Genomic DNA, 54,203 nt, shown 5'->3' on the forward strand with positions numbered 1-54,203 from the left:
GAGGTGAGCTATTGGATCGATCGCCCCGACCTCTCCAACTATGCGGCGGTACTCCAGCAAGCCTCCTTCTTGCGAGCTATTGGTAACTCGCTGGTGGTTGCGGTCTGTGTGGTGGCCCTGGCGCTGTTCCTCAGTCTGACCGCGGCCTATGCCTTGGGCAGGGTAAAGTTCCGCGGGCGCGGTACCGTATTGATGTTGGTCCTTGGCGTATCCATGTTTCCCCAGGTCGCCGTGCTGTCAGGGCTGTTCGAGGTCATCCGCGCTCTGGGCCTATACAACACTTCCTGGGCGCTGATCCTGAGCTACACCATTTTCACCCTCCCCTTCACCGTCTGGGTACTGACCACCTTCATGGGACAACTGCCCCATGAGTTGGAAGAAGCCGCAATCATGGATGGCGCTTCGCCCTGGGTCACGCTGACCCGGGTGCTATTGCCACTGCTCTGGCCCGCACTGGTCACCACTGGCCTGTTGGCCTTCATAGCAGCTTGGAATGAGTTCCTTTTTGCCCTGACCTTTACCCTGACAGACCCGCAACGCACGGTGCCGGTTGCCATCGCCTTGATTTCCGGTGGGAGCCCGCATGAGTTGCCCTGGGGGCTGTTGATGGCAGCATCGGTGCTGGTCACCGTCCCACTAGTGATTCTGGTGCTGATCTTCCAGCGCCGAATCGTTTCCGGTCTCACTGCCGGCGCGCTAAAGGGTTGATGCCCAACAAATACAAGGAACAGCATCATGATCAAGTTGAAGCTAGACAACGTGAACAAACAATTGGGCGGCATTCGGATTTTGCGTGACGTCAGCCTGGAGATCGCTGCGGGTGAATTCGTGGTTTTCGTTGGCCCTTCGGGCTGTGGAAAGTCGACCCTCCTGCGACTGATCGCCGGATTGGATTCGATCTGCAGCGGTGACCTGCTGATCGACGGCCGACGGGTCAACGACCTGGAACCGTGCGAACGAGGCGTCGGCATGGTGTTTCAGTCTTATGCGCTATACCCGCATATGAGTGTCTACGACAACATCAGTTTTGGCCTCAAACTGGCCAAGATTGAAAAACGCAGCCTGCGCGAACGCGTGTTGAAAACTGCGCAAATCCTGCAACTGGACAAACTGCTGCAACGCAAGCCAAAGGAGCTGTCTGGCGGCCAGCGTCAGCGTGTAGCGATGGGCCGGGCAATGGCGCGAGAACCGGATATTTTGTTGTTCGATGAACCGCTGTCCAACCTGGATGCCTCCCTGCGGGTACAGATGCGCAATGAAATCGCCCGGCTACATGAGCGACTGGGCTCGACGATGATCTATGTCACCCACGATCAGGTGGAAGCGATGACCCTGGCCGACAAAATTGTCGTGCTCAACGGCGGTCGCGTAGAGCAGATCGGTTCACCACGCGAACTTTATGAGCGTCCGGCCAGCCGCTTTGTGGCCGGTTTTCTGGGTTCGCCCAGAATGAACTTTCTTGCGGCGCGCCTGCATACCTCAGGCGAAAACAGCCTGGTCGAAACGTCGGTATTGGGTATGACGCCCCTGCCCTTCGACAGCTCGAACCTGGCGGCGGACACCCTGCTGAGCCTGGGGATTCGCCCAGAACACGTGTCGCTCAAGGCGGCAGAGGGTAGCGCCGGCATCACCGTGACCGGGGTCGAGTACCTGGGCAGCGAAACTTATGTGCACCTCGACACCGGTCAGGACGAGCCACTGATCTGTCGTTGCGAGGTCAACGCCGGATGGCAATCAGGTGATCGGGTCGAGCTGCAGCTGGATATCGGCAACCTGCACGCGTTCAACTCCGACGGCACGGCCTTGGTACGCCACGCACTAGCCATTGAAACCCTGCCAGATGGCGCCCCCCTGCGCTCCATACGAGCAAGTGCCCTATGACCTTGTCTTTGAATCCCCCGAGCGATCCAATATCTGCCTCTCTTGACCTCGCACAGCGTGCGCTGAGTGACGGCCTGTCTCGCGTCATCCACGATTATCGCCCCTTCACCAAGCATGGCGCGGTCATTGATACCCCGCCGCAAGACGCCATCATGCACTTTCGTGACCCCAAGGTATGGAAGGAGGATGACGGCTGGTATCTGATTGCCGGCGCACGCCTGGGCGCTGTGCCAATGCTGCCGCTGTACCGCTCCGCGGACCTGCACAACTGGGAGCTCCTTGCCTACGTGTCCAGCGGCAACGAGGGCGATGGCTATATGTGGGAATGCCCGATGCCAAGCACCGTCCATCACTGGTGCGGCATACTACGCTGACATAAGCACCAGCATAGGCCTGTCAGAAAAGAGGAAAAATGCATACCCAGAAACCACAAAACCCCTGGTTCTCCGAAGAAAACCAGGGGTTTTGTGTACATCGAATTTGGCGGTGAAGGAGAGATTCGAAACTACCCGTGAGCGACTTTCGGAGTCTGCCCCCCCGGTTTACAAGGGTTGCAGCCCAATAGTGCGCGTAGGATCTGTCCCAGCGTGGTCCCAGAGGTTAAATGCGCCAGGCTGCAGAACATGGCTGCAACAGGCGTTTTCCGCGTTTTATGTTGAACCATGGGAAAAAGGTAATTTTGGTAATGAGCTGCGGAAAAACAGATAAAACCCAACAAAATCAGATAGTTGATATGTTTCTACAAAGGTAATAATAAGGTAAGTAAATGGTTATAAAATTACTTTCAGTGCAAGTAATACCGATCCGCTACCAAACCCAGTAAAACGGGGACGTGAACAAAATATTACCAATCCCCTTACCTTTAATTACCCTCTAAGGTAATGAGTGAAAGCCCGTGCTGTAAGGGCTCCAGGCCATTTTTCTGCCCCGCTTACCAAAATTACCCTTCTGCCGCGCCTCTCCTGAAAAACGGCCTGTACTCGTTCCCATGCCAACGTTTTTTCAAGCCTACCGAATCGCCGCTCAAACACGCCTCAGCGCTGATCAATCTGTGCAATGGTCTATGTGGCCGGAAAGCCACGGGCACCGGGGCTTTCCGGCATATCGATACCGCTCCTGGAGCACGCCAAAAGCTCACCTGGGGCGAGCGATTCAGAAAATGAAAACGCAGCAAAACGCCTGTTTTCAAAGGCACGCCCCTTGTAAACCGTGACCTCCAACAAACCGTCCCCGCTCCCGCTCGCCCTGGGCTCTGTGCAAAGCCGCTGCACTTCTTTGCAAAACCTTGCACACCGTGCAATTGCCATACACGCCACAGACCCCGCAGCGGGCCTGGGCAAGAGCACCGTTTGCACCACCACCCGTGTTTGCACAAAAAAGGGACACAAAGCCCGTCGGCGGGAGGGGGATAAGTGCTTTTTTATTCAGATTTTTTCTTCCCGACTGAATTTCCGAACCTTGCCCGCCTGCATCTCGTCGGATGCCCACACCGACAATCACGCACAACAGAGGGCGCTGGTGATCGACTGTGACCACTTCAGCGACTTACTTGAGCAAACGGGGATGGCACTCTGGCTTATGCCGTGGAAGCACTGTTGGACGAGCGTAACGGCGAATAAGTAGAGACTTATCATGAATATGCTCATCCCCCTATGCTTTACAAGAGTGTGGCTTTGAACCTACAAGAAAGGAGGTGCTACCTGTCGATCAGGGGCAACGTCCTGGTGACGCACCAAACGAGCAATGAACCAGGGCGTAGCTCAAGATCCCACTAGAGCCCGAACCACTACCCCGGCTGCTGGATGCGACCTTGGCCGGGATGGCTCCAAATGAATTTATCTTGAGCGGGATCGAGTACATAGATGGATGTGCTTATGCACAGTCCTGGTGGTGCCCCCCAGCTAGAGCAGCTCTGACAGAATAGGGTCTTCGGAAATGTAATAGGCTGTAGCGTCCACATAGTCTTGTGATTCAGTAACGACGGCCTTTATTTTATGAACTCTTGCTGAGCCAACTTTAAACTGTATCGTTGGGATCGGGGGCCCCCAAGGATCGTGCCCGCCAAGCGGGTCTTCACTCTCAATAGAGTATCCAGACTGAGCAACAAGTGTGCATTCTGGAAAAAGCACAATATTTGTACCGGTGCCACCTGTTTGCACTGAAGGAAAGACAATCCCGCTAACCTGCTTATTAAACTGTATTCGAAGATACTCAAACACCACTTGGGTGGAGATATAGGCAACCTCATCCCCACTCCCCTTCGGCTTGGATAACTTAAAGATAAGGCCTTTCAAAAACTGATATGCGTGCGAGGCTTTAGTAAAACCTTCATCAAACGGACTCATGTCAAATCGCGCTATAACTTCAAGCTTTCGCAAATCCAAAAAACGCATTGATGTAACTGGAGTAAATTCGGCAGACACCACAAGGTCCCCCGTAACCGCTCGAATTTCGCTTAAACACGTCTGCCTATCTGTTGCGCAGTACATTGCCGAAATTCCGCTAGGCGTCATTCGCTGACTACCTGCTAGAATATTAGGTGCAGGCCCAAGCTCTCTGGCTGGGTCGGCCTCAATTTTCTTTAGCTTTTCAAAATTGTCAGCCTTTCGGGCTCTGAACAAACTATCACCGTCCGAAAGAACAGTTATTAAATCTGCCTTTAAATTTCCGCCCTGACAAGTAAATCCAAATAGAGAGCCAAGAAAGTTCTTAGCCCCATCATTAAAAAAGCGATGCTCATGGTGGACTCTTGAAACAAATACCTCCCAAGCAGCCTCGAAAGAATTAGTTTCCAATGATCCATCATCAAGAGCGTAAAGCAGGTCATCCCCTTCTTCATCCAGGGCAAAGTCCACTTCAAGATACTCAATCAAATCCTCAACTAGCTCCCCACCTCCTATATCGTAATCATCTCCCACAATCTCCCAGTATTTTTTTATCGACAGATTATCAGACCCATAAAAAAACATCCCTCGTTCATAGCTAGTAAGTTCATCCAACGTCCTGAAAGACTCTTTAATTCGCACGCCAATATAATCAAACATCGCATCCTTAGCCACACAAACACCATCAATACCACAATATTGACACTTACCGAACACACCTTCCTTCGCGACAAATCGTTTAAGCGACTCTAGATGGATACAGTTTATGCAAATCATTCCTTCCTCTCCCTAAGGTAGCAACACCATTGCCTCCCAGCATGGTGCCTCATTCCTTCGGGTAAAAACATCCAGGTGAGGAACATGCAATTGATACGTGGAGATAAGCTACCTTGTGATGGCATTCAAAGTAGAAGAGAGAGCCTGAGCTTGAGCTGCCTTTGAATTGAAAGCAGACACATCGCCTGGGGTCGGTGCAGGACCAGATACATGAGTGTGGCCCGCCAATTGGACGTTCATCTGCTGCACCAGATCGAGCAAGTCACACAGCACCTGCAGCACGTTCACCCCTTCAGATCCCAACCAGGTCTTAGGCGCCACCATCTGCTGACTGACCGCCGCCACGCTCTTGCGCAGCCCCTGAATCCTTTCCTCCATATCACCACCCACCGTGGCGTTGTGCTTCTGCCCCACCACCAGATTCAGATCCCGGCCAGTGGCCTGGTGCAGATCGTCCACGGCCGCAAGGCTCGCGGCCCCGCCAGACAAGAGCTTGAGCGAGCCCAGGGCCTCGATCTTCTTGATGCCACCCACCGACTCGGTTGAATGATCGTCGACGCTCCTGGTGTGGTTCTGGAAGCGCTCAGTGTTGCCCATAGCTTCCACTTCCCGCTCGATCGCCTTGTCCTGGATCTTGCCGTCAGTTTGGCGCAACCAGTTGCCGTCGGCGTCGACGCGCTGCTGGCACGCCTCGCTGTGCTGCCACACCTGGTCGCCTTTCGGCACCCGGGGCATGCTCAGGCCATGAGGTAGGATGGTTTGGATATACGGTTTGTGCGGCAGTCCGTAGGCGAAGCACACCACCACGGTGGTGCCCTCTCCAGGAAAACCATAGATCCCCATTTCCTCGCCGCCCGTAGCCAGCGGCAGCGGTACGCCGGACAATTGAGGCAGGCTCGCATCGGGCTCGCCGTCTGGACCCAGGACCTCGATGTCCACCGCGTAGCGCGGCCGGAAGTCGTCGCAGATCCCGGTGTTGGCGGGCGCATCGGCTACGGCTACCACCCGGGCAAAGCGTGGTAGGTGGTAGCCGCCGGTCAGTTCAGGGAATTGTCGTTCTACGCTACGGCGGATTGCGTCGTCCATCTACTCACCCAAATCAGATTTATTTTTCTCCCCATAGAGAGAAATTACATAATTAACAAAAGCAGAGCAGCATACGAGCATAAACTTCGCATCGGCCTTACTCAACGAGCTTTCTCCCAACAACGCATGGCGAATACCATCAGCATCATTTGTATAGCCATAAATCGATGCAAACGCAGATTTTAAGGCAGGATGCAATCCTTTGACTTTTTCAACCTCTTTTAAAAGCTGCCCAAGAGTCCCACCCCTCCCCGTCACTTCGACAACTAATGACTCTACAGCACTAATACTTTCCTTTATTGAGTTCCGATAGTCCGGTTGGTTACGATCTGCAAGCAGGTCAACTGCCCGCGCCAAATGCGTTCGCACTCCCGAGTAAGCTTCTGAAGCTACTACAGCAGCTTCGACCTCATCTATTTCAACTTGCGATGTAATTTCGACCACTTTACCACTCACAAATCTATATGCAGAATTCTCCTCCTCAAGGAGTTTATTAAAAATAGAGACAATCTGATCTGAATCCTCTCGACTTAAATTGCAGGAAACAAATTCAACAAAATCAAAAACCTCATACCATGAAGCCTTTGAGAAGAAGTAATTCCGCAACTCTAGCAAATATGTAGACCAGAGTGGCGGCATATCATCTAGAACTTTTTTAAAATAAAAAATCCAAATATTACCAGCAAGCCCTTCAAAATTAGACCCCCGAACATAGTCAGCTCGATTGCGACCATATGCCGGAGCAGGCCTATACTTGTTAAATACTATAACCGTCAATACATTCCACATTCCATTTTTTAATTCTTCATCAACCGATTCGCGCTGGGCGATTTTTATCCCTGACTTATAGTTATATCTCTGTGAAAATTTCATGTTCCCTCCATCAGTTAAGGCGACTCCTTGGTAGGAAGCACGCTAAACTAATTTCCACTTTATGAACATCTGATTATCAACAAGGGCCACGCTTGTGATCCGCTCGCCGTGATTGATTGCTGCACCTGGTCGCAACCCGGGAAGGGCCGCGACCATGGCGCTCTGATTGCCCTGGAAGCCGTCGAACAGCTCCACCGGCAGTTGCAGCGGTGACCGGACGCCAAAGAAGCTATCGGCCCAGCAGCCCACGAACACTTCCCCGTCACCCTGCTGCTGCCAGAGGAAGTCAGGGATGTTGAACACCCGCGCCAGGCTGTCCATTGCCTGATAGCCAGCCGCCAAGCTGTAGAAGTAAGGGACCTTGACGCCGGCGTAAGGCTTATCCGGCACGCGAAAGCGCAGACCGGTGTGCTGGCTGATCTCTGCCAGGACGCCGCGCAGGTCGACGTGACGGAGGTTCAGCGGCAGCGGGTTGGCCAGGATCGCGGCCAGCTCCCGGCAGAACAGGACTTGCTGGACATCGTTGGCCGCCGTGCAGCGCTCGACGTAGCCAATGAAGTGGCGCTGCAGCGTACCTTCGTTGTAACCGATGTCCAGCGTCACCAGGCCTTTTAAAGTGGTCGACGCCTGAACCGTAAAAGTCGCCCGGCCAGGGCTGCGGGTGTCCAGCCGGACTTCATCCTTGACCAGGACATACGGCACGCCGGCGATCATGAGAATCTTGTGCAGCTTCATGATTTGGGCGCCAGGAAGTCATCGAGTTTTTTCAGGGTCTTTTCAAAGCCGGTCAGTTCCTCGGGGCTCTTTGAGCCATCACCCACGGCGCCGCCGGGTCCGCCCTGAGCGTTGACCTTGTTCCCAGGGCGCCGGTTTTCGACTTTCTCCGGGTTGGACAGTTTTTCGGTCAGCGTGAACTGGACCAGCCAAGCCCGCAGCGAATCATCCTCGCGAGCGCTCACGCCCTCGGAGAACTGCACCTGGCGCATGCCAAAGGCGGCGGCGGTATCGTTGACCACCCGATAGGTCTTCAACCGGCCACCGCCGGCGGTGGACTCGGCCAGGCGCATCAGATCACGCAACTGAGACTGATCGACAAAGGGGATCATCAGCGAGACGGTCAGGGTCTTGGGCTTGAACCCCTTGTGGGCCTTTTCGGTGTTGCTGGTTTGGCCGGACAGATCCTCGCTTTCGATACGCAGGTTGGCCGTGACCTTGAGGTTCTTGCCGCGCACCTGTTCGCCATCAAGTAACAGAGTCATAGGCCGACCAGCTCCTGGATAAAACTGAGTCCCTGCTTCGACCCGACCAGCAGCGCGCCGGCGCACAGCACCCATTCGTGCCCCGGGGCCTCGCCTTCCAGCAGCTCGTGTCGCAGTTCGGCGGCAACACCAGGACCTATCAGCCGGGCACGTAGGGTACTGTCGGCATCGCCACCGGCGAGCAACGCTTTCAGATCCGCCAGTTGCTGGTCGCGGTCCTTCTGCTGTGCGGCCTTACGGCTCGCGAGTGCGGCCAGATCGCCCAGGGGCGAGCTGTCGGCCGCGTAGCTCTCCAACACCGCCAGTTGGCCGGACATGGATTGCTTGGCCGCCTTGAGTACCGTGCAGCGTTCCAGGGGTAGAGCGTCCCAGCGCGGCAGCGTGCCGGCACCGGGGATCTCCCACTTTTCCGTTTCCAGCGTCGACAGGTGCCGCGCACGGCGTTCGGCGCGCACCAGGTCAGGCATCGGCAGCAACGCATTGAAGCGCGCCAGGCTCGCAGCCAGTTGATCCACGCGAGTAGCCAGGAACATCAGGCACAGCGCGTACTGGGGGCCGTCAGGGCGGCCCGTGTCGCTAACATCCACCAGTTTGCCGGCCAGCTGCTGCAGGAGGTTCGGCGCCGACAGGAAGCGCTGGTTGCCAGCCCCCTGACCGATGCCGCTCTGGAAGGGTGTCACCACCAGGCAGGCCGGGGCCTCACCCATCTGTTCGGCCAGCGCCGCCCGCCCGCGGTCGATCGCGCCCTGGGCAGCGGCGGCGACCGGCCCCGGGTTGGTGGTGGCCATGTCCGTCAAGCCGACCAAGCGCTCGGCGGTGCTGGTCAGCTCCCCACCAGCCAGATCCTTAGCCGCTGACAGCTCGCCCATCCACTGGGTGGCCTGCTCTGGCCAGCGCATGGTCACAGGTGCCCAAATCATACCGGCGGCGTCCATTGAATGGCCCTCATGACCTTGAGCTTCTTGTCCTTTAGGGCCGTCGCCAATTCCTGCTTGAACGTATCTGCCTGCTGCAAAGCAGCCTGCTTGAAGCGCACCAGGTCCTGACCCACCAGGTGCAACTGGGCAGCAGTGTGCGGTCGAAAGGCTTTGACCTGGTTGAGGTCGAAACAGGCGTAACTGGCGTCCAGGCCACTGAGCACCATGCCCGTCAGATTGATCTGATCATCCATCTGGCTGCTGTAGCGGTAGGGCTCGCCCAGGGCGCTGGAGATGAACCCGCCTTCAATGTAGCGGCTGCACGCGCTGCCGATGGCTTCCAGCTTCTGGTCGTACAAGACCGCCAGAATGGCCCCGATATCGTCCACCCACTCGCCGTTCTTCCATACCTGGTCAGGCCCAGGCTTTTTCATCGTGTACCCACTGGGGATCGGTCCCACACCGTTGATGGTCATCGGCTCGCTGGTGGTGATGCTGTAAACGACAAGCCCGTTGTAGTAGTCAACCAGCACCCACTTTCCGTTGCTCCAGCAGGCAGCTTTGTCGGTGGGAATTGCCGGCGGTGGTGTTTCCACGCAGCCGCCAGGAATAAGGAGAACACCTGGCTCCAGCGGTGACTCTTCGGCCACGGCCGTACCGACGTAGAGACCCAGTTGATTGGTTTGATAGACCGTCTTTGTGCTCATGTTGGACCTCAATATTTGATGCAATACATCATCGCGATGTTGTTCGGACGTGGATCACTGCCGCCCGAAGCGTCCACGGTAATGTTGTGTCTGTGGGCGCCTGCAGTGCTGCTGCTTTGTCCCAGGTTGGGCTGAACCGAATAGTGGCCAGCACCGGTGGAGGTGGAGAGGTTGATTGAGAGCGGCCAGATTCCGTGGGCGTGATCGCCTTGCACGTCGCTGCTCGCCGTGTGGGTATGAGCGGCGTTCTGCCCCATCTGACGAACACCAATTGCCCGATGGGGGTCCAGGCCTCTCCCGTCATCCCAACCACGGATAAAGTCACCGCGAAGGTCTGGCAGATTGAACGTACTGACGCCGTCACCTACCCCGTAGTAGGTTCCCAGGTAGGCAAAGAGGTTGGCGTAGGCCGTCCGGGACACTGCCGCGCCGTTGGCTTTCAGATAGCCTGCTGGTACTGCAGCCATAGCGAAGGCAACGATAGCGCCGACCGGAACGATGGTGGTCGGGTTGAGGTTGCCTGAGTGGAAAAGCGGTTGCCCGTTCCAACACAACTCCCCTACAGCGGACATGGCCAGATCGCCGGCGACCACAAATCCCCAGTGAAAGGCGATTCGCGGGGCATAGGTGAAGGCGCTTTGTGCAGCACCGACCAATTGTGCCTCACGAATCTCCAGGGCACCGTCGGTGTAAATTGTCCCTACGGTAGGTGCATACAACTGTGGGCGTTTGTCGGTCAGCCCTAGGGGCAAAGCGTTGGTGATGCCATACCCTTGCAGGGTCGTGGGCTTCCCCGTGGTGATTTTGGAATAGTCCAGAGCGGGAATATCCCCAGCGACCAAGCTGGCCGCGCCGACGACAGTACCTTTGCTGCTGACCGTGACTTTCGTATAAGTGCCGGCCTGCACGCCACTGTCATTGAGCGTAAAAGCGATATCGGCATTCGCGGTGCCATCAAAAGACGCGCTCCCGGTGCCTGCACCGCTGATCGACAAGGTGCGGGCGTTCAGCAGTTGTTTTGCCTTCCCCGCAGCGGTCGTGCCATCCAACAGCTTGTCGATCGCGCCCTGCAGCACCTTGCGCACGCGGCTGACCGCCTTGGTGCTGGCCAGGACCTGACTACTGTCGGTGCTGTCGTCATCGCTGACGGCGTTCGGCAGGTTACCCAGGCCTACGTCTCCCTTGGTGGTCGACCGGGCGCGCAACTGAGGATAGTCACCGTTACGGGCTGCCAGATGCTGCAGCAGCGGCTCGGTAATGTATTCAGAGGGCCGGCGGTCTATGACAGCCGATGTCGTCAGATCCGCCAGGGCGATGCAGTAATGGGCGGCACCGGTGCCGTCCTGGTAGTCGGCCTTGTCGGCACCAAAGACCACGCTCCAACGTGCGACCACATCATTCAGTTGGTGCTCCAGAACGACATCGAGCCAGACAGTGGTGGGTAACGCAGGAGGACTGATCACCTGCACCTGGTTGCTGCTGACACGCACCCCTTCGACATAGGCTAGCCCCGGTTTAACCCGGTAGGTGTTGCCCAGCTGTTCTACCTCCAGTGCGGTCGTCAGGAAGCAGGCCCGACCGAAGATATCCCGATTGCTCAGGCGCTCGCGCTCGTCGATGCCTTTCAGCCGCACGGTGAAGTCGTGCTGCCAGGTACTGGCGTCGATTGTGATCCCGGTCAGGGACTGGGCGCCGTCGAACACCACCATGAAGTTGCGGGTCACGTTGTTGCCCAGCTGCTGCGGCGGGATGTTCTTGCGCTTCTGTTGGAGCGGCACATAAGCCACGGCCAGCAACACGTTTTCGGCGGTTTCAAGACCGATCCAGTTCCAATCGAAGTCGCCGATGTTGCTCCCAAGCATCAGGCTGTAAACCACCTGGTTGGGATTGACGAAGCCACGCTGGGTCACGTCGTAAGTGCCGACCAGTTGCGACACCGGCGGTTTGCCTGCGGTACGGTCCACGGGACTGTCCGGATTTAGGCCGGGGACATTGGCCAAAATAAAGCGGCTCACGACCATGCGTTGTTGCATGCCCTGTTTCTGGGCGATCAGGCTCTCACCTGCAAGGGTAATACTGGCTCCCATGAGGGCTCCTACAGACTGGCGATCAGTGTTTGCTGGTCGTCGTTGAAGTCCACCGCGACGACGCGCAGCGATATAGGGGTAACGGTCACGAAGTCATAGCGCCGACAGGTACGGCCGTATTGCTGGATCAACACCCGCAACAGTTCGGGGTTCTCCGACAGTTGGGAGTCGGACAGGCGAAGCAACACCACATCCCAGTCCCGATTGGGCATACGCTCATCAATCTCGACATAGCCGACGCCCAGGCGCTGCAGGATGCGTTTTAGGCCGGCGGTGCTGCCGGCATCGACCGCGTTGATGAACGCGAACTTGACCCGCAAGCGATACAGACTCTCGGGCTCATCCTTGAACCGGCTGATATCGCGCTGCCAAGCCAGTAGATCGAGCACCGTTACGTGACAGGTTTCTGCATCCATCTGCTGCAGCGGCCAGGTCAGCCAGCCTTCGACTTTCTCCCACCAGGACTGGCAGGCGGCTTTCAACTTGGTCAACTGCGGCCCATCCAGCCAGAACGGCAAATTGAGCTTGATCATGGCAACACCACCTGCAGGCTGCTGATCCTGGGAATGGTCAGCTCCGACACAATGTCGGCATTGTCGAAGTGCAGCGACTCGATGCCGGCGAACTGCTGGTGCAACTCCTCCCCCAGGCGGCTGAAGGAGAAGCGCGACTGTGGGTAGGTCAGGCTTGGCTTGTAATCCCCGGCAGTGCTCTCGCGGAAGGCCGTGCGGATGAACAGGGCCACGTCTGAACGCAGCGCCTCGCGCTTTTCTGCGGTCAGAATCGAGCGCGGCCAGACGGTGACACGCAGTTCATGCAGCGTGTGTGGCATGACCAGGACCAGCAGGTCATCGCCATGGCCATGGTTGCCCTGGTCACGGATATGCGCGTTGATCTCGGCCAGATAGGTCGCCGCCGGCGCGTCGGCGTCAAACAGCACATAGGCATTGGCACTGCCCGGGCCACGCGGGGCCCCATGCAGGAAGTACACACCGTCCGGCCGCACGCCCGGGAAGGCGGCGATCATGCCCCGGTAGACGGCATCGGTATGCCACTGGTTGACCGCCGAAAATTGGTTGCGCACGCGCAAACGCAGCTGATCGTCGGGCTCAGGATCTGCACCAGGTGCAATCAACCAGCCGTCATCGTTGACCACCTGGGCAATCCCAGGTACGGGCACCGGCAAAATCGCGTAGTACCCCGGGGCCAGATTGAAGCCGCTACCCTCCTCGATCGCCTCGACGGGGATCTCCAACTGCAGCTGTCCGTCCGCAAAGGTGGCGGCCATGCTGGTCAACAGCTGGTAGGTGCGGCCGTTGATTGCGGCAGACTGCACGATAATGCCGGCTGGCAGCACCAGGACACCGGCGGTAGCCGTCCGGGTGAACAGCAACGCACCTTTGGCCTTGGTCGCCCCTTTGCGCTCGACGCTCACCGCCCAGGCCAGCATGTCCAACCACTTTTTACTGGCGGTCTTGACGAAGAAGTTGGGCAGAATCGTGTCGCTGACAAAGCCCAGCAACCACATGACCGGCTTGGTCACCAACGCGGTGACCACCCGCCAGAACGGCGAATAGGCGCTGGTGTTGCTCAGTTTGCTGCCCTGGGCCGCCACTTCCAGCTCCCAGGCCTTGCGCAGTGCATCCTCGGTGGTGGGAATGCCGGAATCAGCCAGCGCCTGCTTAAAATCCACAGTGCTCACAGAACCACCTCGATATCGCCGAACTTCAAGGTTTTCGCCGTGACTAGGTATTGCCCGGGCGCGGTCTGGCGAATCAAGGCGGTGCCGGGCACCAGGCGCTCGTCGGCCTCCACCAGCAGTTCCAGTTGCTGAATGCAGTCCCGCTGTCGCAATGAACTGCGCTCGGCGACCAGCGTTACCAGCAACCCGCTTTCACGGATCATGTGCGCGATGTCCTGCGCGATGCTGGCCCGGTCTTCGATCAGCAGCGGCTGACGGGACGGGTCCAGCACCAGGTCGTTGTCGACGATCAACAAATCGATGTACTCGCTCATCCCCCCACCGCCATGCTCATCATGTTTTCCAGCTCCAGGGGGCTCATGGGCTTGGCGGTGTGAATATTCAGGTTCTCCACGTGGGTGCCCTTGTTTTGGGTTTGGTTGTTGTTCTGAATGCTGCTCAGCAGCCCGCCCCGGGGCACGGCGTTGGGCCGCTCGGGTGAAAGGTTGGTAATCGAACGATTGACGCGCTGCTGCGTTTGTTCAGCCTGTTCGACAGGTGTCGGGGCCATGACCAACGCCGGCGGTTGCAGCGGGACTTCCAGCGCCTTGGACGGCGTCATTGCCGGCGCGGGAGCCAGTGGCGCAGCAGTCATCATCAGCGGGGGCTGTACGCTCATCAGCTGTTGGGTGCTGACCAGTGGCGGCACCTGCGGCGTGTCGACCTTTGGCGCGGCGATGTTAGGCAGCTCCGGCGTCTGGGGCAGGTCGCTGAAAATCGCATCGATCTGGACGCCCGGGATCTTGTTCATCAGCTCAACCAGGCCATTGATAGCCCGCTTGAAGATGTTGACGATGCCGTCCCAGGCAGCCTGGGCCATGCCTGACCAGCCACCCATTGAACTGAACCAGTCGCTCAGCTTCTGGAATTGCTCGCTGACCCACTTGAACGCCACGCTGTTCATCAGCGCCGTGGTCCATTCGTCCCAGTACACGACAGCGGCGATTACGGCCGCGACTAGGGCGACAATCGCGATCACGATCCACACGATCGGGTTGGCCAGCAACGCGGCGTTGACCAGCCAGATCACGCCCTGCCAGATCAACATCGCGGTCCTGACCAGGCCCATCCAGGTGTACATCAGCACCAGGCCGGCGACGAAAGCGACGGTCATGACGGTGTGATAGAGGAACATGGCGATACTGCGGTAACCGCTCCAGGTGACCAGCTTCCAGACGGTCAGCAGCCCCAGCCAGGTGATCTTCGAGACACCCACGGCGAAGGTCAGCAGGGACATGCTGGCGATGATCCCCAGGATGGCCAGCGTGGTGAGGCCGATCACTCGGGTGATGTTGGGAAATAGCTTGGTCCAGCGCATCAGCACCTGGCCGATGTCCACCAGCTTTTGCATGAAGGGGGCAACGGTTGGGATCAGCACCTGGCCGAACAACGTCCGCATGTTCTGGACCAAGGATGTCCACTGCTGCCAAGGGTCGACCATGGCCTGAGCCATCTGCTCGGCGTTCTCAAGCCCGCGGACGTTACCCAACTGCTCCATGCCGTTTTTCAGGCGATCGGTATCGGCCATTAAGCTGCTGATCAAGCGCGCCGCTTCACCGCCAAAGGCGTCACGCAGCTTATTGCCATTGGCCTCGATCGACAGGTCACCGAACTTGCCTTTCAGCTTGTCCAGGATGTCGAGCATCGGCAGCAACTTGCCCTGCTGGTCGACGAACTTCATACCCAACTTTCCAGAGGCGTTGCTGATGTTCTCGAAAAACGCCTTGTACAAGCCGCCCGCCTCGCCACCATCCATGGTGCTGCCCAAGGTGCCAAGGACGGCCATTTGCTCGGACAGGCTGACGCCTGCCGTGCTGGCCAGCCCGCCAGCGGCCTTGAAGGCCTCACCAATCTGATCGCCACTGGTGCGGAACAGCTTCACCACTGTCGCGGTTTGTCCGGTCAGCCGCTCTACCCAGGTGTCCTTACCCATGGCATCGGCCTGGCTCTTGAACAGGTTGTACATAGTGCCGACGTAGTTACCCATGGTATTGGCGTCGGACTTGGTAGCCTTGGCCAGTAGGTTGCTGGCGTTGGTGAACGTGGCCAACTGATCGCCGGTCAGCCCCTTGATGGCGCCCTCGATGCTGTACGCCGAGGCGACAAAATCCTTGGCGTTCTCGCCATAGGCAACGGAAAAGTCCATGGACTTGCGCAATAACGCATCCAGCGCGTCTTCGGCCACACCGAGGGAACGAACCTCGCCAAGGGCCCGGTTCATCTCAAGGGCCGGTTCCAGGGACCGGGAAATGCCTTCAGCGGCGCCGATCATCCCGCCCAGGCCTAGGCCCATTTGGGTGATGCTCTTCTGGCTCTTTTCAGCCAGGTCTGAGAAGCCCATTTTGACCTTGCCCAGTGGGGCGGTGACCTTATCGGTCAGGCTCAAAATAAAGGCCAGGCTCGCGCTACGATCCGCCATCTGTCTACCCGTTCAGTGCATGGGCGATGCCGTTGGCTACGGCGATCTCCATGCGTCTCCAGTGTTCGTCTTCCAACCACTTGGCCGAGCCCATGACTTCGGGCGTGGGCTCGGCCCCGGGCAGCCAGCGGCTGGCCAGGGCCATCAACTGCCCCAGCCCGTCGTCGGTCAGTCGTTCGGCGTGGTCGAGGGCTTTTTTACGATGATTTCAACGTCCGGCGAGTACTCCTCAAGGAGCGTGCCGGCCAGTTGCATCACCATCACCGGGTTGGCCAGCAGCGGTTTCAGCTCGGCGCGCTGCTCCTGCTTGACGGTGCTGGTCAGCAGGTTGTTCGCCGGCGCGACCTTGTTGCTCGGGGTCATGGCGTTGAAGTACTTGGTCACGTCCTGCGGGGTCAGGGTGAAGGTGAATTCTTTTTCGCCCAGCTGCAGGGTGATTTCACGTTGTTCAGTCATGGTTGCGGATCCGTTGGTTCAGGGTTTTAAAGTGGGTGTCGAGTTGAGCCCGCAAGCTGTGCTCCAGCTTGTCCATGGCCCGCTCGATGTCGTTGTGTTTCGGGTAGTTCTGGGCGATCTCCACGCGCAGCTCCAGGTGCTCGCGACGGGACTCACTGACCTGACGGAACAGGAAGGCCTGGAAGCCGATCACGGCGGTCAACAGCAGTTCAGGCAGCAAGGCCATCAGTCTCTCCAGCATTTCCATATCAGGCTCTCCAGGTGCCACGGCCGCCGATGCGGACGGCCTGCCACATCAGCCAGGCCAATGCGGTGCTCATGCCCTCTTCGCGTAGGGCGTCGTAAAAAATTCGGTCGGCCTCGGCCTTGGTGAAGCGGTGGGCTTCGTGGGTGTAGATCCGGTCGTGGACCACGGACGGACGGCGGGCGGCAGGTTCCTCCCGATCGACCAACCAGCGCGCCAGACGCGGCACGCTGGCCAGGTCCGACAAGTAGCCGATCGGCACCTGGATACGGCGACCGTCCAAGGTCACGTACTGCAGTGGCCGGACCACCTGCCACCGCGTGTGGCCCGGTCGGTGACGCAGCTCAAGGTCACTTTCAAAGGGCATCGGCGGCGCACTCCACCCGGATTTTGTTCGGCGCCGTGTCGGCGGCGATCTGCTGACGCAGCACGGCCCGGGCTGGCATCGGTGCCTTGCAGTAGGTGCCCACCAGCGTGGCAGCGCTCTGCGCAACGACACGGTGGGCATCCGTGAAGGCGCACCCCACCAGGGCGACACCGACGAACAGAACAGCGATAAACAGGCGATTCATCAGTAGCTCCAGATCATTGGGCTGGGCAGACGGCCGCCCGCCGGCGCTGTGCCCAGGTGAAGAAAACGGGCGTTGCCGCGCTGGCTGACGCCGATGCGGGTGAACCCCAGGTTCAAGGCTCGCTGCAGCAGCTCCAGGGCCTCGGCACCACGGATCCGCACGTCAACGGCTTGCCCCAGGCTGTGTTCACCTGGTTCGGCTTTCTTCGCCTCCTCCGGATGCCGGCGGCAGCGAAAAGCGCTGCTCAAGGCCATGGGCTTGTTGAACTGCTCGCGCAGCTGCTGCAGGCGATCCATGAACGCCGGATCCATCTCGCTGCCGTCGCTGTTGCATTTGCCGCATTTGCAGCGCAGCTCGGCGGCGGAAAAATTCTTCCAGGTGCGAAAGGTCATCGGCGTTGTCCTTGCTCGAAAAGGGATTGGCACGGGGTGCAGCGAATGATCCCGCCCAGCGCTTGGCGCTTCTCCGGAATTGGCTTGTCGCACTCCAGGCAGTGGGTTCGGCTTGGCCCGGTCGGACACGGCGCGGCGAGCTGAGCGGCAATCGCCCGGTCACGCTGACGTTGCTCCAGGGCCTGGGCGCGGTCGAACGGGCAAACCATCAGCTCAGGCCCTCGATCTCGGTGGCATCGAGGTACGGCACGCCGTTGATACGGATAAAGTCCGGGCTGGTGACTTCGAACGGCACCTTGTGCTTGCTCTTCTCGCCGCCCTTGGGATCGATGCTCAGCAGGCTGGACACCTTCAACTTGCAGCCGAAGGCCTCGATACGCAGTTCCTCTTCACCGGCTTTGGCGAAGAACACCGCGTCGAATGGCTCCAGCTTGCGAAAGCTGCCGGCGTTACGGGCCGCTTCGATCAGCAGGTTGAAGTTCGTGGTGTCCAGCTCAAAGTCGCCGCTGGCCGAGACATCGCCGTCGACGTGACCATTGGGCACGCCTCGGGTCTTGGCCACCGCCGAGTTGTCGGTTACATCCAGGGTGCAGCTTTCAACGTGTACAGCCAGGTCGCCCAGGTTCACGTCGAAGTTCTTGCCACCAATACGGGACATGCGGGGTTACTCCTAAGCGTCGGTGGAAAGATCCAGGGCGATGTTCGCCGTGAGGTCTTTCGGGCAGTTGAGGGGCCGGAGCTTGATGTAGGCCTCTACGGCGGTTTTGCTCTTCCAAACCAGCACGATGTCGCCGTCCTTCGGCGACTCGATCTCGCCCGGGAATACCTCGCCGGCGAACTTCACCGACTTGGCCATACGGCGCAGGGGGGCCATCAGCGCGTTGATGTTCACGGCCATGCTGTTGGGGGTGTTGTTCAGGCGCCGATCGGCGACACGGCGGATCAGCAGCGGGCGAATCAGGCGCGAGGCCTTGTCCGCCAGGCGCAGGTATTCAATGACCAGGTAATCGCTGCCCGGGGTGTCCAGCATGTTGCCATCCCCCCAGTAAACGCCCGGGTAGTCGGCATAGGTCTGCGAGACGGAAAAGCGGGCCTTGTCCAGCTCGGCGCGGATCGAGGACGGCAGCGGGATGCCCTCCTTGTCCACCGGCACCGGCCCCAGCCCGAGTACCGCGCCGGTGGCTACGCGCATGGGGCTGTCAGCCACACTGACGGCAGCATTGGCCAGCCGGCCAGCCAGGACGCCCAGGTCATTGCCGTGCAGTTGTGGCACCACCAGCACGCGCGGGGCAGCAAGGTCGGCGGTGATCGACTTCTGATCCACCAGGTACTCCGCCCAGGTCTGCAGCGGTGTCGGGCTGGCTGTCGCGGCCATGACGAATACGCGGCGGCCGTAGACGTTGTTCAGTTCAATCGCGGCGTCATGCATGGCCGACAGTTCGTCAGCCTTGAGCACGGGCTTGGTGATCACCACGGCCTCGACAGAGAAACCCTGCTGCTGGGAGGTTTCCAACGCCGTGCGCCAGTCACCTTCGGCACCGATCGGCGCTGCCAAAGCGGCCCAGCGGTCACCGCCGTTGAGGCGAGCGGCGGTGATCTGGGTTTTCAGATCACTAGCCGGGATGCCCAGCTGTGCATCCAGGTCGCTGTCGGTGTTGAGGGGAATCAATTTGCCGGTGTTCTTCGGACCGGGACCGATGAATAGGAAATAGCGCTCGATCTCGGTCACGGCGCCCTGGCCGAGGTTGAGATTGTTAACGCTGACTTTGCCAAGTGCCATGCAGTGCCTCGTTAGCGGGGTGAATTAAGGATTTGTTGCAGCACCTGGCTCACCAGTGCAGTGGTGTCGCGGTCGCTGCTGACACCGATGAACTGGCGTTTGGGCAAGGTGATATCCCAGCTCTGTGCGCCGGTGGTTTCGGTCTTTTCGTCTTGCAGAATGCGGATCAACAGGCCGGCCTTGGCGTAGTTGACGTGTTCCTTGATCCAGGCCACAGCCGGCCGGGCCAGGGTCTTACGGCCTTTCTGGCGGACCTTGAACCCCAGGCGGCGCAGGCGTTTGGCCTGCTTGTCCGTGGCCGCCAATCCCTGGGGAACACGGTTCCAGCGGCGCATCTGCGCGGCCGTGCGGCGCTCGCTCACACCGTTGTGCTGCTGGGCAGCCACCCACCGGTTCAGCGCGTTGCGCCAGCCCAGTTCGGCTTCATCAGCACTGACGCGGGTGACCTCCATCAACTTGGCCAGGCCGGCTTCCATCCGTTTTTTGCCCTTGGCCTCGGTCTTGCGCGGAGCAAACGGCGAACCGTCCAGGTTCTGCTGGTCACGCACTCGCTTACGGCTCATGGTCCGCACGCGCTTGGAGACGTTGTTCAGCAGCCGCCGGCGCAACTGCGGGGGCAGGCTCAGCAACGCCAGTTGCTCACGCACGCCCAGATAGCCCCGGGCGTCCAGCTCCAGGGTGCTACGCGCCATGGCCGGCCACCTCACCGTGCTCGGCGATCCAGAGGTCGAACGGCACGAAGGCCCAGGTCTTGCCAAAAGCCGGGATCTCGCCGACGGGATCCTCGGCCAGGTATTGGGGCTCGACGAACTCCAGGGTCAGTTCCACTTCGAACAAGTCGTTGTCATCGGGCTCTACCCGAAAGTTGGGCAACGGCAGGTCATGGCGGTGACGGTTGGGGTCGTGGTTCTCCAGCCAACTGCCCACCAGGGCCATCAGGCGCGCCGGGTGATCGGCGAACCGCTCCATCACCAGGACGGCCTGATAGCGCATGTCACCCAAGTGCATGCCCTGAATGTCGGGCTTCCAGATCAGGTCCAGGCTGACCTGTTCGGTCCAGCTGTCCAGTTGCTCCGGCGGCACCAGGTTGCGGTCCAGGAGAAAAGAAGTCAGTGCGCGCAGCTTGATCATTGCAACGCCGCCGTCATGCGGCCACGGCCCTGCAGCGAACGCACGGCCTGCTGGCTGAAAGCCAGGAAGGTTTCGGCGCGTTCAGGCAGCTCCTTACCCGTGTTTTCGGCACTTTCGCGGCGGGTCACGGTGGCGAACTGGGTCAACAGGCTGGCCTTCGTTCGGCAGTACACAGCGCGCTTGTAGGTGGCGGCCTTGAACGTGCGCTCTGGCAACAGGCGCGAGTCCGCGGACTCCACGCTGTTGATGCCAACGGCCTGCCAGCGGGCCTTACACCTGGCCAAGTCGGCGTTGACCTCGATCATGGCCGTGGTCATATCAGTGCCCAGCAAGTCCACCAGGTACTCCGCCGGCAGGCGATAGCTCTTCTGGAATTCAGATACCGAGAGGTCCGGCCAAAAGCCGTCGTTCTCGATTTGCTGCTCCACAAAGGTGGTGGGTTTGCCTGAAAAGCTCATCGCTGGGCGCTCAAATAGGGCGGGGAGACTGTTTTTCGTGGGGCGGGCCATAAATGGTCGACACACGTCCACAGTTCCCCGCTGGGGGGGGTAGTCGGTTACTGGGGAGGCTGTTGGGCCTGTTGTTTTTTCAGCGCCTTGCGGCAGTTGTCGAGGCGAGTCCCTACGCCAACGGCGGAATACAGCTCGGTAGCACGTTCGAAATGCCCGATCGCAGTCGGCCAGTCCTGGCACTCCATGGCGCGGATGCCGAGCAACTTGTGGTACTTCGCCGGGATTTGTTCGGTCAGCTGCCATTCGCCATCGACACGCGGCAACAGGTTCGAAACGTACGGCTCGGGACTACGCTTGGCGTCCTGCTCGGCGTTGGCCCACTCGATCACCGCGTCAGCGACAAAGGTCGGAATGTCGCGCTTGAAGCGCTCGGGCATGACCTGGCCTTGTTCCATGGCGAAGTCGGCCAGCTCCAGGCCGTCTTCAAACTGGGCGGTGTCGAACAGCCAGACCATCACCTGCACCAGGACGCGATTCGGGAAGTTCAAACCCGACTCACAGTAGCGGGCGACGTAGTCCTGGTACTTGGGCAGCAGCTCATCCCGTTTGAGCAATTGGCGTCCAGCCAGGCCATTGATTGCGCTCAGGCGCTCAAGATCCTGGTCCAGGGCTGCTTCCTGCAGCATCAGGTGTTTGCGCGCATTGGCCGGGCTGCTCAGGGCATCCGCAGGGGAATACGCCAGGGAGGCAGCGCCGGCGAGTGCCGCTACTGCAGCGCCACCCTGGGCCAAGGTTCGGCGCTTGTGCGCCAAGGCCAGGCTCACGCTACAAGCTCCACGTTTTCGGTCAGGGCGAACTTTTCCAGCTGCTCGATCACGTAGCCCTCATTGCGGCTGTTGTAGTCCTCGACGCGGGAGCGCTTCGGGTTCTCGATCGTTTGCCGACGCCAGCTGGTGTCCTGGAAGTAGATCGACAGGTTGTCCCAACTGGTGACCAACACGGCATTGACTGGGAGGTTCGGCACGCTGAAGGCCGGCAAGCCGCCATAAGTGGCGATTACCTGGGCGTCCTCAATCCGCTCCTTCTCGGTCGGTTTGTCGCCCTGTTTGGTGTACAACTTGGCCTTGTCTGCAGCCAACAGGTCGCTGCCGATGATCGCCACCAGGTCGCCGTCTTCGCGAAGGACTTCATCGACCATCTGCTTGGTGTCATGCACCAGGGCGTCGAGGTTCACGTAGTCGCCGCCGTCGCCCAACAGGACCTTGCCGGCGGTTTTGCCTTCCTTGAGCACCTGTGCCGGGATCTGCTCACGAGCCTGCTGCAGCCAGCCCTTGTTCACGTCCTGCAGCTTGGGATACTTCTCCAGATCGGTCTGAGTGGCAGCATGGGTGCCGTGAAAGCCGATCATGATCCGGTCTTGGGCGATACGCTTCTGGACGGCACCCGAATAGCGATCCTTGAAGTCCGGGAACTTGGCCCAGGCGTCGATCTTGGCGTACGGCAAGCCCACGTCCGATTCGGTCGAAACCAATTCGTACAGGGTGTGTTCAAGCGCGGAAACGTCCTTGGCTTCGCGGTCGGTGGTTTTGGTGTTGGTGCGGCCAGTCACTGGGCCGTTGACACCGATGAACACCTTTTCACCCTTGATCTCGCTGACCGGAACGACGTTGATACGCTCCAGAAAGTCAGCTTTCGCGGTGATCGCGTCGTTCAGTTCCTGGGCGACAGAGGGTTCGACGCTGAACTGGCGGCTGGGTTGTTCAACACCGTAGGTCTCGCCGATTGCTGCTTGCAGCTCGGCGTATTTCTTGGCGCCGTTGGCGCTCAGTGGCTGGGCCATGTCAGAGCACCCGCTTCTTGCCAGGGGCAGCCGGACCGGTAGTGCGCGGCAGTTGGCGACCGGTGGTGGTGTTCTGCAGGACGCTGAATTGCTGGCTCAGCTTCGCCAGGCTGGCCAGGACGGCCTGGTTGCCCTTGCCATTACGGCGGAATTCGCGCTCTTCCTCGGCGGTGGTGACGATCTCGTCCACTGCAGCGCTCACATCGTCGATCGGGGCCTGGTCAGGTTCTGGTGCTTCTTCGGCAGCAGGCTCGATGACAGCCTGAATGCCGGCAGCGACGACCAGCAGCTGCGCCAGCAGGGCTTTTAAGGCCGTTGCGGTAGCTTCATCCATTGGGGGGTTGCTCTCGGTTGGGGTTTGCGGGGTGGTTTCGGTGGCACGCTCTTCAAGGCCGAAGCGCTTGAACAGGCCTGTGAATGCGGCGACCAGCTTCTGCAGCTCGCCTTGAGGTTGGGTGTCGCGCAGGGGACCAAGCTCAACCGAAGCGGCGTAGTACGCGCTCGGGCTGGTTCTTTTCGAAAAGTAGAGTTCCTGGGTGCCGAGACTCGCCGGTTCGTCGGTGACAGCCAGGCCGGTCAAGTAGGCTTTGCCACTGCCGGCGAAATTCGGGCTGATCTCGATGCTGGTGAACAGCTTCTGGCCCTGATCGTTGAGGAACAGCAGGCGGTCGTTCGGTTTGAGCTGCGCCTCCAGGCCGATCTGACCAGGCTCCAGGTCGTCGCCCTCCTCCACCAAGCGCACGGCGAATACCGTGCCGTGGGAGCCCTGCCAGCGTTCGTGGTCGCACCAGATCACTGCCGTGTATTTGGACGGCTTGTACGTCTCGGCGATATCGCGCAGCTCCTGGGGAAGGATCTCGCGACCATCGGCGGTGGTGCCGCTGGTGGCGACACGTTTCCAGAACGAAACAAGGGAACGGGGCATGGGCGATAACTGCGCTCAATCGGTGGTTTGAGCCGCCACGATAGGGAGCCGTCGGCGCCTCGCCAAACGCTTTGCCTGCGCGTCATTCCTAGATTCACGATCTAGGAAGTTGGCAGAAGTTAACACCGCGTTTTCGCCGTTTTCGCCGCATAGACTGCGGCCCATGTACTACTCGACCGAAGTTAAAGAAGCCGCCAAACGCCTGTTCCTGCGCCGCTGCAAGGCCAAGGAAATTCAGGCGCAACTCAACCTGCCCAACATCCGGATTGTCTACTACTGGATCCGCCAGAGCGGGTGGGAAGACATGCTGTCGGACGAAGAACCGCTGACCGCTGTCGGCCGGCGGATCACCTTGCTCCTGGACAAGGCTGGCAGCTTGTCAAAAGACGATCTGAATGAGCTGGACCGGCTGACCGCCGTTCGCGAACGGTTGCTGAAACAAGCGGCCAAGCCGGCGCCGGCAACCGCATCGATCAGCGACAACCCGGGCGAGTCCTCCGAACCGCGCCAGCGCTCGCGTGGCGAACGTTCCGGCCGTGGTGAGGGCGGCGGCAAGAAAAAGGAGAAGAAGGCCAAGAACGACATCAGCGAGCTGACCGAAGTCGACTTCCTGGATAAGTTCATCAGCAAGATGTACCGCTACCAGCAGGAGCTGTTCGCAGCCAAGCAGAACCCGCTGACCTGCAGGATCCGCAACATCCTCAAGAGTCGTCAGGTCGGTCTGACCTACTACTTCGCTGGCGAGGCGTTCATGGACGCCGTGTTGAGCGGCGACAACCAGGTGTTTCTGTCGGCCAGCCGATCGCAATCGGAGATCTTCCGCAGCTACATCATCCAATTCGCGAAATCGTGGTTCGACATCGAGCTGACCGGCAACCCAATCGTGCTCAGCAACGGCGCCGAACTGCGCTTCCTGTCGACCAACAGCAGCACGGCCCAGGGTTATCACGGCCACGTTTACGTCGATGAGTATTTCTGGATCCGCGACTTCGAGAAGCTCAGCACCGTTGCCAGCGCCATGGGCACCCACAAGAAATGGCGCAAAACCTACTTCTCGACGCCCAGCGCCGTATCGCACCAGGCGTACCCGTTCTGGACTGGTGAGGAGTTCCGCAACAGCAAACGCGGCAAGAAGGCCGGCGGCACCTGGCCGGTGGAGTCGGCTTACACCCAGGGCGCGCTGTGCCCGGACGGCCAATGGCGCAAGACCATCACCATCCAGGACGCGATCGACGGCGGGTGTGATCTGTTCGACTTGGAGCAACTGCAGCTGGAGTACGACGAGGACAAGTTCCAGCAGCTGTTCTACTGCAAGTTCATCGACAGCACGCAGAGCGCGTTCGGCCTGAAAGACCTGGAGCGCTGCTATTCCGACCTGTCGTTGTGGGAAGACTACAAGCCCGACGACGATCGGCCCTTCGGCAACAGCCCAGTCTGGCTGGGATACGACCCGAGCCGGACCCGCGATGACGCCACTTGCGTGGTCATCGCCCCACCGCTGGAGCCCGGGGCGAAGTTCCGTATCCTGGAGAAGCACAGCTGGCGGGGGCATTCGTTCACCTACCAGGCCGCACAGGTCAAGAAGCTCACCGAGCGGTTCAACGTCCAGCACATCGGGATCGACGTTACCGGCGTGGGCTACGGTGTGTTCGACCTGGTGCGCGACTTCTACGCGAAGGCCACACCGATCCACTACAGCCTTGAGGCGAAAAACGCCCTGGTGCTCAAGGCCCAGGACACGATCCAGGGCAGCCGCATCGAGTGGGACGCCGGTTGGACCGACATCGCCCAGGCGTTCCTGACGATCAAACGCGGCACTACCAACAGCGGCCAGGTCACATACAGCGCGTCACGCACCGACGCCACGGGCCACGCCGATATCGCCTGGGCGGTAATGCACGCCCTCGCCAACGAACCCCTGAATACCAACAAGCGGCGCCGAAGCCGCTACGTCACGAGCGGAAACAATGCCCAAGCCACGACACAGAAAGCACCAGGTAACCCAGCAGGCACGACAGCCACAGCCCATGAGGGCATTCACCTTCGGCGAGCCCGAACAAGTGCTGTCGGGCAACATCGGCGAGTACCTGGGGGTGTTTCCAAGCGACGACGGCGAAATCTACAAACCGCCGGTGTCGCGCACAGGCCTGGCCAAGCTGCTGCGCGCAAACGCACACCACGGCGCCATCCCGAAGTTCAAACGCAACCTGCTGCTGCGTGAGTTCATCCCGTCCACGGGCTGCAGCACACAGACCATGGGCCGAGCTGGCCTGGACTACATGGTGTTCGGCGAGTCCTATTTCTATCGCGACACCAATGCCTTCGGCCAGGTCCTGGAAATGCAACACCTGCCGGCGATCAACATGCGGGTCAAAGTAGACGGTGGTTTCAGGATGCTGCTGCCGGACGGCAAGTTCATGGACTTCGACCAGGACGAGATCGAGCACGTCCTGGACTACGACGTGGAACAGGACATCTACGGCGTGCCGGACTACCTGGGCGGCCTGCAGGCGCTGTTGCTCAACGAAGCCGCGACCCTGTTCCGCCGGCGCTACTACAGCAACGGCGCGCACGCGGGCTACATCTTCTACACCAACGACCCGGACCTGACCGAGGAAGACGAAGAGAACCTGCGTGCCCAGATCAGTGCCAGCAAGGGTGTGGGCAACTTCCGATCGATGTTCGTCAACATTCCTAACGGCAAAGAGAATGCGATCCAGATCATCCCCGTGGGTGACTTCCAGGCCAAGGACGAGTTGGAGAAGGTGAAGAACATCACCCGCAATGACGTGATCGCCGCCTGGCGCATGAACCCGGCGCTGGCCGGGATCATTCCGGAAAACAGTGGGGGCTTTGGCGATATTGAAAAGATCGATCGGGTTTACACCAGTAACGAGATCCGGCCGATCTGTCAGTTGTTCAACCAGCTCAATGACACGTTACGGGAAGACAGGCGAATTAGCTGGAGAGCCCCCGAAAATGAAGGCGAAATCGCTACATGATGTTTCAGATACAAGGAAACATTCTGCATCACATGCGAACATAGTGGCAATTTGTTGCGTTCCGGGGAGGGAAGATGCGAGTTACTTGTAAGTGTGGGCACAAAGGTCGAATAGCGTCTCGTGAGGCGCTATCTACGGACTTCGCGAAACTCTATTGCCAGTGCCTGGACGCCAAATGTGGCCATACCTGGGTCGCAAACCTGACGTTCTCCCACACCCTCAGCCCGTCCTCGCAAACGTTCGACAGGATGCTGTTCGATCGCTTGAGGGACATGCCCAGGGCCAAGCAACGTGAGCTGTTTGAAAAGCTTGGATCGCAGGCAGTCGCGTGATGCAAACCGCCGACCCTGTTATGCCGGCGGCTCAGGAATCAATCGTCGTCGGACTGTTCCGGGCTGCTTATCAGGGCTTCGGTCAGTCTGCGCAATTGGTCCTGATCACGCTGGTTCAACTGACGAAAGGCCCCTACCAGGCGACGCTCGATATACGAAAGCTCGTGCCACGCAGATGCAGCCATTTCAACGTAGCCGACATCGGCGTTTGTGCGATCCAACATGCTTACCACTCCATACAGTGCATTGCTGAGGCACCGTTATGGGGGCGAGTAGATGGCCATCTGCCAGGTCTGGAACGATTGATCGCTATGCTTTGTTACAAGTTAATTCGATCCTGCGGCAACGACATCGGCCAAGGCTTTCAGATACCGGCGAATCGCCCTCTGGTCTTCCTCCGGAAGGCTTCTGTACTGCTTGACCAACACATCCTCAACTTGGCTCAACGAGTCGACGGCAAGCGTAGTTCGCAAACCGGTCAGTATGTAAGGGACATCAAAACCGAATTCGCCCGCGCATCTGCTCAGGTAAGACGCCGTGGCGTCACTCGTTCCAGACTCCCAGTTCGCCTGTGTCCGTTTGGCGATCCCAAGAGCTTCAGCGATCTGAAGTTGCGTCAGTCCACATCGTCTCCGCTCCTCTTGAAGCCGAGAACCTATCTCTTCAGAAAGATGCACTTTTTTTCATCCTTACTATTTACAAGTGCACCTAAGTGCATCATTGTGCATCTCACACCACATGAAACTGCACGGATCTGCACTATGCCCAACACAAGCATCACCGAGCAAGCCCGCAAAAAAGCGCGTGAAGCCTTAGAGAAGCGCGGTCAATCCGCGAAGGACTTTGCTCAACAGCATGACCTGAATCCCAGCACCGTATACGCGGTGCTGAGTGGCCAGAGCCAGTGTCGCCGTGGGGAGGCTCATCGCGCAGCCGTCCTACTGGGGATCAAGGACGGCATGATCGAACAGTAATGGCCAACTCACTGAGGGAATAGCAGAAGATGAAAACCAGGCTTCTAAAAACGCGGCGCGAAGTCGTCAGTGCAATTATTTGCACCTACCAGGGAGGCCGCGAACGCGCTGCAGCTCGGATCGGTTTGTCGCTCAAGAAGTTCGACAACCACGCCTACGAGAACAATAACTGCCGCCCCCTGACGGATGTCCAGATATACCAGCTGGAACAAGAGACAGGCACTCGGCACTTCGCCAACTACGTGGCATCGATGTACGGCGGCATGTTCGTACCGGTTGCAGATCCAGGGAGTCTGGACAACGTGGAGATGTATACCCGTGCAATGCAGAGTTCGGCCAAACAGGGAACGGTCGACCAGATCATTGCCCAGGCGCTTGAGGATGGCGTTATCACCGAAGACGAAGCCGAACTGATCCTCAACGCTCACACCTTGCACATCGCCGCACGCACCGCCGAAGTCTATGCCGCCATCGATCTCTACCGCGCCAAATCGGGGAAAGCCAAATGAACGCTCAGACCAATACTTTGGACTACCAGGAATGCATGCAGAGCGCCGCCTTGACGTTCCTTGAGCGCCATCAGGGCGAACACCTGAGCGACCTGTCAGCGCTCCTCGATCGCACAATCAATCACCTGGTCAGTAGCTTCAGTGTGGCCGAGCCGATTGCGACCCGGCTGGCGTCCCTCGCACATATCGAACTGATGGAAATTGCATTCCGCCAACGCATCGACCTGAGTTACAGCACCGACACCATCGCGGTGATCAGGGACCCTATCAAGGGCCACTGCTGGTCTGTACCTGTCAGCCTGATTTATGAACGCATCCTGAATACTCCAGACAGCGTGCGCTTCCGCTCAACGAACTCGTAACCCCCAACCCAACCAATCACCGGCCCCACATCCCGTGGGTTTGGGTGAGCTACGCCCGAAATCGAGGTTTCACGATGGCAAACGCCGTAATTCTCAGCGCTCAGATGCCCCCGGCAGAGGCCCAGGCCCTGCTGGCGTACATGCGTGAGCAATACCGCTTGAGCCTCAACGACCACTGGTACGCAGACGAGTACCGGTATGTCCCGACAGATAAACGGCACAGCTCGATCCTCGCAAAAACGCCGGTGATGGCCGCACAAAAACGCCTGATGGCAGCCCTCTCTCTCAGCCTCAAAGCAGTGAAGTAACCCATGAAAGACGATCTCCGCCACGACGTGCTGCAACGCCTCCAGGATGACTTCGGACTGAAGCACCGTACTGGCACCGACTACATGCGCGGCGGCACCTGCCCCAAGTGCAAGAAAAAAGAGCTGTACTCCAGGTTCGATACGCCGTGGATGGTGATCTGTGGTCGACCTGAAAAGTGCGGCCACACCCTGCACGTAAAAGAGCTTTACGACGATCTGTTTGAAGACTGGAGCAAACGAGCCCCAGCCACCGACCAGCACCCCAATGCCACCGCACGTGCATACCTGGAGTTTGCCCGGGGCTTTCGCTTTGAACTGATCCAAGGCTGGTTCACCCAGGAAAGCTACTACTCCCGTGAACACGACGCCGGCAGCGCCACTGTGCGGTTTGCCCTGGAAAAGGGTGGCTGGTGGGAACGCCTGATCGATCAGCCGCACCGGTTTGGGAAGATGAAGGCCCGCTTCAAGTCCAAGGACAGCTATCGCGGCGTCTGGTGGTGTCCGCCCTGCGTTGACCTGCTTGAGGTCAAGGAAATCTGGATCGTCGAAGGGATCTTCGACGCCATCGCCTTGGTGCACAACGACATCGCGGCCGTATCGGCCATGTCGTCGAATGCATTCCCCGGGGAATCGCTCAAGGCATTGATCGAAGCCCGCGAAGGGAAGCTGCCGAAGTTGGTATGGGCTCTCGATAACGAGCCTGGCGCCCACGCCTACACCAAACGTTGGGCGCGGGACGCTCGCGCCCTGGGCTTCGTCTGCGAGGCGGCGCAGATCCCCCAGCGTGACGGACGTAAAACGGACTGGAACGATCTACATCAACGCTGGGGCTTCATTGAGGACGAGAAAAAGCGCGCCGAACAGATCGCTGCAGACCTCAAACAGGCCCGTCACCAAGGCGCCTTGCTCCTGGCCGAAAGCGCTGCTGAAAAGGCGTTGCTGATGTACGACTGGAACAAGCGCGGAGAATTTCACCTCGGCTTCGGCAGTCGGTTGTACTGGTTCAAGTTGGACCTGGACAAGTACAACCGGGCAATGCAGGACCTTGAAGATAGCGACCAGCACGACGATCAGTTGCTCAATCAGGCGCAACAGCGCGAGAAAGCCCTACAGCAATCCGGTAGCGTGGTGGAGATCGCCAACTGCTACCCACAGGCCCTGTACTTCCAGCGCAACGAGGTGACCGACGAGTCCTGGTACTACCTGCGCGTCGACTTCCCCCACGACTCGGAAAGCGTGAAAAACACCTTCACCAGCGGGCAGTTGTCCGCCGCGAGTGAGTTCAAGAAGCGGCTGCTTGGCATGGCTGCAGGTGCGATGTTCACCGGCAGCGGCCAGCAGCTCGACAAGCTCATGAAGGATCAGTTGTACGGCATCAAAACCGTGTCGACGATCGACTACGTGGGCTACAGCAAGGAGCACGCCTGTTACGTCTACGGCGATATCGCGATCAAGGACGGCACCACCTACAAGGTCAACAGCGAAGACTATTTCGAGTTCGGCAAGCTGCGCCTGAAGACCCTGCAGAAGGGCGTCACCATCAAGCTGCAGCGTGAGGCAAAGGGCTTCGACGAGAAATGGCTGCAGTTGCTGTGGACGTGCTTCGGTGCCCAGGGAGTTGTCGCCCTGGTGTTCTTCTTCGGATCTCTGTTCTGCGAACAGATCCGCGCCCGCTACCAGTCATTCCCCTTTCTAGAGGCCACGGGTGAAGCGGGCTCCGGTAAAACGACCCTGCTCAACCTGCTTTGGAAGCTGCTCGGCCGAGAGGGCTATGAAGGGTTTGACCCGATGAAGTCGACCAAGGCCGGGCGCTCTCGCCTGATGGGTCAGGTTTCCGGCATGCCGGTGGTGTTCCTTGAGGCTGACCGCCATAGCGAAGACCGAGCCCATGCAAAAACCTTCGAATGGGACGAACTGAAAGACTTTTTCGGCGGCGGCACACTGGCCACGAAAGGCGTCAAGACAGCCGGTAACGAGACGTACGAGCCACCGTTTCGCGGAACTATCGCTATCGCCCAGAACGCGGCAGTGGTAGCCCATGAGGCGATCATGACGCGGATCGTGAAACTGCACTTCGTCCGCCCGATCGTTACACCGGAAAGCCGGGCAGCTGCAGATCAGCTCAACGCCCTGGATGGTGACACCCTGAGCCACTTCCTGTTGCGGGCAGTCGGGAAGGAATCCGCGGTGCTCGATCTGTTCGCCCAGCGTATGCCCGAACACGAAGCGAAGCTGCGCCGGCTGCACACCCACTGTTTCGCGTGTGGTACGGCCTACATCAGCGACCAGGGCAACTGCAGCAGCTGTGGTTATGACCTGCGCGGATACATCCGCGTCGAGAGGATCAGCAAGAACCACGCTCAATTGCTCGCGCTGCTGGACAGTCTGTGCCTGGTACTGAAATTGAGTGCACCACAGGTCACAGCCACCCAGCGTCAGATCGTCCGGATGGCCATCGAGCGCCAGTCCTCAATCAGCTCCGACCATGCGGCCGTGGCCGAGTTTTGGGAAGTCTACGACTACCTCGAATCCCTCAGCGAGGACCCGGTGGTCGATCACAGCAGCGACCCAACTGTTATCGCCATCAACCTCAACGAGTTCTGCGAACGCGCTACAGAACACAAGCAGAAGCTGGCCGAGGTGGGCACCTTGCGCGACCTGCTCAAGGAGTCCCGATCACGCAAGTTCCTGGACAGCAATAAGGCAGTACACAGCGCCGTACGCGCCGCGTTCAACAATCGCAACCCATGTTCACAACCCCGGCCGACCACAGTGAAGTGCTGGACATTCAAGGCGTAAAGGAGAGCAAGACCGATGCAAATCCAAGTGTTTATGGGCAATGCCGGCGACGGCAAAACCAGCAAGCTGCAGTCAGTTCAGGACCGTCTGGACTTCGCAGGAGAAAGCGCGCCGATCATCCAGGCCGGAGCTTATGGCGAGGATGGTTTGCTGGGGATCTTGGAAGTCCGGGCAGCAGGTGGCCAACGCGAGATCCTGGTGGATGACTGCAGCAGACAGCAGATTCTGAGAGTTCTGGAATGGCAGTCGTGCGTCGAGCATGAGCCGAGCTTTACCGACCTGGTGATTCATCTGGCGCGTAAGGACTGACGTTAAAAGAAGCAGTGTCGAGGAGTTGCAGCTCCCCGACACCTAACCACAGCAAAGGGCTATACCATGCAAGCACAGAACCTAAGCAGCAGCGGCACGAAGGCTACCACACCGGCACGGCACCTTGTGGCCACCGCGATCATCGGCGCGGCAGTCATTGGCTACCTGGTACACAAAACCCCTGAATCACGAACCCGTCTCGAAAGCCTCAGCCAGATGGCCACCACCTTGGGGGAACTGAGCGAAACGGACGCTGCAGTAGTCGCTCAGTTGCTCGCCAATCCCACAGACCGGGGCGAGTCACGCAATGTCTAACTATCCTGCAGTAACGCGTACACGTCGCTTCCCCTGGAACATTGACTACACCAGCATTTGCGACCAATGCGGTAAGTGGCGCGCCCAGGGCAATCATCTGAAATGCAGCCGGCGGCGCCAGTTGCAGAACGCCCATCTGCGCAACCACGAGCCTAAGCGGTAAGCCGCGTCCACCAGAAGATGCGCTTCCAGATACTTGGCCCGGAAACGGGCCTTTTTGTTTCCGATCGTCAGACTGTCGATACACGAGCACAGTGTTAGGGGTTTACATGAGTGGGGTCGAAGCTCGCGGGAATTCCGTGAGAATCTATTTTCAACACAACGGGGAAAAATGCAGGGAATCAATCCCGGGCGGCAACACGCCGGCCATCGTGGCCCAGGCAAGACGCCTGGTCGACATCATCGAGTATGAGATACAGACCGGCACCTTTGATTACGCTCGGCACTTCCCCAACTCGGCCAAGCTGGTCGAAAACACCTTCGGCCATTACTTGGACCTGTGGTTAAAAATCAAGGCCAACAGCGTGGCGGCGTCGAGCTATCGAGGCTACGCAAACAAGGCAGAGGTCCATGTGCGGCCGCACTGGGGGAAGGTACAGATCAATAAGATCGATCACCTGGACCTGCAGGAGTGGATCCAGGGCACCCTGTCTAAAACACTCAAAAACAAAACCATCCGCGACATCATCAGCAACGTGCGGCAGGTGTTCCGGCTGTATCGCACCAGGATGAAAGTCGCGCACGACCCAACCGAGGGTTTGATGGTGCGTCTGCCAGATCCCGAGGCGCCGGACCCGTTCACTAGGGCGGAAATCAAACAGATCCTCGAAACACCGACCAGCCGTACGCAAGAGCTGTTGATGGTTCAGTTCATGATTTGGGCCGGCCCCCGGGTATCCGAGACCATCGCCCTGGCCTGGGAGGATGTCGACCTGGAGCAAGGCACTGTGACCTTTCGCAGGTCCAAGGTGCGCGGGGCGTACAGGGTGACGAAAACCCGGCGATCGACACGCAAGGTTCGCCTACTCGCACCCGCCTGGGACGCACTGCAGAAGATCGATGCGTTGAATCGGAAAAAGAAAGCGGAAACCGTTGATATCGTCGAGCGTGACAACAAGACGGTGCGCCAACACAAACTGCACTTTGTCTTCTTGAACACTAAAAGCGGCTTGCCGCACGTCAACGACTTCGTCGTACGGGACAGGTTCTTTAAGGCTCACTTGCTCGCGGCTGGCGTTCGCTATCGCGGGCCTGGCCAGTGCCGGCACACGTACGCCAGTCAGTTGCTGACCACCGGTGTAGCGTCGATCGACTGGATAGCTGAACAGATGGGGCATACCAACGGGAACATGATCCGCCAGCATTACGGGACGTGGATCAATGAGGACGGGCCGGATGTCGTCGGGATGCTGCAGTTAGCGTTAAAGCTATAGCAAACCAACCTGCGGGGGGGGACCAGTCCATGGAGTGCCGGTCTCCGTGGATCAATGAAAAGGCCCCCAAGCTTAGACAAAGCGTGGGGGCCTATTTCACATATAAGGCGTTCTATTCATTGGTAGTCAAAGCCGTAACAAGCCATGAGCAGTGTCCGAGGATCTGCCATATACTAACCCCACAGGCGGTTTTCAGTCGCAAAACTCCTCTTATCGGGTTGCAACATAGAAGTATCTTTACTATAGAAAATCTTTCATTTCGATATCCAAGCTAGCTCTTGACTTTATCTTTGCGAGAAGATCATCAATTTTTTCAACATCTAACATGCGTGCCTCTGCTGTTTCGCTAATAGACTCATCATCTAGAGCCGATAAAAACAGCTCTTTTACAGCGATGTTTTCAGAGTATAGATCCTTGACTATTTTGGTTGTTGGATTAATCCACTTCCCTATTGGTATTATTTTTTCTAATCCATCAAAAACATGATCATCCCTATAAGACTTGAGTTGAGCGGGGCATTTTGAGGTTATAGCTTCCCAAGCCAATTCATGTAAGTTTTCATGCTTGTTAGAATATGCAAAAGCAAGAAAAAATCGAACACCATTAAGCGTACCGTTTCTCCATAGAGTAGTACCCAGCTTACCGCTATTATGTACCTCGCCGGAAAGAATATCAATATAGGTTCCGCCTTCCTGCTCTAACGTCTCTGAGTTCCCTTCGAAAGCCCAAAGTCCGATTTTGAAATTATAAACAAATCGACAGGTATTAATGGCATTGACTTGCTCGTTCTCACTGGGACCAAATTTTTTCGCCTCCAGTGCAAATTTTTGAGTTATTACGGACTCAAAAAGCACCGGATTTATATCATTTAAAAATTCGAATACTTTAACAAAAGATGGAGCCAGCGGACTTTCAAATATCTTTTTCAGCAAAGACAGGCTGGACTCGTTAAATATTATGTATTCCGCAGCAAAGTATTCTAATAGTGTTTTATGGAAGAATTTATATTCAGTACCATCTCGTTGCATTAGAGGGACGGCGACAAGCAAATCATCCAAGAAGCTTGATGTGGAACTAGGTATAGCTAAGCTTATCTTGGCCGCATTCTCGATGAAGCTGTCAGCCTCGCTGAGGCTGTTAAATGAGGTCTTCATCCTGAGCATCATGTAGTGACAAAGAGCTCGTAGCAGCTTTCTAAAGTCCTCGAATCCAAGGCCTGATTTTTTGTGCCTAGCGTATCCGTTCTTATTAATTAAGTCGTGCCCTTTGTAAAGAGCGTGATATATCTCGTCATAAAATGTCGATATCTTGTCCGCGATTGAATTATTTACTCCATAGGTCCTATATAGCAACGATACTAAAAGTGGGCTTTCGATAAACTTAGAAGGAACACTAGATATTTCTTTGCCGAGTCTTTCTCCAACATCTAATCCAGAGATTTTATCGTATCTTTTTAATAATGATAATGCTTGCTCTAGAGTAAAAGGTGCAAACCTCAAGGAGGTTGCATTTATCAGGTCCGGGGTTACTTCTTGAGGACGAGTTGTGATAAGTATTGCGTTTTCCCCGCCTTTTACTGATATTTCGTGGAGTTGATTTGCCAGCAAGTGCTGATGATCAATTGGTGTCTCGTCGAAACCGTCGAGTATTACGAAAAATTTACCCAATTTCAAAAGCCGATAAAAAAGCTTTCTGTCAAATTTTTCGTCAGGAAAGTCAAGCTCAGTTGCGAAGTTTTCTGTAATATCTAGCTTCGGATCTAATTTTCTAAGATCGAATAGAATTGGGATTCGATCGGACTTAAATAATAGTCTCGCAACTATAAACTTTGAAAAAGTACTCTTTCCCATTCCAGCGCCATCGACGATGATAATTGGCCTTGACGGAGAAGAAACGAGTTCGTCAGCGGATATTAAATTCTTGGACGTGTCGAAGTGAGAACCTCGCACCATGTAAAGAGGTTCGTACGCTTCATATATATTCAGTTTTAACTGAGGAAACGTAATGGACGTTATCTCTCTTACACGCTCTGAAAGTTTTATTAGATAGCGCTCAACTATTAGAGAGAGCGCATCGCCATCAAGCTTTCCTTTTAATTCTTTTTCAATAGCCCACTTCTTGACTCTCTCGATAGTCGGAGATAATGCTGCATTTATAAGTTCCAGCCCCGGCTTTACTGCTTCACTAACTATTTTTTGATCTAGTGATGACATCGTGACCTCCTTATGCTCGATTTAAGTAATCTGTTAATTATTATTCGCTTCGCCGGTGTACAATATGAAATCGTTGTTTGCCTAGTAGTTGTCGAGCTTCCGTTTAAAGATCATGTCTGCTTCTGGTCGTTTGATGCCAGTCACAGCGACTCCTAGCGCAGCCGTAATCGCATGATCGCCTCTGTAATCGCTTTTGCGTTTGTATCCAGTGTTCCCAGAGCCGCAAGGGCGTTATCGGCAACAGTGTCTGCGCCATCCCCTGAAATCCAATGCGTGATCTCTTCGATTGCCGCACCTAGGGCGTGCTGGTTGTGCAGCAGCAGCGTCAGCGCATCGGCAGTGGCGATATTGGAATCCGAGTTACTTGGCATTTGGATCGTCCTTGAATAAAAGGTCCAGAAGTCTAAATCGTGCCTGCGAGATCAGATTAGCCCACGCATCTTTCCTTGGCTTTTTTCGCACCAAAAAAGCGCATCCGTCCCAAATCTGTCCCATATGGCCATTTTTCGGACGTCAAAAACCACAAACCCCCGACTTTCTCTAGGAAAATCAGGGGTTTGCGTTTACTGAATGTGGCGGTGAAGGAGAGATTCGAACTCTCGATACAGTTTCCTGTATACACACTTTCCAGGCGTGCTCCTTAAGCCACTCGGACACTTCACCGTATCTCGTCAAACCTATTCAGTCTGTCGAGGCGCGCTAATGTAGTCGAAAGCTTTTCCGATGGCAAAGGTTTTTTTCAGAATTTTCATGCGGTTAAGTCGATCAGCCACGCTCCCCCATGCCTCCACCTCGTGGATCAGGGCAAAACCGCCAATCTCCGGCCCGCCGCGTAGCGCTCTATCCTCTCCACAGCAGGCCCGCCGCAAGCCGTCCACCCGGCCCGCAGGCGGAAAAGCCTGACTCACCAGTCAGTCACGGCGCTTTACCTGACCCCGGCGGCTGGGTAACGTCTGCCCCACTTCTATATAAGGAATTGCGTCATGAGTGAATTGATCTCTTACCACCTCGACGACGGTATCGCGACCCTGACCTTGAGCAATGGCAAGGTCAATGCCATTTCCCCGGACGTGATTGCCGCGTTCAACGCTGCCCTGGACCAGGCCACCGCCGACCGCGCCATCGTCATCATCACCGGCCAGCCCGGCATCCTGTCCGGCGGCTATGACCTGAAAGTGATGACCGCCGGTCCCAGGGAAGCCGTGAGCCTGGTAACCGCCGGTTCCACCCTCGCCCGCCGCCTGCTGTCCCACCCCTTCCCGGTGATCGTCGCCTGCCCGGGGCACGCCGTGGCCAAGGGGGCTTTCCTGCTGCTCTCGGCCGACTATCGCATCGGCGTCGAAGGGCCGTTCAGCATCGGCCTGAATGAAGTGCAGATCGGCATGACCATGCACCACGCCGGGATCGAACTGGCCCGCGATCGCCTGCGTCGTTCGGCATTCCACCGCTCGGTGATCAATGGCGAGATGTTCAATCCGCAGGATGCCGTGGATGCCGGGTTCCTCGACAAGGTGGTGGCCGCCGATGCGCTGAAAGGCACCGCACTCGCCGCCGCCCAGGAGCTGAAGAAGATCAATATGACCGCCCACAAGAACACCAAGCTGAAAGTGCGCAAGGCGCTGCTGGAAACCCTGGATAACGCGATCATTCTCGATCAGGAACATATGGGCTAAGCCTCGGGTGTAGGCCTTCAGCGCACAGGCACGCTCAAGGCCGTCAAAAGCTTCGCGGGCAAGCCCTGCTCCTACAGTCTTCCGTCGTTCACCGATTTTGTGTACGGCACAAAACTGTAGGAGCAGGGCTTGCCCGCGAAGAGGCCTTCAAGATCGCCAAAAGCTTCGCGAGCAAGCTCTGCTCCTACAGATTTTTGGTGTATGCAGAGTTTGTGTATGACGACCAACTGTAGGAGCCTGGCTTGCCAGCGAAGAGGCCTTCAAGGCCGCCAAAAGCTTCGCGGGCAAGCCCTGCTCCTACAGGATTGTGGTCGTATCCAGCATGTGTGTTCGGGCGAGGTATCTCTGGAGCGACTCCCCGTTTTGCAAGGCACAACCTCGCAACCGCTCTAGCCCGCACCTGTCGCCAGCAAGCGGAAACATGCGCTAAAACATCGCCATCTCCCGGCTACAGACGGCAATTGCCGAAAACAGTGCACATCCGTACACTGCGCCACCTTTTGTCCGGGCGGGACCTGTAGATGTTGTTTTTGCTGCGTATGTTGTTGATGGGACTGCATTTTGTGCTGGCCGGGGTGCTCGGTGTATTGCTCGGGCTGTGTCGCCCCTTCAATCCGGACAACAGCCGGCTGTGTGCCCGCCTCTATGCCTTGCCTGCGATGTGCATCCTGCGCCTGCGGGTCAAGGCCGAGGTCAGCGCCTTGACGGACAACCCCCACAGCTGTGTGATCGTCGCCAATCATCAATCCAACTATGACCTGTTCGTCTTCGGCAATGTGGTCCCCCGCCGCACCGTGTGCATCGGCAAGAAAAGCCTGAAGTGGGTCCCCCTGTTCGGCCAGCTGTTCTGGCTGGCCGGCAATGTGCTGATAGACCGCGGCAACGCCCACAAAGCCCGGCGTTCCATGCTGACCACCACCGAAACCTTGCAGCACAAGGACACCTCGATCTGGGTCTTCCCGGAAGGCACGCGCAACCTGGGCGAAGAACTGCTGCCGTTCAAGAAAGGCGCGTTCCAGATGGCCATTGCCGCCGGCGTGCCGATCGTGCCGGTGTGTGTCAGCAGCTATATCAAGCACATGCGCCTGAACCGCTGGCGCAGCGGCAAGATCCTGATCCGCTCGCTGCCGGCGATTCCCACCGCCGGGCTGACGCTGGACGATATGCCGATGCTGATCGCCGAATGCCGGGAACAGATGCGCGCCTGCATCGAAGCCATGGATCGACAACTTTTCCCCGAACTCCCACGCGTTTGCTGACTCTGATCAGGCACGGCGGGATAAGCTGCACCCCGCCCCTCCCTCAAAAAAGAAGAAGTGATCAGCACTATGGGTAGAGTCGTTGCCTCGGCGGTTTACAGTGCCGGCAGGAAAGTCCGGGATATCACACTCGATGAAGGCAGTGCCTGGGCGGCCAAGCCCGACCACTTTGTCTGGATCGGCCTCGAAGAGCCCAACGCCCAGGAACTGGCCAACCTGCAAAAGCAGTTCAATCTCCACGAACTGGCCATTGAAGACGCCCTGGAAAAACACAGCCGACCCAAGCTTGAAAGCTTCGGCGATGCACTGTTTATCGTCACCTATTCGCCGGTGCGCCATGAAGGCAAGCTGGAGTTCATCGAAACCCACATCTTTGCCGGCAACGGCTACATCATCACTTGCCGCAACGGCCACTCCAAATCCTACGCCCACGTCCGGCAACGCTGCGAAGCACGGCCGCTGCTGCTGGAGCACGGCGAGGACTTTGTGCTGTATGCCCTGCTCGACTTCGTCACCGAGAGCTATCAGCCCGTCAGCGAAGCCATCCACGCCGAGATCGACGAGCTGGAAAAGAATGTGCTCGGCAGCGCCCTGAACGAAGGCGATATCCAGCGCATCCATCATCTGCGCCGGGACGTGCTGCGCCTGCGCCGCTACGTCGCGCCGATGGTGGAGATCAGCGAGGAGGTGTCGCGCCTGGACTTCCCGTTCATCGACAAGAACATGCGCCCGTATTTCCGCGACGTGCAGATCCATGTCACCCGCCAGATGGAAGACCTGGCGACGCTGCGCGATATCGCCAGCCAGACCATCGAGATCGGCGTGCTGCTGGAGGCGGCGCGTCAGAGCGTGGTACAGCGCAAGTTCGCCGCCTGGGCGGCGATCCTGGCGTTTCCGACGGCAGTGGCCGGGATCTACGGGATGAACTTCCAGAATATGCCGGAGTTGAGCTGGCACTACGGCTACTTTGCCGTTCTGGGGTTCATCTCGGTAGGCTGCGTGACGTTATGGGCCAGCTTCAAGAGATCCGGCTGGCTATAACTCAACGCCGCTGATGGCGCCGCCCAGGCCCCTGAAGGCACCCGTCGACGCCCTCACCGATTCAGGCCGATGCCGCCTCTGGCTTATGCGCCACAAAACGCATCATCCATTCTGCAACAGTGGTGCCGTGGTGCTCGTGCACCAGGCTCGCCACGCCGTTGGAGTAGATCTGCTCGCCAAGAAACTCCTGGCGGATCTCCAGCAGCGCCCGGGAGTAGTCGTGGATAAATTCCGGATGCCCCTGGAAGCACAGCACCTGGTCGTTGATGTGGTACGCGGCAAACGGGCAGAAATCGCTGGAGGCAATCACCGTGGCATTTTCCGGCAGTGCGGTGACCTGGTCCTGGTGGCTGATCAACAAGGTCAGTTCTTCGCGCACCGGGCTCATCCACGGCGCCTTGGCGGCCATCTTGTATTGATGGATGCCCACGCCCCAGCCCTGGGTCGCCCGCTCGGTCTTGCCGCCCAGCAGCAGCGCCAGCAATTGATGACCGAAGCAGATGCCCAGCAGCTTGTCACCACGCTCGTAGCGGTTGAGCAGGTAAACCTTGAGGGTCTGGATCCACGGATCGCTGCCGAAGGAATCGGCCTTGCTGCCGGTCACCAGGTACGCGTCGAAACTCAGCTCGTCACTCGGGTAGTTGCCCTGCATCACATTGTAAATGCTGAACTCGGCCGCGATCGGTTGCCGGGAGAACAGGCGCTCGAACATCTGCCCGTAGCCCTGATATTGATCGACCAGTTCCGGGCGCAGGACATCGGTTTCCAGAATGCAGATGCGTAACGACATAAAAATACCTGACACAAAAAGATAAAGAATGAAACCCGAGCCTGCCTTGAAACCTGCTTTCAAGGCAAGCACAGAACGCGCGCTCGCAAGCTCCGGTTCAGCTTGCCGGCAAACCGACGAAAGGGAGGCCGAACGGCCGTGCCCCTCACACTCGGACGAACGGTAGTCTGCTAAGGGACAGTCGCTTTTCACCCTTGCACGTGTCTAGCAAAAGGCCCGCTAGCCGGCTGGCGAAATGCCTCATGCCTTTTTAAAAAGACTTCCTGATCTAATGATACGAAATGGTTCTAAGCCAAGTGTGACGCGGGCTCTAAGGTTAAGCCTGTAGCGATGGCCGTCGGGTTTTGCCGGGGCATCGCCTACGTCACCTTTAGCATTGTTGTCAGTAGTCGTCGTCAGGAATAACAACAAAAGGCAGTCCGCCATGTTCAAACATTCGAAAATCCGTCAAGCCGGTCTCATCGTCATCGCCACCACCTTACTATTGATCCTGCCGAACCTCACCAAAGTGATCGGCTAGACGCTCTGTGGCGTGTTTCCCGGCAACCCCGCACCGACCTTACGGGTTCACTACCGAAGTGCGGTTTTGTGTGCCAATCTTGAGCCATGACTCGATGGAGGGTGACTCATGCGCTACTGGATCATCATTACCGCGCTGCTCATCAGCTTTTCCGCCCAGGCCGGCATCATCGATGTGAATCGCGCGGTGGACGAAATCCGCGACGGTGCGCTGATTCTCGATCTGCGTAATAACGCCGATTTCGCCGCCGGCAATGTGCACAACTCGCTGCAAGTCGACCTGGCCCTGGAGGACGGCACCGGCAACAACGCCGAGGGCCTGGCCTACCAATTGCGCCAGGTGGTGTTCGATCCCAGCGCCACGGTGGTCATCTATAGCGACACCAACCAGCACGCCCTCGATGCCGAAGACACGCTGATCAAGCATGGCTACCTCGGCATCGTCAACGGCGGTAATTACGAAGAATTGCGCGACGCGATCTTCGACCATGTCGAAGACACCCCGAGCTGGGTCTTCGAAAACGACGACAACACGGCCGACGAGGCCGCACCATCAGGTCCTCCTGCCGAATGAAACCGCTGATACTGCTCACCTCCCTGCTGTTCTGCCCTGCCCTTTACGCCGCGCAACTGGAACTGCCCCAAGGCACCGGCAGCCGGACCTGGCAAACCGAGGAACTGCTGGGCCTGGCCCAGACCATCACCGTCAAGGATGATGTCTCCTACAAGCGCGATATGACCTATCGCGCCGTGCCGATGGCAACATTGCTGCAAGGCATCAAGGCCGACGATCATCTACAGGCGGTGGCGCTGGATGGTTTTGCCGCCGAGATGGGCGCCGCCCCACTGTTGAACCGCCAAGGCGCCCAAGCCTGGCTGGCGGTGGAGGATCCGGCTCAGCCATGGCCGCCACTGGCTGACGGCAAACCGAGTGCCGGGCCGTTTTACCTGGTCTGGACAGACCCGCAGGCCGGCCATATCAGTCCCGAGCAATGGCCCTACCAGATGGCCAGTATCCAACGCCTGGCCCCGGTGGCCGAACGTTTCCCGGCCCTGCGTCCGGACCCGAAGCTGGCGGCCAATGATCCGGTGAACAAGGGCTTTGCCCTGTTCCAGAAAAACTGCATGGCCTGCCATCGACTCAACGGCGCCGGAGACGCACAAGTCGGACCGGACCTGAACGTGCCCTACAACCCCACCGAATATTTCGCCGCGGGCTACCTCAAACGCTATATCCGCGACCCGCAGAGCCTGCGGCACTGGCCACAGGCAAAAATGCCCGCGTTCGCCCCGGCGGTGCTGCCGGACGGCGAACTGGATCAGTTGGTGGCGTACTTGAAACATATGGCCAAGCGCAAACAGCCGCTCTAAGACGTTATTGCTGCTGCACCGACAGGACCGGCAACACCGGCGTCGGTGACACCAGCACCTTGGCGTGCATCTGCTCACAGCCGCCGCCCCGGCGCATGCCACGGACCGGACAAGCATCAAGGTAGTCCAGGCCCACCGCCAGTTTCAGATGGCGCTCGGGCCGGGACAACTGATTGGTCACATCGAAGCTGTACCAGGCGTCGTCCAGCCAGGCTTCGGCCCAGGCGTGACTGGCCAGGTGCTCGCTGTTCTCGCTGTACAGATACCCCGACACATACCGCGCCGGAATCCCCAGGCTGCGTGCGCACGCCAGGAACGCGTGGGTATGGTCCTGGCACACCCCGGCGCGCCGGGCAAAGGCCTGGGCGGCGCTGGTGTCGACTTCGGTGGCACCCGGCGTGTAGGTCATGTGCTGGTTCAGCGCCTGCATCAGGTCGATCAGCGCGCTGCGATCACGCCGCTTGCGGCATTGCTTGTCGGCGAAGCCGCGCAGGGCATCGTCCGGCTCCGTCAAACGGGTCATGCGCAAGAACGGCAAGGCCGACTGGCTCTCGTGTTCGGCCTCGCGCTGCTCGTCGATATCCACCTGGCCCCGGGCGCCGATGATAATGGCTTCATGGGGCTCGTCGAGGGTCAGCACGTGGAGGATATTGCCGAACGGATCGAGCTGCGCCCGCACCGGACGCGGCAGGGTCAGTTGCCAGCTGAGCACGTGCTGGCGCTCGCTGTCGTGGGGGGTCAGACGCAAATACTGGATGCTCGCCCGAACCTGATCCTCGTAGTGATAGGTGGTCTCGTGGCTAATGGAAAGTCTCATGCAGCCTCCAGGTAGGAACTGTGGATGGCGTTGCCCAGTTCGGCAACCAGGGGAATGAACTCGATCAGCCAGGTGTGCAGGCCTTCATCGAGGATTTCATCGATACCGGTGTAGCGCAGTCGCGCGTCCATCTCGGCGGCCAGGCGCTGGGCCGGCCGGCCGTTGATGCCCGGCAGGCTGGCGAGGATCTGGTCGATTTCTTCGGTGCAGGCGCGCAATGAGCGCGGCACATCGGCACGCAACAACAGCAGTTCGGCGACCTGCCGCGCGCCCGGGGCGTCACGGTAGATCTCAGTGTAGGCCTCGAACGACGACAAGGCCCGCAGCAACGCACTCCACTGGTAATAGGCGTGGGCCGTGCCGTCGCTGACCGCGTCAGCCTGGTCGCCGGCCATGTCATAGCGGGCATCCAGCAGGCGCAGGGTGTTGTCGGCCCGTTCGATAAAGGTACCCAGGCGAATGAAACGGAAAGCATCGTTACGCATGATGGTGCCGTAGGACGCCCCACGGAACAGGTGGGAACGTTCCTTGATCCACTCGCAGAAACGACTCATGCCATAACGCCCCAGGCCCTGGTCAGCAATGCCGCGAATCTCCAGCCAGGTGGCGTTGATGTTTTCCCACATGTCCGCGGTAATCCGCCCACGTACCGCATGGGCACTGGCCCGTGCCGCCCGCAGGCAGCTGAAGATGCTCGCCGGGTTGGCCGCGTCCAGGGCGAAGAAGTGCAGCAGCCGGTCGGCATGCAGCTCGCCATGGCGCTCCAGGTAATCGTCCAGGGTACCGGTGATCAACAACGGCATGGCCATTTCATGCAGGCCGTCACCCCGACCGTCCTGCGGCATCAGCGACAACGAATAACTCACGTCGAGCATCCGCGCGAGGTTTTCCACGCGCTCCAGATAACGCGACATCCAATACAAATCCGAGGCAGTTCTACTTAGCATGTCAGGCTTCCTTAATCCTCGACCACCCAAGTGTCCTTGGTGCCGCCGCCCTGGGACGAGTTCACCACCAGGGAGCCTTCGCGCAGTGCGACGCGGGTCAGCCCGCCCGGCACCACGCGGGTCTCGCGACCGGAGAGGACAAATGGACGCAGATCGATATGGCGCGGGGCAATGCCGCTCTCGACAAAGGTCGGGCAGGTCGACAAGGACAACGTCGGCTGGGCGATATAGGCATGGGGCTTGGCCTTGAGCCGGGCACGGAAATTCTCGATTTCCGCGGCGCTCGCCGCCGGCCCCACCAGCATGCCGTAGCCGCCCGAGCCCTGGGTTTCCTTGACCACCAATTCAGGTAGATGCGCCAGCACGTGGGAGAGTTCCTCGGGCTTGCGACATTGCCAGGTCGGCACGTTCTTCAGAATCGGCTCTTCGTCCAGGTAGAAACGGATCATGTCGGTAACGAATGGGTACACCGACTTGTCGTCCGCCACCCCGGTGCCGATGGCATTGGCCAGCACCACATTGCCGGACCGGTAGGACGACAGCAGGCCGGGCACACCGAGCATCGAATCGGGGTTGAAGGCCAGCGGATCGAGGAAGGCGTCGTCGAGGCGGCGATAAATCACATCCACCTGTTTCGGGCCGTCGGTGGTACGCATGAAGACCTTGTCGTCACGCACGAACAGGTCGGCCCCCTCCACCAGTTCCACGCCCATTTCCCGGGCCAGGAACGCGTGCTCGAAGAACGCACTGTTGAAGCGCCCGGGCGTCAGTACCACCACGCTCGGGTTGTCCAGAGGACTGGAGCTTTTCAGTGTGTCGAGCAACAGGTTGGGGTAATGGTCGATGGGCGCGATGCGTTGGGCGGCGAACAGCTCGGGGAACAGGCGCATCATCATCTTGCGGTCTTCGAGCATGTAGCTCACGCCGCTGGGAGTGCGCAGGTTGTCTTCGAGAACGTAGTAGCTGCCGTCGCCATCACGAACCAGGTCGACCCCGGAAATATGCGAGTAGATATCGCGGTGCAGGTTCAGGCCCTGCATGGCCAGTTGGTACTGCTCGTTGGCCAGCACCTGTTCGGCGGGGATGATCCCGGCCTTGATGATTCGTTGTTCGTGGTAGAGGTCGGCGAGAAACATGTTCAGCGCCTTGACCCGCTGGATGCAGCCGCGTTCCACGACACGCCATTCACTGGCGGGAATGCTGCGGGGAATGGTGTCGAACGGAATCAGCCGTTCAGTGCCTTGCTCGTCTCCATAGAGGGTGAAAGTAATCCCGGCGCGATGAAACAGCAGATCGGCCTCACGTCGCCGTTGTGCCAACAACTCCTCGGGAGTGTCGGCCAGCCAACGAGCAAATTCCCGGTAATGCGGGCGGACCTGTCCGCCGGCATCGTACATCTCGTCAAAATAGGTGCGGATCATGCCGTGCTCCTTGTCACCCGGTCACAAGAGCCTTCGCAAGGCCCGTGCCATCGGCATAAACGCTTTAATATCAACAGGTTGGATAATCATCCAACTTGCGCCGCACCATCACTGTGCAGTAAACGCCCCAATGTAATCAGCAGCGCCTCATTGCGAAGCAGGCTTTGCCTATCCACCAGCATAGTCAGAGTTTGTCCGCCTGCGCGGGCGGTCCTTTTTTGTGCGTGATAAACAAAAACGGCCAACCCTTGGGTCAGCCGTTGCTGGTTGAAAGAAGAAGTGCACTCAATTGAGTGCCCGCACCGGGTGCTTGACGCCCCACCCTTCGATCGTACCGCCCAGGGGCTCGACCACCGCCCCGAAGTTCTGCTCGAAGTCACCGATACCGCCATAGGTGGCGTACATCACCTTGCTCAGTTCCAGGTACCAGGCGCCGTCGTCGCGGACACTGACCTGGGCATTCAAGGATTCACCGCGAAACTTGCCTGCCGCCCTGCGCGCCCGCTCCTCGTCCGGGAAAACGGCATAGAACTCGATGGGATGGATGCGTGCGAAATCAAAACCGCCTTCTTTCATGCGGCGCAGCACGTTGCTGCTGATGTCTTCTTGATAGGCTGTGCTCATGAAACGTCCTCCTCAGCAAGCGTTGGATAGACTTTCCGTACTCCCGAACCAGGCACCGAACGGCGCTGGCGATACGACAAACGGGAAACAAGCATGTAGCTGACAAGACCAGACCTATAGCGAATCATTCGCTGATCTCCCTTGCAGAGTAGCGCGATGACATCGCCTCTGCCAGAGGGAATGCAGAGGAAAAAACGCGGTCAGGGTAAAGGCGTGATACTGAGGATCTCGATGCTGTTCTGATCCTTCAGGCTTTTGACTGTCGGGTCCGGGGCACGGCCTTCCAGGTCATTGAGGTCCAGTGTGGCAGGAACCGGCAACAGCTTGGCGCGAATCAATCGCGCGGCCTGTTCCAGGTCCGGTTGGCTGGCGCATTCGAACTGTTCGGTGTCCTGCACGCCATGATCGTCGACGAAGGTAACTGCCCACTTGCTCATCGGTGCCTCCTCGGTAAAGCCCATGGATGGGCTTATAACATCTGGACTGTGGGGCACAGGAGATCGTTCAACCTGCTTTGAGCCGCACAAGCCCTGGAAAACACTGCATAACCTTGTAGGAGCAGGGCTTGCCCGCGAAGAGGCCCTCAAGACCACTAAAAACTTCGCCGACAAGCCAGGTTCACAAGGTCCGTGAATATTCCGACAAGGTTTCAGCCCCTCACTTCTCGGCGCGTTCCTTCAGGGCCTTGAGGGTATTGAACGGCGCATCGACCACAAACTTGTTGGCCAGCCACGATGGCACGCTGCCGCCCGGCTCGGTATGCACCTGGTAGGTCACTTCGGTCATGCCGCCGTCCTTGGGCACCAGCTTCCAGAAGCCTTCGACCTGGGCGACACGGACATAACCTTTCTCTTCCGGCAGGTAGGTCGGCACTTCCTTGAGCGTGCGGGTCAGGCTGCCGTCAGCGCCCTTGGTGGTGGTGATCTGCAAGATCGAGTCACGATCGGTGACCGGGAACGGTGCCTTGAACTGGGTGTAGGTCCAGCTCAGGTCACCGTCCTTCTTCAGCAGCTTCTGCGACTTGCACTCGTGAATCCAGGCACAGGCGCCGACCACGTCTTCCTGCAGCGCCTGGATCTTCGCCACGGGCGCCTTGATCAGGGTCACGCCACGGTAGGCCTTGTACTGGGAGTTGGCCACTTCACTCAGGGAAACCTTGATGCCGTCCTGATCCTTGGCCGTTTCCCAGTTTTCCGCGTAGGCAGTACCGCTCAACAAGACAGTCAAACCACAAACCACAGCCATTCGATGCAGCGAACTCATTGTTTTATTCCTTATTGTTGAAGTTCCGGTCATTGAACACACCTTAAGCCGCTGTCATTTGCTCCCACCAGCCGATCAAGCGGATAGCCTCTTCACTGCTGCTACCGCACACCTCGGGATCGGCCTGGAAAGCCCCGCACACAGAGGGCCGTTCAGGCTTGCCAAACAGGCCGCACAGACCTTCGACCGAGAGTTGCACGCAACGTTCTCCCGCCGGCTTGCCGTTGGGCATACCCGGAATCGGTGTACTGATGGAAGGGGCGATGCAACAAGCGCCACAGCCCTCACGGCACTTCATGACGACAAGCTCCTGACAAGGGAAACGGTGTGTGGAAGACAGAGTAACCGCTAAAACGGCTGTTTAAAATTGGTCGCATAATTGTTTTTCACCGATAAGCCCCATGACCGGGCAGTCACCGACGAAGCGTTGTGCAGGGAGAGGCCGTTTTACTGTTTGAATTCAAAATCCAGGGCCGCACCGTCGACTTCCTTGCGGTTTTCGTTACGCAGCTGCAGGTCCATCTCATTCTTGAGCAAGCGCCCGTTGAGCTGGAAAGGTGTCTGTTCAGGCGTTTTTTCGAATAGCTGCGGTAACAACGGCCGACTTTTCGACAACGGCACTGCGCCCACCGGTTCAAGACGCTTGACCATCTCCTGGGGCAGACTCAGATCCAGCTGGGCCGGTGGCAGCTTGGTGTTCAGCGCGTCACTGGCCGGCACGGCCTTGGCGGCAATCGGTGCACGTCGCTTGGCCTTGCCCGGCTGAGCCTTCCGGGTTGTTGCCCGTTTACTCGGCAGCGGCTTTTTCTTCACCAGCTTGACGCTGCTGGCCGGGGTCCCGAGCGGCTTCTCCGTCGTCGCGGGCACGCTGCTGGCCTGGGCCTGTGCCGTCACAGCCCCCCCGGCGCCCATGCCTGTCAGCAGGATCATCAACAGCAAACGAATGGAAAAAGTCGCTTTCATAGGCTCTACGACGTGGACGACAGAGGGCGCATATGCTCGCCTGTTGAACGCCTCCTGACAAGCAGGCGATCATCCAGGGCCGTCCATTCCTGTAGCCATCCCGTTACAAAAGCCCCGCCGCGGTCTCCTGGCACAGCTGGCTGGCCAGCATGCCGAGGGTCATCAATGCCCGTTCGGCCTCGCGGTTCCAGGGGATCCCGCAGTTGAGCCGGATACAGTGGTTGAATTGCTCGGTGTTACTGAAGATCAACCCCGGGGCGATACTGATGCCCTGCTGCAGCGCCCGCACATGCAACTCCTGGGTGTTGACCCGTCCGGGCAGGCTGACCCACAGAATGAAGCCGCCGGTGGGCCGGGTCATCTGCGTCCCTTCCGGGAAGAACTGCTGAACCGCCAATTGAAAGGCACTCAGGTTCTTCCGGTACTCCTGGCGGATATAACGCAGGTGTCGGTCATAGCCGCCGTTCTCCAGGTAGGCCGCCACCGCCATCTGCGTCACGCTGCACGCCGAGTGGGTACTGAAGGTCTGCAAGCGCTGGATTTCCTGCTGGAACTTGCCGGCGATCATCCAGCCGATGCGCACGCCGGGGGACAGGGTCTTGGAAAAGCTCGAACAGTAGATCACCCGGTCCAGTCGGTCATAGGCCTTGAGAGCCTTGGTCCGGCCGACTTCGAACATCAGTTCGCCATAGATATCGTCTTCGACGATCTGGATATCGAAGTCCGAGGCCAGGCGCAGCAACTGTTTCTGCCGCTCTTCCGGCATGGTCCCACCCAATGGATTGCTCAGGCGGGTAGTCAGGACCAGGGCCTTGATCGACCATTGGTTGGCCGCCAGTTGCAGGGCCTCCAGGCTCATGCCGGTGGACGGGTCGCTGGGAATCTCGATGACTTTCAGGCCCAGCAGATCGGCCAGTTGCAGCAGACCGTAATAGGTCGGCGATTCGGCGGCGATCAGGTCGCCCGGCCGGGTCAGCACCCGCAACGACATTTGCAGGGCGTCCACACAACCGTGGGTGATCACCACTTCCGAAGGGTCGATCACCACCCCGGCATCGCGCATGCGAATCGCCACCTGGCGGCGCAAGGGTTCGAAACCGGGACTGAACATATAGCTGAAGGCCCGCGGGCTGTGGAAGCGCGTGACCTTGGCCAATTGCTGGTGCAGGGCGCGCACCGGCAGGTAATCCACCGACGGCACCGCCGCACCGAAGGGAAACACCCCTTCACGACGGGACTCGACCAGCACCTGCTGGATGATGCTGCTGCGGGTGACCAGCCCTGGTCGCTCGACCCGGGCGATGTCCGGCGTAGGCGCGGTCAGGGCCGGGGTCTGGTGGACGTAGTAGCCCGATTGCGGACGCGCGCGGATCAGCCCCTGGTCTTCCAGGTTGGCATAGGCCTGCAGCACCGTGGCGTGGCTGACATTGAGCTGCGAGCTCATCTTGCGCACCGACGGCACCCGCTCACCCGGCTGATAGACGCCCCGCCGGATATCCTCGGCGAGCTGCTGCGCAATACGTTGGTAGAGCAATAGGTTGGTCATGAAGCGGCACTCGGTTTCAACGGCATTTTTATTCTTGGAAGCAACGATACCGGAACAGTTCAAAAGTGTACTGGCACAGTTTCTACAATAGTCGACAATACAGTGACAAGAGAAGTAAAACTGTACGGGCATCTGCATTGCGGTCTGCAAGCCATTGAACGTGTTCTGCCAACGCGGGTGCTCGTCCTGGTAAATCTGATTACCGCTTACGATTGCGGCGTACTGCCCCGGGTACGCCGCGCGAACTGCTGACCCCTGCTCTGCACCTGAAATGCCAGCCCCTGTGCTAGCGTGATGAAGCGCGACGCTAGCGTCCGGGCCGCATGCGTTAGCTGCCTAAGCGCAACCCACCATCACAAGTGATGATGTCCCCGCTGATGAAACTATTGGAGATGAGGAAAGCGATGGCCTGCCCAACGTCTTGCGGTTGCCCCACGCGCCCGACGGGCGTCTTGGCGGCATAGTCGGCAAAAACGGGAGCTTTCTGCTCGTCCGTCAGGAAATCCCACCAGGGCGTGTCGATCACACCAGGAGAAACTCCATTGACCCGCAGAGGACGCAACTCCGCGGCGAGGATAGGGACCAGTGCGGCAACCGCTGCGTTAGCTGCGCCGATCCCGGCTGTCCCAGGCATGGCGGACTGAGCGGTCACCGCCGAGATGAAGGTGATACTGCCGTCCTTGCGCAACGAGGGGAGCGCAGCCTGTGCCGTGGCAAAGTGAGGGAAAACCTTTTCCTCGAAACCTTGCCGCACTTCGTCGAGGCTGACAGATGCGAATGGTCCGGCCCCTTTGCCGCTGCCAAGCGACAGTACGAGGTGATCGAATGCGCCGATGCCCGCGAAGGCATCGGCTAGGCTGCCCGTGTCAGCGGCATCAAGAACGAGGACGGTAAGATCACCGCCCAATTCAGTCTTCGCCACTTGCAATCGCTGTTCGGTACGGCCTGTGATCGTGACTTTGTGGCCCAGGGCAAGAAGCTGGCGAGCGGTCGCAAAACCAATACCGGTCGATCCTCCGATGATGACTGTGTGTTGTTGAATTGACATGATTTTTCCTTTTCTAATGGTTGAGAGATGAAATGCGTGACGACGGTGGGTCAGACCGGTTGCCTGACTGAAGTCGTTATGCGCCGCTTGATGTGCCGGGATGGGCTTTCGGCAAGCCGACAAGTTCGAGACTGATCGACCGCAGGCGCTCACGCGCGGCAGCGTCATAGACTTGTGGGTTGGCCCGTCGTGGCTGAAGTCCAGCGAAATACAGACCGCTCACTCCTTCCGTCTCGCCGGCAACAGCAAGATGGAGGATTGCATTGGCCCCTTCGTCAACGGTGCTGATCGGTGCGATACCGTCTTTGCGCACCATGGCGGTATCCATGTAGGTCGCCGGATGCAGGCTGTTTGCCGCGACCCCAGATCCGTCCAGTTCACGGGCAAGATCGAAGGTGAACATGATCTGCGCGAGCTTGCTCTGGCAGTAGGCTCGCGCACCGCTGTAGCCATTCGTCAGCATGATGTCGGCGAAATCGATGGACTGCTGGCCCACCGATGCAACATTGACGATTCTGGCGGGTTGGCTCTTTTGCAAAAGCGGCAGTAGAAGGCGCGTTAGCAAGAAGCCGGAAAGATAGTTCACGGCAAAACGCAACTCGTAGCCATCCCGACTTACCTCCCGCGACGAACCGGGACCGCCAACGCCGATTCCAGCATTGTTGATAAGTACGTCAAGACGGCCATGGTCACGTTGAATGGCTTCTGCCAGTGCACGCACCTGTGATCGCGAAGAAAAATCGGCCGGATAGAAAGTTCCGCTGCCGCCTAAATTGCGGATCTCTGTCAGCAGACCCTCGGCCCGCAATCGGTCGCGGCCATGGATCAATACGGTCGCACCTGACTTTGCGAGCCGTTGGGCAACCCGACGCCCGACGCCATCCGTAGATCCTGTAATCAATATCGTCTTTTCTTTTAGCTCCATGCTGCCAACCTCTATTGAACTTAATAGCGTTGCTGGCATTGTTCCCCGATCCCGATACCACAAACAGTTCCCGACCTATCATGGTATCGATACTGCTATGCTGAGGAGATGAGCGATCTTCCGACCACCTCTGAAATTCGTCGCCGCGAGTTCGGAGCCTTCCTGCGTTCCCGCCGCGAAAAGCTGACGCCTGCCAACGTCGGGCTGGCTGAAGGATTCCGCCGGCGAACACCAGGGCTGCGGCGCGAAGAGGTTGCATTGCTCGCGGGCGTAGGAACCACTTGGTATACGTGGCTCGAACAGGGACGTGATGTGCATCCCTCGGTTGAAGTGCTATCGGCACTTGCCGACGCGCTCAAGCTCGATCCCGCCGAACGGAGGCATCTTTTCGTCCTGAACAACCGGCCGCCGCCGGAGGCCGCCTTGACAGGTCCCGAACGGGTCGAGGAGCCGTTGCGACGGATGCTCGATAGCCTGACGGGGCAACCTGCCTATGTATTGGGCCGTCGCTGGGACGTGCTCGCCTGGAACCGTGCGGCCGAGGTACTGTTTGGCGACTATGGCAAGCTTCAAGGCGACGAGCGCAACATCATGCATCTCGTCTTTGCCAACGGGGCGCACCGTCGTTTGCTGGTCGATTGGGACAAACTCGCACCGGCGGCGCTGGCCATGTTCCGTGCCGACAGTGCCCGTTATGCCGGCGATCCCGAGTTCGAGCGGTTGATTGCCACGCTGATGAAAGCCAGCCGCGAGTTCCGAGACTGGTGGCCCAGGCACGACGTGCAGCGGCCCTTTACCGGACACAAGCGCATCAAGCACCCGGTGGGCGGTCGCATGACGTTTGAATACACCAGCCTGGTCGTTTCCGATCAGCCAGACATGAAACTCATCGTGTACACGCCACTCGACGAGGCGAAGACGGCCGTGAAACTGGCTGACTTGCTTCAGACGCCATCTCGGAGCAATAGGAATGCAAGGGTTGAGTAGCCAATGCCCCTTGCCTCTGGCTAACACTTCCCCTTGCCGGGCGTGTAGAGGACGTTCGCCTCCAAGCCACCAGCGAGGCCACCACAGCCAAGCGGGTTGCGCTTGCGCGCAACGCGCCATGCCTGGCGCACAATAAAAAACCCGGCGTTTTTGTGGACGCCGGGTTTTCGGGGGAAGCGTCCCGCCGTCAGCGCGCCGCGCCCAGCTGGCCTTTCTCATCGGAAAAGACAATCTCGACCCGACGATTCTGCGCCCGTCCACGCTCGGTGGCGTTCACATCCACCGGGTACTGGTCGCCATAACCTTCAACCTGGATGCGCTTCTCGTCGATCCCCAGGTCCACCAGCATATCGGCCACCGACTGCGCGCGCTCGCGGGACAGTTTCAGGTTGCCGTCGGCATCGCCGGTGCTGTCGGTATAACCCTCGATACGCACAACGCGCCGTGGGTTGAGCTGGAGAAACTGCACCAGCTTGAGCACCGTGCGGTTGGCCGAGTTCTTCAGTTCCGCCTCACCGGTGTCGAACAG

General features: G+C 58.5%; 63 protein-coding genes, 1 tRNA gene and 2 pseudogenes (2 of these 66 only partly in view). 21 read left to right on the forward strand and 45 right to left on the reverse strand.

What is annotated here, in order from left to right; genetic code table 11:
- From M5C56_RS29150 to M5C56_RS29165, 4 genes and pseudogenes are all read left to right on the forward strand, one after another.
- Positions 1-708: the 3' portion of a carbohydrate ABC transporter permease gene (locus M5C56_RS29150; RefSeq protein ID WP_103497341.1), read on the forward strand. It extends 135 nt beyond the left edge of the window; the window shows 708 of its 843 coding nt (coding positions 136-843); the start codon falls outside the window, past its left edge; its stop codon occupies positions 706-708.
- Between the two features lie 27 nt (positions 709-735).
- On the forward strand, positions 736-1,881 hold the full coding sequence (gene ugpC / locus M5C56_RS29155; RefSeq protein WP_103497342.1) for a sn-glycerol-3-phosphate ABC transporter ATP-binding protein UgpC: 1,146 nt from the start codon (positions 736-738) through the stop codon (positions 1,879-1,881).
- Positions 1,878-2,213: pseudogene (locus M5C56_RS29160) on the forward strand (hypothetical protein); the annotation flags it as partial. The gene ugpC and the pseudogene M5C56_RS29160, both read left to right, overlap by 4 nt.
- A gap of 1,320 nt (positions 2,214-3,533) precedes the next feature.
- Positions 3,534-3,805: pseudogene (locus M5C56_RS29165) on the forward strand (hypothetical protein).
- Here the strand turns inward: M5C56_RS29165 and M5C56_RS29170 are convergent.
- The 27 genes from M5C56_RS29170 to M5C56_RS29300 form a co-directional block, all read right to left on the reverse strand.
- The gene (locus tag M5C56_RS29170; protein ID WP_103497343.1) at positions 3,783-5,042 is read right to left on the reverse strand and encodes an RES domain-containing protein; all 1,260 of its coding nucleotides are present in this window, start codon (positions 5,040-5,042) and stop codon (positions 3,783-3,785) included. The pseudogene M5C56_RS29165 and the gene M5C56_RS29170 overlap by 23 nt on opposite strands.
- A gap of 108 nt (positions 5,043-5,150) precedes the next feature.
- Positions 5,151-6,128, reverse strand: a complete 978-nt coding sequence (locus M5C56_RS29175) for a hypothetical protein (protein WP_103497344.1) — start codon at positions 6,126-6,128, stop codon at positions 5,151-5,153.
- Complete coding sequence (locus M5C56_RS29180) at positions 6,129-7,001, reverse strand: AbiJ-NTD4 domain-containing protein (protein ID WP_247263420.1); 873 nt, start codon at positions 6,999-7,001, stop codon at positions 6,129-6,131.
- 42 nt (positions 7,002-7,043) lie between these two features.
- Positions 7,044-7,736 (reverse strand): hypothetical protein, encoded by a 693-nt coding sequence (locus M5C56_RS29185; RefSeq protein ID WP_103497345.1) that lies wholly within the window; start codon positions 7,734-7,736, stop codon positions 7,044-7,046.
- Positions 7,733-8,260, reverse strand: a complete 528-nt coding sequence (locus M5C56_RS29190; protein ID WP_103497346.1) for a DNA-binding protein — start codon at positions 8,258-8,260, stop codon at positions 7,733-7,735. Before M5C56_RS29190 ends, M5C56_RS29185 begins: the two co-directional genes overlap by 4 nt.
- On the reverse strand, positions 8,257-9,180 hold the full coding sequence (locus tag M5C56_RS29195) for a hypothetical protein (protein ID WP_103497382.1): 924 nt from the start codon (positions 9,178-9,180) through the stop codon (positions 8,257-8,259). The genes M5C56_RS29190 and M5C56_RS29195 overlap by 4 nt, the downstream gene beginning before the upstream one ends.
- Positions 9,177-9,884, reverse strand: coding sequence for a hypothetical protein (locus M5C56_RS29200; RefSeq protein WP_103497347.1), 708 nt, complete (start codon positions 9,882-9,884; stop codon positions 9,177-9,179). Before M5C56_RS29200 ends, M5C56_RS29195 begins: the two co-directional genes overlap by 4 nt.
- Before the next feature lie 8 nt (positions 9,885-9,892).
- Entirely contained in the window at positions 9,893-11,971 is a 2,079-nt protein-coding gene (locus M5C56_RS29205) for a phage tail protein (RefSeq protein ID WP_103497348.1), read from the reverse strand.
- 8 nt (positions 11,972-11,979) lie between these two features.
- Positions 11,980-12,504, reverse strand: coding sequence for a phage tail protein (locus M5C56_RS29210; RefSeq protein ID WP_103497349.1), 525 nt, complete (start codon positions 12,502-12,504; stop codon positions 11,980-11,982).
- On the reverse strand, positions 12,501-13,673 hold the full coding sequence (locus M5C56_RS29215; RefSeq protein WP_103497350.1) for a baseplate J/gp47 family protein: 1,173 nt from the start codon (positions 13,671-13,673) through the stop codon (positions 12,501-12,503). The genes M5C56_RS29210 and M5C56_RS29215 overlap by 4 nt, the downstream gene beginning before the upstream one ends.
- On the reverse strand, positions 13,670-13,987 hold the full coding sequence (locus M5C56_RS29220; protein ID WP_103497351.1) for a DUF2590 family protein: 318 nt from the start codon (positions 13,985-13,987) through the stop codon (positions 13,670-13,672). The genes M5C56_RS29215 and M5C56_RS29220 overlap by 4 nt, the downstream gene beginning before the upstream one ends.
- A complete protein-coding gene (locus M5C56_RS29225) occupies positions 13,984-16,131 on the reverse strand; it encodes a phage tail tape measure protein (protein ID WP_103497352.1) in 2,148 nt (715 codons plus the stop codon). Before M5C56_RS29225 ends, M5C56_RS29220 begins: the two co-directional genes overlap by 4 nt.
- Positions 16,132-16,135: 4 nt before the next feature.
- Positions 16,136-16,276 carry a hypothetical protein gene (locus M5C56_RS29230; protein WP_247263421.1) on the reverse strand — a complete coding sequence of 47 codons (141 nt, stop codon included), beginning with the start codon at positions 16,274-16,276 and terminating at the stop codon, positions 16,136-16,138.
- 23 nt (positions 16,277-16,299) lie between these two features.
- Positions 16,300-16,587: a putative phage tail assembly chaperone gene (locus M5C56_RS29235; protein WP_103497353.1), complete on the reverse strand. Its 288-nt coding sequence runs from the start codon at positions 16,585-16,587 to the stop codon at positions 16,300-16,302.
- Entirely contained in the window at positions 16,580-16,813 is a 234-nt protein-coding gene (locus M5C56_RS29240; protein ID WP_247263422.1) for a hypothetical protein, read from the reverse strand. The genes M5C56_RS29235 and M5C56_RS29240 overlap by 8 nt, the downstream gene beginning before the upstream one ends.
- Positions 16,814-16,835: 22 nt before the next feature.
- Positions 16,836-17,198, reverse strand: coding sequence for a DUF1353 domain-containing protein (locus M5C56_RS29245; RefSeq protein ID WP_103497354.1), 363 nt, complete (start codon positions 17,196-17,198; stop codon positions 16,836-16,838).
- The gene (locus M5C56_RS29250) at positions 17,188-17,403 is read right to left on the reverse strand and encodes a hypothetical protein (protein WP_103497355.1); all 216 of its coding nucleotides are present in this window, start codon (positions 17,401-17,403) and stop codon (positions 17,188-17,190) included. Before M5C56_RS29250 ends, M5C56_RS29245 begins: the two co-directional genes overlap by 11 nt.
- Positions 17,403-17,795 carry a D-Ala-D-Ala carboxypeptidase family metallohydrolase gene (locus M5C56_RS29255; RefSeq protein WP_103497356.1) on the reverse strand — a complete coding sequence of 131 codons (393 nt, stop codon included), beginning with the start codon at positions 17,793-17,795 and terminating at the stop codon, positions 17,403-17,405. The genes M5C56_RS29250 and M5C56_RS29255 overlap by 1 nt, the downstream gene beginning before the upstream one ends.
- A complete protein-coding gene (locus M5C56_RS29260; RefSeq protein WP_103497357.1) occupies positions 17,792-18,004 on the reverse strand; it encodes a TraR/DksA family transcriptional regulator in 213 nt (70 codons plus the stop codon). Before M5C56_RS29260 ends, M5C56_RS29255 begins: the two co-directional genes overlap by 4 nt.
- Entirely contained in the window at positions 18,004-18,453 is a 450-nt protein-coding gene (locus tag M5C56_RS29265) for a DUF2597 family protein (RefSeq protein ID WP_103497358.1), read from the reverse strand. Before M5C56_RS29265 ends, M5C56_RS29260 begins: the two co-directional genes overlap by 1 nt.
- Positions 18,454-18,465: 12 nt before the next feature.
- Positions 18,466-19,575 (reverse strand): DUF2586 domain-containing protein, encoded by a 1,110-nt coding sequence (locus M5C56_RS29270; RefSeq protein ID WP_103497359.1) that lies wholly within the window; start codon positions 19,573-19,575, stop codon positions 18,466-18,468.
- Positions 19,576-19,586: 11 nt separating this feature from the next.
- A complete protein-coding gene (locus tag M5C56_RS29275; RefSeq protein WP_103497360.1) occupies positions 19,587-20,267 on the reverse strand; it encodes a phage virion morphogenesis protein in 681 nt (226 codons plus the stop codon).
- Positions 20,257-20,706 (reverse strand): phage tail protein, encoded by a 450-nt coding sequence (locus tag M5C56_RS29280; protein ID WP_103497361.1) that lies wholly within the window; start codon positions 20,704-20,706, stop codon positions 20,257-20,259. The genes M5C56_RS29275 and M5C56_RS29280 overlap by 11 nt, the downstream gene beginning before the upstream one ends.
- Positions 20,703-21,164 (reverse strand): head completion/stabilization protein, encoded by a 462-nt coding sequence (locus tag M5C56_RS29285; protein ID WP_103497362.1) that lies wholly within the window; start codon positions 21,162-21,164, stop codon positions 20,703-20,705. Before M5C56_RS29285 ends, M5C56_RS29280 begins: the two co-directional genes overlap by 4 nt.
- Positions 21,165-21,262: 98 nt before the next feature.
- Positions 21,263-21,982: a phage terminase small subunit gene (gene gpM, locus M5C56_RS29290; protein WP_103497363.1), complete on the reverse strand. Its 720-nt coding sequence runs from the start codon at positions 21,980-21,982 to the stop codon at positions 21,263-21,265.
- Positions 21,979-22,998: a phage major capsid protein, P2 family gene (locus M5C56_RS29295; protein ID WP_248766935.1), complete on the reverse strand. Its 1,020-nt coding sequence runs from the start codon at positions 22,996-22,998 to the stop codon at positions 21,979-21,981. Before M5C56_RS29295 ends, gpM begins: the two co-directional genes overlap by 4 nt.
- A gap of 1 nt (position 22,999) precedes the next feature.
- The gene (locus M5C56_RS29300; protein WP_103497365.1) at positions 23,000-23,923 is read right to left on the reverse strand and encodes a GPO family capsid scaffolding protein; all 924 of its coding nucleotides are present in this window, start codon (positions 23,921-23,923) and stop codon (positions 23,000-23,002) included.
- 163 nt (positions 23,924-24,086) lie between these two features.
- Here M5C56_RS29300 and M5C56_RS29305 point away from each other — a divergent pair, with 163 nt between their 5' ends.
- The 3 genes from M5C56_RS29305 to M5C56_RS29315 all read left to right on the forward strand — a co-directional run bounded on the left by M5C56_RS29305 (position 24,087) and on the right by M5C56_RS29315 (position 27,257).
- Positions 24,087-26,144, forward strand: a complete 2,058-nt coding sequence (locus M5C56_RS29305; RefSeq protein ID WP_103497366.1) for a terminase family protein — start codon at positions 24,087-24,089, stop codon at positions 26,142-26,144.
- Positions 26,056-26,925 (forward strand): phage portal protein, encoded by an 870-nt coding sequence (locus M5C56_RS29310; RefSeq protein ID WP_247263423.1) that lies wholly within the window; start codon positions 26,056-26,058, stop codon positions 26,923-26,925. The genes M5C56_RS29305 and M5C56_RS29310 overlap by 89 nt, the downstream gene beginning before the upstream one ends.
- A gap of 74 nt (positions 26,926-26,999) precedes the next feature.
- Positions 27,000-27,257, forward strand: a complete 258-nt coding sequence (locus tag M5C56_RS29315; RefSeq protein WP_103497368.1) for an ogr/Delta-like zinc finger family protein — start codon at positions 27,000-27,002, stop codon at positions 27,255-27,257.
- A 38-nt stretch (positions 27,258-27,295) separates the two neighbouring features.
- On the opposite strand, the gene M5C56_RS29320 is transcribed toward M5C56_RS29315, so the two are convergent.
- Both M5C56_RS29320 and M5C56_RS29325 read right to left on the reverse strand, forming a co-directional pair.
- Positions 27,296-27,481, reverse strand: coding sequence for a hypothetical protein (locus M5C56_RS29320; protein ID WP_103497369.1), 186 nt, complete (start codon positions 27,479-27,481; stop codon positions 27,296-27,298).
- Positions 27,482-27,583: 102 nt separating this feature from the next.
- Positions 27,584-27,934, reverse strand: coding sequence for a helix-turn-helix transcriptional regulator (locus M5C56_RS29325; RefSeq protein WP_103497370.1), 351 nt, complete (start codon positions 27,932-27,934; stop codon positions 27,584-27,586).
- 84 nt (positions 27,935-28,018) lie between these two features.
- Between M5C56_RS29325 and M5C56_RS29330 the strand changes: the two genes are divergently transcribed.
- The 8 genes from M5C56_RS29330 to M5C56_RS29365 all read left to right on the forward strand — a co-directional run bounded on the left by M5C56_RS29330 (position 28,019) and on the right by M5C56_RS29365 (position 34,266).
- Positions 28,019-28,231 (forward strand): hypothetical protein, encoded by a 213-nt coding sequence (locus tag M5C56_RS29330; protein WP_103497371.1) that lies wholly within the window; start codon positions 28,019-28,021, stop codon positions 28,229-28,231.
- 29 nt (positions 28,232-28,260) lie between these two features.
- Positions 28,261-28,740 (forward strand): YmfL family putative regulatory protein, encoded by a 480-nt coding sequence (locus M5C56_RS29335; RefSeq protein WP_103497372.1) that lies wholly within the window; start codon positions 28,261-28,263, stop codon positions 28,738-28,740.
- Positions 28,737-29,102: a hypothetical protein gene (locus M5C56_RS29340; RefSeq protein WP_103497373.1), complete on the forward strand. Its 366-nt coding sequence runs from the start codon at positions 28,737-28,739 to the stop codon at positions 29,100-29,102. The genes M5C56_RS29335 and M5C56_RS29340 overlap by 4 nt, the downstream gene beginning before the upstream one ends.
- Positions 29,103-29,176: 74 nt before the next feature.
- A complete protein-coding gene (locus M5C56_RS29345; RefSeq protein ID WP_103497374.1) occupies positions 29,177-29,410 on the forward strand; it encodes a hypothetical protein in 234 nt (77 codons plus the stop codon).
- A 3-nt stretch (positions 29,411-29,413) separates the two neighbouring features.
- Entirely contained in the window at positions 29,414-32,209 is a 2,796-nt protein-coding gene (locus M5C56_RS29350; RefSeq protein ID WP_103497375.1) for a toprim domain-containing protein, read from the forward strand.
- A gap of 15 nt (positions 32,210-32,224) precedes the next feature.
- Positions 32,225-32,518 carry a hypothetical protein gene (locus tag M5C56_RS29355; RefSeq protein ID WP_103497376.1) on the forward strand — a complete coding sequence of 98 codons (294 nt, stop codon included), beginning with the start codon at positions 32,225-32,227 and terminating at the stop codon, positions 32,516-32,518.
- Between the two features lie 66 nt (positions 32,519-32,584).
- Complete coding sequence (locus tag M5C56_RS29360) at positions 32,585-32,833, forward strand: hypothetical protein (RefSeq protein ID WP_103497377.1); 249 nt, start codon at positions 32,585-32,587, stop codon at positions 32,831-32,833.
- A gap of 269 nt (positions 32,834-33,102) precedes the next feature.
- Entirely contained in the window at positions 33,103-34,266 is a 1,164-nt protein-coding gene (locus tag M5C56_RS29365; protein WP_103497378.1) for a DUF3596 domain-containing protein, read from the forward strand.
- A gap of 240 nt (positions 34,267-34,506) precedes the next feature.
- Here M5C56_RS29365 and M5C56_RS29370 read toward each other — a convergent pair whose 3' ends face one another.
- From M5C56_RS29370 to M5C56_RS29380, 3 genes are all read right to left on the reverse strand, one after another.
- Positions 34,507-36,480, reverse strand: coding sequence for a hypothetical protein (locus tag M5C56_RS29370; RefSeq protein WP_103497379.1), 1,974 nt, complete (start codon positions 36,478-36,480; stop codon positions 34,507-34,509).
- A 152-nt stretch (positions 36,481-36,632) separates the two neighbouring features.
- The gene (locus tag M5C56_RS29375) at positions 36,633-36,851 is read right to left on the reverse strand and encodes a hypothetical protein (RefSeq protein ID WP_103497380.1); all 219 of its coding nucleotides are present in this window, start codon (positions 36,849-36,851) and stop codon (positions 36,633-36,635) included.
- 202 nt (positions 36,852-37,053) lie between these two features.
- A tRNA-Ser gene (locus M5C56_RS29380) sits at positions 37,054-37,143 on the reverse strand.
- A 320-nt stretch (positions 37,144-37,463) separates the two neighbouring features.
- On the opposite strand from M5C56_RS29380, the gene M5C56_RS29385 reads away from it, so the two are divergent.
- From M5C56_RS29385 to M5C56_RS29395, 3 genes are all read left to right on the forward strand, one after another.
- The gene (locus tag M5C56_RS29385; protein ID WP_103497381.1) at positions 37,464-38,153 is read left to right on the forward strand and encodes a crotonase/enoyl-CoA hydratase family protein; all 690 of its coding nucleotides are present in this window, start codon (positions 37,464-37,466) and stop codon (positions 38,151-38,153) included.
- A 521-nt stretch (positions 38,154-38,674) separates the two neighbouring features.
- Positions 38,675-39,412 carry a 1-acylglycerol-3-phosphate O-acyltransferase gene (locus tag M5C56_RS29390; protein ID WP_103499482.1) on the forward strand — a complete coding sequence of 246 codons (738 nt, stop codon included), beginning with the start codon at positions 38,675-38,677 and terminating at the stop codon, positions 39,410-39,412.
- Between the two features lie 69 nt (positions 39,413-39,481).
- A complete protein-coding gene (locus tag M5C56_RS29395; protein ID WP_103499483.1) occupies positions 39,482-40,453 on the forward strand; it encodes a magnesium and cobalt transport protein CorA in 972 nt (323 codons plus the stop codon).
- A gap of 61 nt (positions 40,454-40,514) precedes the next feature.
- On the opposite strand, the gene M5C56_RS29400 is transcribed toward M5C56_RS29395, so the two are convergent.
- On the reverse strand, positions 40,515-41,243 hold the full coding sequence (locus M5C56_RS29400) for an amidotransferase (RefSeq protein ID WP_103499484.1): 729 nt from the start codon (positions 41,241-41,243) through the stop codon (positions 40,515-40,517).
- A 628-nt stretch (positions 41,244-41,871) separates the two neighbouring features.
- Here M5C56_RS29400 and M5C56_RS29405 point away from each other — a divergent pair.
- Together M5C56_RS29405 and M5C56_RS29410 are read left to right on the forward strand one after the other, a co-directional pair.
- Entirely contained in the window at positions 41,872-42,336 is a 465-nt protein-coding gene (locus M5C56_RS29405; protein WP_103499485.1) for a rhodanese-like domain-containing protein, read from the forward strand.
- On the forward strand, positions 42,333-43,133 hold the full coding sequence (locus tag M5C56_RS29410; protein WP_103499486.1) for a cytochrome c: 801 nt from the start codon (positions 42,333-42,335) through the stop codon (positions 43,131-43,133). Before M5C56_RS29405 ends, M5C56_RS29410 begins: the two co-directional genes overlap by 4 nt.
- Before the next feature lie 4 nt (positions 43,134-43,137).
- Here the strand turns inward: M5C56_RS29410 and M5C56_RS29415 are convergent, their stop codons facing one another.
- The 11 genes from M5C56_RS29415 to M5C56_RS29465 form a co-directional block, all read right to left on the reverse strand.
- Positions 43,138-43,950, reverse strand: coding sequence for a transglutaminase family protein (locus M5C56_RS29415; RefSeq protein ID WP_103499487.1), 813 nt, complete (start codon positions 43,948-43,950; stop codon positions 43,138-43,140).
- On the reverse strand, positions 43,947-44,897 hold the full coding sequence (locus tag M5C56_RS29420; protein ID WP_100940699.1) for an alpha-E domain-containing protein: 951 nt from the start codon (positions 44,895-44,897) through the stop codon (positions 43,947-43,949). The genes M5C56_RS29415 and M5C56_RS29420 overlap by 4 nt, the downstream gene beginning before the upstream one ends.
- An 11-nt stretch (positions 44,898-44,908) precedes the next feature.
- Entirely contained in the window at positions 44,909-46,318 is a 1,410-nt protein-coding gene (locus M5C56_RS29425; protein WP_103499488.1) for a circularly permuted type 2 ATP-grasp protein, read from the reverse strand.
- Between the two features lie 285 nt (positions 46,319-46,603).
- Positions 46,604-46,942: a ribonuclease E inhibitor RraB gene (locus M5C56_RS29430; protein WP_100940701.1), complete on the reverse strand. Its 339-nt coding sequence runs from the start codon at positions 46,940-46,942 to the stop codon at positions 46,604-46,606.
- A gap of 200 nt (positions 46,943-47,142) precedes the next feature.
- The gene (locus M5C56_RS29435) at positions 47,143-47,379 is read right to left on the reverse strand and encodes a hypothetical protein (RefSeq protein ID WP_247263424.1); all 237 of its coding nucleotides are present in this window, start codon (positions 47,377-47,379) and stop codon (positions 47,143-47,145) included.
- Positions 47,380-47,599: 220 nt separating this feature from the next.
- Positions 47,600-48,205: an START domain-containing protein gene (locus tag M5C56_RS29440; RefSeq protein WP_103499490.1), complete on the reverse strand. Its 606-nt coding sequence runs from the start codon at positions 48,203-48,205 to the stop codon at positions 47,600-47,602.
- A gap of 43 nt (positions 48,206-48,248) precedes the next feature.
- On the reverse strand, positions 48,249-48,503 hold the full coding sequence (locus M5C56_RS29445; protein WP_103499491.1) for a YkgJ family cysteine cluster protein: 255 nt from the start codon (positions 48,501-48,503) through the stop codon (positions 48,249-48,251).
- A gap of 149 nt (positions 48,504-48,652) precedes the next feature.
- The gene (locus M5C56_RS29450; protein ID WP_103499492.1) at positions 48,653-49,168 is read right to left on the reverse strand and encodes a hypothetical protein; all 516 of its coding nucleotides are present in this window, start codon (positions 49,166-49,168) and stop codon (positions 48,653-48,655) included.
- A 103-nt stretch (positions 49,169-49,271) separates the two neighbouring features.
- Positions 49,272-50,714 carry a PLP-dependent aminotransferase family protein gene (locus M5C56_RS29455; RefSeq protein ID WP_100940706.1) on the reverse strand — a complete coding sequence of 481 codons (1,443 nt, stop codon included), beginning with the start codon at positions 50,712-50,714 and terminating at the stop codon, positions 49,272-49,274.
- Between the two features lie 328 nt (positions 50,715-51,042).
- The gene (locus M5C56_RS29460) at positions 51,043-51,762 is read right to left on the reverse strand and encodes an SDR family oxidoreductase (protein WP_103499493.1); all 720 of its coding nucleotides are present in this window, start codon (positions 51,760-51,762) and stop codon (positions 51,043-51,045) included.
- A gap of 76 nt (positions 51,763-51,838) precedes the next feature.
- Positions 51,839-52,687, reverse strand: a complete 849-nt coding sequence (locus M5C56_RS29465) for an SDR family NAD(P)-dependent oxidoreductase (RefSeq protein WP_103499494.1) — start codon at positions 52,685-52,687, stop codon at positions 51,839-51,841.
- A gap of 108 nt (positions 52,688-52,795) precedes the next feature.
- On the opposite strand from M5C56_RS29465, the gene M5C56_RS29470 reads away from it, so the two are divergent.
- The gene (locus tag M5C56_RS29470; protein ID WP_103499495.1) at positions 52,796-53,674 is read left to right on the forward strand and encodes a helix-turn-helix transcriptional regulator; all 879 of its coding nucleotides are present in this window, start codon (positions 52,796-52,798) and stop codon (positions 53,672-53,674) included.
- A 187-nt stretch (positions 53,675-53,861) separates the two neighbouring features.
- Here the strand turns inward: M5C56_RS29470 and M5C56_RS29475 are convergent, their stop codons facing one another.
- Positions 53,862-54,203: the 3' end of an OmpA family protein gene (locus M5C56_RS29475; protein ID WP_103499496.1), read on the reverse strand. 474 nt of this gene lie beyond the right edge of the window; only the last 342 of its 816 coding nucleotides appear in the window; the start codon falls outside the window, past its right edge — the gene reads right to left on this strand; it ends in the stop codon at positions 53,862-53,864.

This window comes from Pseudomonas sp. MWU13-2862, from assembly GCF_023242495.1.
GTDB classification, from domain to species: domain Bacteria; phylum Pseudomonadota; class Gammaproteobacteria; order Pseudomonadales; family Pseudomonadaceae; genus Aquipseudomonas; species Aquipseudomonas gingeri_D.

Excerpts from the sequence above, each read along its gene's own strand:
- ugpC (WP_103497342.1), top strand. The coding sequence starts at position 736 with ATGATCAAGTTGAAGCTAGACAACGTGAACAAACAATTGGGCGGCATT.
- M5C56_RS29170 (WP_103497343.1), bottom strand. The coding sequence starts at position 5,042 with ATGATTTGCATAAACTGTATCCATCTAGAGTCGCTTAAACGATTTGTC.
- M5C56_RS29175 (WP_103497344.1), bottom strand. The coding sequence starts at position 6,128 with ATGGACGACGCAATCCGCCGTAGCGTAGAACGACAATTCCCTGAACTG.
- M5C56_RS29180 (WP_247263420.1), bottom strand. The coding sequence starts at position 7,001 with ATGAAATTTTCACAGAGATATAACTATAAGTCAGGGATAAAAATCGCC.
- M5C56_RS29185 (WP_103497345.1), bottom strand. The coding sequence starts at position 7,736 with ATGAAGCTGCACAAGATTCTCATGATCGCCGGCGTGCCGTATGTCCTG.
- M5C56_RS29190 (WP_103497346.1), bottom strand. The coding sequence starts at position 8,260 with ATGACTCTGTTACTTGATGGCGAACAGGTGCGCGGCAAGAACCTCAAG.
- M5C56_RS29195 (WP_103497382.1), bottom strand. The coding sequence starts at position 9,180 with ATGATTTGGGCACCTGTGACCATGCGCTGGCCAGAGCAGGCCACCCAG.
- M5C56_RS29200 (WP_103497347.1), bottom strand. The coding sequence starts at position 9,884 with ATGAGCACAAAGACGGTCTATCAAACCAATCAACTGGGTCTCTACGTC.
- M5C56_RS29205 (WP_103497348.1), bottom strand. The coding sequence starts at position 11,971 with ATGGGAGCCAGTATTACCCTTGCAGGTGAGAGCCTGATCGCCCAGAAA.
- M5C56_RS29210 (WP_103497349.1), bottom strand. The coding sequence starts at position 12,504 with ATGATCAAGCTCAATTTGCCGTTCTGGCTGGATGGGCCGCAGTTGACC.
- M5C56_RS29220 (WP_103497351.1), bottom strand. The coding sequence starts at position 13,987 with ATGAGCGAGTACATCGATTTGTTGATCGTCGACAACGACCTGGTGCTG.
- M5C56_RS29225 (WP_103497352.1), bottom strand. The coding sequence starts at position 16,131 with ATGGCGGATCGTAGCGCGAGCCTGGCCTTTATTTTGAGCCTGACCGAT.
- M5C56_RS29230 (WP_247263421.1), bottom strand. The coding sequence starts at position 16,276 with ATGGCCCTGGCCAGCCGCTGGCTGCCCGGGGCCGAGCCCACGCCCGAA.
- M5C56_RS29235 (WP_103497353.1), bottom strand. The coding sequence starts at position 16,587 with ATGACTGAACAACGTGAAATCACCCTGCAGCTGGGCGAAAAAGAATTC.
- M5C56_RS29240 (WP_247263422.1), bottom strand. The coding sequence starts at position 16,813 with ATGGCCTTGCTGCCTGAACTGCTGTTGACCGCCGTGATCGGCTTCCAG.
- M5C56_RS29245 (WP_103497354.1), bottom strand. The coding sequence starts at position 17,198 with ATGCCCTTTGAAAGTGACCTTGAGCTGCGTCACCGACCGGGCCACACG.
- M5C56_RS29250 (WP_103497355.1), bottom strand. The coding sequence starts at position 17,403 with ATGAATCGCCTGTTTATCGCTGTTCTGTTCGTCGGTGTCGCCCTGGTG.
- M5C56_RS29255 (WP_103497356.1), bottom strand. The coding sequence starts at position 17,795 with ATGACCTTTCGCACCTGGAAGAATTTTTCCGCCGCCGAGCTGCGCTGC.
- M5C56_RS29260 (WP_103497357.1), bottom strand. The coding sequence starts at position 18,004 with ATGGTTTGCCCGTTCGACCGCGCCCAGGCCCTGGAGCAACGTCAGCGT.
- M5C56_RS29265 (WP_103497358.1), bottom strand. The coding sequence starts at position 18,453 with ATGTCCCGTATTGGTGGCAAGAACTTCGACGTGAACCTGGGCGACCTG.
- M5C56_RS29270 (WP_103497359.1), bottom strand. The coding sequence starts at position 19,575 with ATGGCACTTGGCAAAGTCAGCGTTAACAATCTCAACCTCGGCCAGGGC.
- M5C56_RS29275 (WP_103497360.1), bottom strand. The coding sequence starts at position 20,267 with ATGGCGCGTAGCACCCTGGAGCTGGACGCCCGGGGCTATCTGGGCGTG.
- M5C56_RS29280 (WP_103497361.1), bottom strand. The coding sequence starts at position 20,706 with ATGATCAAGCTGCGCGCACTGACTTCTTTTCTCCTGGACCGCAACCTG.
- M5C56_RS29285 (WP_103497362.1), bottom strand. The coding sequence starts at position 21,164 with ATGAGCTTTTCAGGCAAACCCACCACCTTTGTGGAGCAGCAAATCGAG.
- M5C56_RS29295 (WP_248766935.1), bottom strand. The coding sequence starts at position 22,998 with ATGGCCCAGCCACTGAGCGCCAACGGCGCCAAGAAATACGCCGAGCTG.
- M5C56_RS29300 (WP_103497365.1), bottom strand. The coding sequence starts at position 23,923 with ATGCCCCGTTCCCTTGTTTCGTTCTGGAAACGTGTCGCCACCAGCGGC.
- M5C56_RS29305 (WP_103497366.1), top strand. The coding sequence starts at position 24,087 with ATGTACTACTCGACCGAAGTTAAAGAAGCCGCCAAACGCCTGTTCCTG.
- M5C56_RS29315 (WP_103497368.1), top strand. The coding sequence starts at position 27,000 with ATGCGAGTTACTTGTAAGTGTGGGCACAAAGGTCGAATAGCGTCTCGT.
- M5C56_RS29320 (WP_103497369.1), bottom strand. The coding sequence starts at position 27,481 with ATGTTGGATCGCACAAACGCCGATGTCGGCTACGTTGAAATGGCTGCA.
- M5C56_RS29330 (WP_103497371.1), top strand. The coding sequence starts at position 28,019 with ATGCCCAACACAAGCATCACCGAGCAAGCCCGCAAAAAAGCGCGTGAA.
- M5C56_RS29335 (WP_103497372.1), top strand. The coding sequence starts at position 28,261 with ATGAAAACCAGGCTTCTAAAAACGCGGCGCGAAGTCGTCAGTGCAATT.
- M5C56_RS29340 (WP_103497373.1), top strand. The coding sequence starts at position 28,737 with ATGAACGCTCAGACCAATACTTTGGACTACCAGGAATGCATGCAGAGC.
- M5C56_RS29345 (WP_103497374.1), top strand. The coding sequence starts at position 29,177 with ATGGCAAACGCCGTAATTCTCAGCGCTCAGATGCCCCCGGCAGAGGCC.
- M5C56_RS29350 (WP_103497375.1), top strand. The coding sequence starts at position 29,414 with ATGAAAGACGATCTCCGCCACGACGTGCTGCAACGCCTCCAGGATGAC.
- M5C56_RS29355 (WP_103497376.1), top strand. The coding sequence starts at position 32,225 with ATGCAAATCCAAGTGTTTATGGGCAATGCCGGCGACGGCAAAACCAGC.
- M5C56_RS29360 (WP_103497377.1), top strand. The coding sequence starts at position 32,585 with ATGCAAGCACAGAACCTAAGCAGCAGCGGCACGAAGGCTACCACACCG.
- M5C56_RS29365 (WP_103497378.1), top strand. The coding sequence starts at position 33,103 with ATGAGTGGGGTCGAAGCTCGCGGGAATTCCGTGAGAATCTATTTTCAA.
- M5C56_RS29370 (WP_103497379.1), bottom strand. The coding sequence starts at position 36,480 with ATGTCATCACTAGATCAAAAAATAGTTAGTGAAGCAGTAAAGCCGGGG.
- M5C56_RS29375 (WP_103497380.1), bottom strand. The coding sequence starts at position 36,851 with ATGCCAAGTAACTCGGATTCCAATATCGCCACTGCCGATGCGCTGACG.
- M5C56_RS29385 (WP_103497381.1), top strand. The coding sequence starts at position 37,464 with ATGAGTGAATTGATCTCTTACCACCTCGACGACGGTATCGCGACCCTG.
- M5C56_RS29390 (WP_103499482.1), top strand. The coding sequence starts at position 38,675 with ATGTTGTTTTTGCTGCGTATGTTGTTGATGGGACTGCATTTTGTGCTG.
- M5C56_RS29395 (WP_103499483.1), top strand. The coding sequence starts at position 39,482 with ATGGGTAGAGTCGTTGCCTCGGCGGTTTACAGTGCCGGCAGGAAAGTC.
- M5C56_RS29400 (WP_103499484.1), bottom strand. The coding sequence starts at position 41,243 with ATGTCGTTACGCATCTGCATTCTGGAAACCGATGTCCTGCGCCCGGAA.
- M5C56_RS29405 (WP_103499485.1), top strand. The coding sequence starts at position 41,872 with ATGCGCTACTGGATCATCATTACCGCGCTGCTCATCAGCTTTTCCGCC.
- M5C56_RS29410 (WP_103499486.1), top strand. The coding sequence starts at position 42,333 with ATGAAACCGCTGATACTGCTCACCTCCCTGCTGTTCTGCCCTGCCCTT.
- M5C56_RS29415 (WP_103499487.1), bottom strand. The coding sequence starts at position 43,950 with ATGAGACTTTCCATTAGCCACGAGACCACCTATCACTACGAGGATCAG.
- M5C56_RS29420 (WP_100940699.1), bottom strand. The coding sequence starts at position 44,897 with ATGCTAAGTAGAACTGCCTCGGATTTGTATTGGATGTCGCGTTATCTG.
- M5C56_RS29425 (WP_103499488.1), bottom strand. The coding sequence starts at position 46,318 with ATGATCCGCACCTATTTTGACGAGATGTACGATGCCGGCGGACAGGTC.
- M5C56_RS29430 (WP_100940701.1), bottom strand. The coding sequence starts at position 46,942 with ATGAGCACAGCCTATCAAGAAGACATCAGCAGCAACGTGCTGCGCCGC.
- M5C56_RS29435 (WP_247263424.1), bottom strand. The coding sequence starts at position 47,379 with ATGAGCAAGTGGGCAGTTACCTTCGTCGACGATCATGGCGTGCAGGAC.
- M5C56_RS29440 (WP_103499490.1), bottom strand. The coding sequence starts at position 48,205 with ATGAGTTCGCTGCATCGAATGGCTGTGGTTTGTGGTTTGACTGTCTTG.
- M5C56_RS29445 (WP_103499491.1), bottom strand. The coding sequence starts at position 48,503 with ATGAAGTGCCGTGAGGGCTGTGGCGCTTGTTGCATCGCCCCTTCCATC.
- M5C56_RS29450 (WP_103499492.1), bottom strand. The coding sequence starts at position 49,168 with ATGAAAGCGACTTTTTCCATTCGTTTGCTGTTGATGATCCTGCTGACA.
- M5C56_RS29455 (WP_100940706.1), bottom strand. The coding sequence starts at position 50,714 with ATGACCAACCTATTGCTCTACCAACGTATTGCGCAGCAGCTCGCCGAG.
- M5C56_RS29460 (WP_103499493.1), bottom strand. The coding sequence starts at position 51,762 with ATGTCAATTCAACAACACACAGTCATCATCGGAGGATCGACCGGTATT.
- M5C56_RS29465 (WP_103499494.1), bottom strand. The coding sequence starts at position 52,687 with ATGGAGCTAAAAGAAAAGACGATATTGATTACAGGATCTACGGATGGC.
- M5C56_RS29470 (WP_103499495.1), top strand. The coding sequence starts at position 52,796 with ATGAGCGATCTTCCGACCACCTCTGAAATTCGTCGCCGCGAGTTCGGA.